The 55,374-nt window shown below is 72.1% G+C and carries 56 protein-coding genes and 1 riboswitch (2 of these 57 only partly in view); of the genes, 24 read left to right on the top strand and 32 right to left on the bottom strand.

What is annotated here, in order from left to right:
* From H295_RS0139040 to H295_RS0139030, 3 genes are all read right to left on the bottom strand, one after another.
* Window positions 1-1,125: the 5' portion of a peptidoglycan D,D-transpeptidase FtsI family protein gene (locus tag H295_RS0139040; RefSeq protein ID WP_020140795.1), read on the bottom strand. 330 nt of this gene lie to the left of the window's left edge; only the first 1,125 of its 1,455 coding nucleotides appear in the window; its start codon is at window positions 1,123-1,125; its stop codon lies off the left edge, out of view.
* A gap of 79 nt (window positions 1,126-1,204) precedes the next feature.
* Window positions 1,205-1,675 (bottom strand): GNAT family N-acetyltransferase, encoded by a 471-nt coding sequence (locus H295_RS0139035; RefSeq protein ID WP_020140794.1) that lies wholly within the window; start codon window positions 1,673-1,675, stop codon window positions 1,205-1,207.
* Between the two features lie 25 nt (window positions 1,676-1,700).
* On the bottom strand, window positions 1,701-2,474 hold the full coding sequence (locus H295_RS0139030) for an IclR family transcriptional regulator (protein WP_020121403.1): 774 nt from the start codon (window positions 2,472-2,474) through the stop codon (window positions 1,701-1,703).
* A 206-nt stretch (window positions 2,475-2,680) separates the two neighbouring features.
* On the opposite strand from H295_RS0139030, the gene H295_RS0139025 reads away from it, so the two are divergent.
* The 5 genes from H295_RS0139025 (at window position 2,681) to H295_RS44305 (ending at window position 7,180) form a co-directional block, all read left to right on the top strand.
* The gene (locus tag H295_RS0139025; RefSeq protein ID WP_020140793.1) at window positions 2,681-4,147 is read left to right on the top strand and encodes an aldehyde dehydrogenase (NADP(+)); all 1,467 of its coding nucleotides are present in this window, start codon (window positions 2,681-2,683) and stop codon (window positions 4,145-4,147) included.
* Window positions 4,148-4,193: 46 nt separating this feature from the next.
* The gene (locus H295_RS0139020) at window positions 4,194-4,802 is read left to right on the top strand and encodes a DUF1349 domain-containing protein (protein ID WP_020140792.1); all 609 of its coding nucleotides are present in this window, start codon (window positions 4,194-4,196) and stop codon (window positions 4,800-4,802) included.
* A 103-nt stretch (window positions 4,803-4,905) separates the two neighbouring features.
* Window positions 4,906-5,631 (top strand): DsbA family oxidoreductase, encoded by a 726-nt coding sequence (locus tag H295_RS0139015; protein ID WP_020140791.1) that lies wholly within the window; start codon window positions 4,906-4,908, stop codon window positions 5,629-5,631.
* 121 nt (window positions 5,632-5,752) lie between these two features.
* A complete protein-coding gene (locus H295_RS0139010) occupies window positions 5,753-6,814 on the top strand; it encodes an aminotransferase class V-fold PLP-dependent enzyme (RefSeq protein WP_020140790.1) in 1,062 nt (353 codons plus the stop codon).
* Between the two features lie 63 nt (window positions 6,815-6,877).
* Window positions 6,878-7,180, top strand: a complete 303-nt coding sequence (locus tag H295_RS44305) for a hypothetical protein (protein WP_020140789.1) — start codon at window positions 6,878-6,880, stop codon at window positions 7,178-7,180.
* Window positions 7,181-7,210: 30 nt separating this feature from the next.
* On the opposite strand, the gene thpD is transcribed toward H295_RS44305, so the two are convergent.
* The 6 genes from thpD to H295_RS0138975 all read right to left on the bottom strand — a co-directional run bounded on the left by thpD (window position 7,211) and on the right by H295_RS0138975 (window position 12,447).
* A complete protein-coding gene (gene thpD, locus H295_RS0139000) occupies window positions 7,211-8,101 on the bottom strand; it encodes an ectoine hydroxylase (protein ID WP_020140788.1) in 891 nt (296 codons plus the stop codon).
* Window positions 8,101-8,505 (bottom strand): ectoine synthase, encoded by a 405-nt coding sequence (locus H295_RS0138995; RefSeq protein WP_020140787.1) that lies wholly within the window; start codon window positions 8,503-8,505, stop codon window positions 8,101-8,103. The genes thpD and H295_RS0138995 overlap by 1 nt, the downstream gene beginning before the upstream one ends.
* 28 nt (window positions 8,506-8,533) lie before the next feature.
* Entirely contained in the window at window positions 8,534-9,805 is a 1,272-nt protein-coding gene (ectB, locus tag H295_RS0138990) for a diaminobutyrate--2-oxoglutarate transaminase (protein ID WP_020140786.1), read from the bottom strand.
* Window positions 9,806-9,885: 80 nt separating this feature from the next.
* Window positions 9,886-10,392: a diaminobutyrate acetyltransferase gene (gene ectA / locus H295_RS0138985; protein ID WP_020140785.1), complete on the bottom strand. Its 507-nt coding sequence runs from the start codon at window positions 10,390-10,392 to the stop codon at window positions 9,886-9,888.
* Window positions 10,393-10,699: 307 nt separating this feature from the next.
* Window positions 10,700-11,218, bottom strand: a complete 519-nt coding sequence (locus H295_RS0138980; RefSeq protein ID WP_020140784.1) for a DinB family protein — start codon at window positions 11,216-11,218, stop codon at window positions 10,700-10,702.
* Between the two features lie 128 nt (window positions 11,219-11,346).
* Entirely contained in the window at window positions 11,347-12,447 is a 1,101-nt protein-coding gene (locus H295_RS0138975) for a pyridoxal-phosphate-dependent aminotransferase family protein (protein ID WP_020140783.1), read from the bottom strand.
* Between the two features lie 94 nt (window positions 12,448-12,541).
* Here H295_RS0138975 and H295_RS0138970 point away from each other — a divergent pair, with 94 nt between their 5' ends.
* The 6 genes from H295_RS0138970 (at window position 12,542) to H295_RS0138945 (ending at window position 18,050) form a co-directional block, all read left to right on the top strand.
* Entirely contained in the window at window positions 12,542-13,405 is an 864-nt protein-coding gene (locus tag H295_RS0138970; protein ID WP_020140782.1) for a transporter substrate-binding domain-containing protein, read from the top strand.
* The gene (locus H295_RS0138965) at window positions 13,402-14,235 is read left to right on the top strand and encodes an amino acid ABC transporter permease (protein WP_020140781.1); all 834 of its coding nucleotides are present in this window, start codon (window positions 13,402-13,404) and stop codon (window positions 14,233-14,235) included. The genes H295_RS0138970 and H295_RS0138965 overlap by 4 nt, the downstream gene beginning before the upstream one ends.
* A complete protein-coding gene (locus tag H295_RS0138960; protein ID WP_020140780.1) occupies window positions 14,232-15,035 on the top strand; it encodes an amino acid ABC transporter ATP-binding protein in 804 nt (267 codons plus the stop codon). The genes H295_RS0138965 and H295_RS0138960 overlap by 4 nt, the downstream gene beginning before the upstream one ends.
* 57 nt (window positions 15,036-15,092) lie before the next feature.
* Window positions 15,093-15,875, top strand: a complete 783-nt coding sequence (locus tag H295_RS44300) for a PIG-L deacetylase family protein (RefSeq protein ID WP_234021776.1) — start codon at window positions 15,093-15,095, stop codon at window positions 15,873-15,875.
* A gap of 25 nt (window positions 15,876-15,900) precedes the next feature.
* Window positions 15,901-16,992 (top strand): amidohydrolase family protein, encoded by a 1,092-nt coding sequence (locus H295_RS0138950; RefSeq protein ID WP_020140778.1) that lies wholly within the window; start codon window positions 15,901-15,903, stop codon window positions 16,990-16,992.
* A 146-nt stretch (window positions 16,993-17,138) separates the two neighbouring features.
* The gene (locus H295_RS0138945) at window positions 17,139-18,050 is read left to right on the top strand and encodes an SCO1860 family LAETG-anchored protein (protein WP_020140777.1); all 912 of its coding nucleotides are present in this window, start codon (window positions 17,139-17,141) and stop codon (window positions 18,048-18,050) included.
* 77 nt (window positions 18,051-18,127) lie between these two features.
* On the opposite strand, the gene cobC is transcribed toward H295_RS0138945, so the two are convergent.
* The 6 genes from cobC to cobM are packed head-to-tail and all read right to left on the bottom strand — an operon-like array spanning window position 18,128 to window position 24,505.
* Window positions 18,128-19,198: an Rv2231c family pyridoxal phosphate-dependent protein CobC gene (cobC, locus tag H295_RS0138940; RefSeq protein ID WP_028810157.1), complete on the bottom strand. Its 1,071-nt coding sequence runs from the start codon at window positions 19,196-19,198 to the stop codon at window positions 18,128-18,130.
* Window positions 19,188-20,114, bottom strand: coding sequence for a sirohydrochlorin chelatase (locus H295_RS0138935; RefSeq protein WP_020140775.1), 927 nt, complete (start codon window positions 20,112-20,114; stop codon window positions 19,188-19,190). Before H295_RS0138935 ends, cobC begins: the two co-directional genes overlap by 11 nt.
* Window positions 20,111-20,701, bottom strand: a complete 591-nt coding sequence (locus tag H295_RS0138930) for a precorrin-8X methylmutase (protein WP_020140774.1) — start codon at window positions 20,699-20,701, stop codon at window positions 20,111-20,113. The genes H295_RS0138935 and H295_RS0138930 overlap by 4 nt, the downstream gene beginning before the upstream one ends.
* Window positions 20,698-22,389 (bottom strand): precorrin-3B C(17)-methyltransferase, encoded by a 1,692-nt coding sequence (gene cobJ, locus H295_RS0138925; RefSeq protein ID WP_020140773.1) that lies wholly within the window; start codon window positions 22,387-22,389, stop codon window positions 20,698-20,700. The genes H295_RS0138930 and cobJ overlap by 4 nt, the downstream gene beginning before the upstream one ends.
* Window positions 22,386-23,687 (bottom strand): bifunctional cobalt-precorrin-7 (C(5))-methyltransferase/cobalt-precorrin-6B (C(15))-methyltransferase, encoded by a 1,302-nt coding sequence (locus tag H295_RS0138920; protein WP_043218697.1) that lies wholly within the window; start codon window positions 23,685-23,687, stop codon window positions 22,386-22,388. The genes cobJ and H295_RS0138920 overlap by 4 nt, the downstream gene beginning before the upstream one ends.
* The gene (cobM, locus tag H295_RS0138915) at window positions 23,684-24,505 is read right to left on the bottom strand and encodes a precorrin-4 C(11)-methyltransferase (RefSeq protein ID WP_020140771.1); all 822 of its coding nucleotides are present in this window, start codon (window positions 24,503-24,505) and stop codon (window positions 23,684-23,686) included. The genes H295_RS0138920 and cobM overlap by 4 nt, the downstream gene beginning before the upstream one ends.
* A gap of 106 nt (window positions 24,506-24,611) precedes the next feature.
* On the opposite strand from cobM, the gene H295_RS0138910 reads away from it, so the two are divergent.
* Window positions 24,612-25,340, top strand: a complete 729-nt coding sequence (locus tag H295_RS0138910; RefSeq protein WP_020140770.1) for a ZIP family metal transporter — start codon at window positions 24,612-24,614, stop codon at window positions 25,338-25,340.
* A 104-nt stretch (window positions 25,341-25,444) separates the two neighbouring features.
* Here H295_RS0138910 and cobI read toward each other — a convergent pair whose 3' ends face one another.
* The 9 genes from cobI to H295_RS0138865 all read right to left on the bottom strand — a co-directional run bounded on the left by cobI (window position 25,445) and on the right by H295_RS0138865 (window position 38,185).
* Window positions 25,445-26,197, bottom strand: a complete 753-nt coding sequence (cobI, locus tag H295_RS0138905) for a precorrin-2 C(20)-methyltransferase (protein ID WP_199788675.1) — start codon at window positions 26,195-26,197, stop codon at window positions 25,445-25,447.
* Window positions 26,194-27,606, bottom strand: a complete 1,413-nt coding sequence (locus H295_RS0138900; protein WP_020140768.1) for a cobyrinate a,c-diamide synthase — start codon at window positions 27,604-27,606, stop codon at window positions 26,194-26,196. Before H295_RS0138900 ends, cobI begins: the two co-directional genes overlap by 4 nt.
* Window positions 27,607-27,613: 7 nt before the next feature.
* Window positions 27,614-28,213: a cob(I)yrinic acid a,c-diamide adenosyltransferase gene (gene cobO / locus H295_RS0138895; RefSeq protein WP_020140767.1), complete on the bottom strand. Its 600-nt coding sequence runs from the start codon at window positions 28,211-28,213 to the stop codon at window positions 27,614-27,616.
* The gene (locus H295_RS0138890; protein WP_020140766.1) at window positions 28,213-30,210 is read right to left on the bottom strand and encodes a putative cobaltochelatase; all 1,998 of its coding nucleotides are present in this window, start codon (window positions 30,208-30,210) and stop codon (window positions 28,213-28,215) included. Before H295_RS0138890 ends, cobO begins: the two co-directional genes overlap by 1 nt.
* A complete protein-coding gene (gene cobN / locus H295_RS0138885) occupies window positions 30,207-33,863 on the bottom strand; it encodes a cobaltochelatase subunit CobN (RefSeq protein ID WP_028810155.1) in 3,657 nt (1,218 codons plus the stop codon). The genes H295_RS0138890 and cobN overlap by 4 nt, the downstream gene beginning before the upstream one ends.
* On the bottom strand, window positions 33,860-35,368 hold the full coding sequence (locus H295_RS0138880; RefSeq protein WP_020140764.1) for a cobyric acid synthase: 1,509 nt from the start codon (window positions 35,366-35,368) through the stop codon (window positions 33,860-33,862). The genes cobN and H295_RS0138880 overlap by 4 nt, the downstream gene beginning before the upstream one ends.
* The gene (locus H295_RS0138875) at window positions 35,365-36,309 is read right to left on the bottom strand and encodes a cobalamin biosynthesis protein (RefSeq protein ID WP_020140763.1); all 945 of its coding nucleotides are present in this window, start codon (window positions 36,307-36,309) and stop codon (window positions 35,365-35,367) included. The genes H295_RS0138880 and H295_RS0138875 overlap by 4 nt, the downstream gene beginning before the upstream one ends.
* Before the next feature lie 97 nt (window positions 36,310-36,406).
* Window positions 36,407-36,550, bottom strand: a riboswitch (cobalamin riboswitch).
* A 130-nt stretch (window positions 36,551-36,680) separates the two neighbouring features.
* Entirely contained in the window at window positions 36,681-36,902 is a 222-nt protein-coding gene (locus H295_RS0138870; protein WP_020140762.1) for a hypothetical protein, read from the bottom strand.
* Window positions 36,903-36,931: 29 nt separating this feature from the next.
* On the bottom strand, window positions 36,932-38,185 hold the full coding sequence (locus tag H295_RS0138865; protein WP_020140761.1) for an inorganic phosphate transporter: 1,254 nt from the start codon (window positions 38,183-38,185) through the stop codon (window positions 36,932-36,934).
* Between the two features lie 176 nt (window positions 38,186-38,361).
* Here H295_RS0138865 and H295_RS0138860 point away from each other — a divergent pair, with 176 nt between their 5' ends.
* The 3 genes from H295_RS0138860 (at window position 38,362) to H295_RS0138850 (ending at window position 41,950) form a co-directional block, all read left to right on the top strand.
* The gene (locus H295_RS0138860; protein ID WP_020140760.1) at window positions 38,362-39,048 is read left to right on the top strand and encodes a class II aldolase/adducin family protein; all 687 of its coding nucleotides are present in this window, start codon (window positions 38,362-38,364) and stop codon (window positions 39,046-39,048) included.
* 118 nt (window positions 39,049-39,166) lie between these two features.
* Entirely contained in the window at window positions 39,167-40,354 is a 1,188-nt protein-coding gene (locus H295_RS0138855) for an alpha/beta hydrolase (RefSeq protein ID WP_020140759.1), read from the top strand.
* 192 nt (window positions 40,355-40,546) lie between these two features.
* On the top strand, window positions 40,547-41,950 hold the full coding sequence (locus tag H295_RS0138850; RefSeq protein WP_199788674.1) for a hypothetical protein: 1,404 nt from the start codon (window positions 40,547-40,549) through the stop codon (window positions 41,948-41,950).
* Between the two features lie 40 nt (window positions 41,951-41,990).
* Here the strand turns inward: H295_RS0138850 and H295_RS0138845 are convergent, their stop codons facing one another.
* Together H295_RS0138845 and H295_RS0138840 are read right to left on the bottom strand one after the other, a co-directional pair.
* Window positions 41,991-42,404: a VOC family protein gene (locus H295_RS0138845; RefSeq protein WP_020140757.1), complete on the bottom strand. Its 414-nt coding sequence runs from the start codon at window positions 42,402-42,404 to the stop codon at window positions 41,991-41,993.
* Window positions 42,405-42,497: 93 nt separating this feature from the next.
* The gene (locus tag H295_RS0138840) at window positions 42,498-43,388 is read right to left on the bottom strand and encodes a neutral zinc metallopeptidase (protein ID WP_020140756.1); all 891 of its coding nucleotides are present in this window, start codon (window positions 43,386-43,388) and stop codon (window positions 42,498-42,500) included.
* 278 nt (window positions 43,389-43,666) lie between these two features.
* On the opposite strand from H295_RS0138840, the gene H295_RS0138835 reads away from it, so the two are divergent.
* The 3 genes from H295_RS0138835 to H295_RS0138825 all read left to right on the top strand — a co-directional run bounded on the left by H295_RS0138835 (window position 43,667) and on the right by H295_RS0138825 (window position 46,752).
* Window positions 43,667-45,265 (top strand): ABC-F family ATP-binding cassette domain-containing protein, encoded by a 1,599-nt coding sequence (locus tag H295_RS0138835; RefSeq protein WP_020140755.1) that lies wholly within the window; start codon window positions 43,667-43,669, stop codon window positions 45,263-45,265.
* A gap of 323 nt (window positions 45,266-45,588) precedes the next feature.
* Window positions 45,589-45,810 carry a helix-turn-helix domain-containing protein gene (locus H295_RS0138830; RefSeq protein ID WP_004002281.1) on the top strand — a complete coding sequence of 74 codons (222 nt, stop codon included), beginning with the start codon at window positions 45,589-45,591 and terminating at the stop codon, window positions 45,808-45,810.
* Between the two features lie 129 nt (window positions 45,811-45,939).
* Window positions 45,940-46,752 (top strand): enoyl-CoA hydratase/isomerase family protein, encoded by an 813-nt coding sequence (locus H295_RS0138825; RefSeq protein ID WP_020140754.1) that lies wholly within the window; start codon window positions 45,940-45,942, stop codon window positions 46,750-46,752.
* Window positions 46,753-46,824: 72 nt separating this feature from the next.
* On the opposite strand, the gene H295_RS0138820 is transcribed toward H295_RS0138825, so the two are convergent.
* The gene (locus H295_RS0138820; RefSeq protein WP_020140753.1) at window positions 46,825-47,592 is read right to left on the bottom strand and encodes a hypothetical protein; all 768 of its coding nucleotides are present in this window, start codon (window positions 47,590-47,592) and stop codon (window positions 46,825-46,827) included.
* Between the two features lie 86 nt (window positions 47,593-47,678).
* Here H295_RS0138820 and H295_RS0138815 point away from each other — a divergent pair, with 86 nt between their 5' ends.
* Genes H295_RS0138815 through amaP form a run of 5 tightly spaced genes read left to right on the top strand, consistent with a single transcriptional unit; the run spans window position 47,679 to window position 50,040 of the window.
* Window positions 47,679-48,137 (top strand): Asp23/Gls24 family envelope stress response protein, encoded by a 459-nt coding sequence (locus H295_RS0138815; RefSeq protein WP_020140752.1) that lies wholly within the window; start codon window positions 47,679-47,681, stop codon window positions 48,135-48,137.
* A gap of 37 nt (window positions 48,138-48,174) precedes the next feature.
* On the top strand, window positions 48,175-48,369 hold the full coding sequence (locus H295_RS0138810) for a hypothetical protein (protein ID WP_020140751.1): 195 nt from the start codon (window positions 48,175-48,177) through the stop codon (window positions 48,367-48,369).
* On the top strand, window positions 48,366-48,773 hold the full coding sequence (locus tag H295_RS0138805; protein ID WP_028810154.1) for an Asp23/Gls24 family envelope stress response protein: 408 nt from the start codon (window positions 48,366-48,368) through the stop codon (window positions 48,771-48,773). Before H295_RS0138810 ends, H295_RS0138805 begins: the two co-directional genes overlap by 4 nt.
* Window positions 48,770-49,456, top strand: a complete 687-nt coding sequence (locus H295_RS0138800; RefSeq protein WP_020140749.1) for a DUF6286 domain-containing protein — start codon at window positions 48,770-48,772, stop codon at window positions 49,454-49,456. The genes H295_RS0138805 and H295_RS0138800 overlap by 4 nt, the downstream gene beginning before the upstream one ends.
* 5 nt (window positions 49,457-49,461) lie before the next feature.
* Window positions 49,462-50,040: an alkaline shock response membrane anchor protein AmaP gene (gene amaP, locus H295_RS0138795; RefSeq protein WP_020140748.1), complete on the top strand. Its 579-nt coding sequence runs from the start codon at window positions 49,462-49,464 to the stop codon at window positions 50,038-50,040.
* Between the two features lie 84 nt (window positions 50,041-50,124).
* Here the strand turns inward: amaP and H295_RS0138790 are convergent, their stop codons facing one another.
* The 5 genes from H295_RS0138790 to H295_RS0138770 are packed head-to-tail and all read right to left on the bottom strand — an operon-like array spanning window position 50,125 to window position 55,098.
* The gene (locus tag H295_RS0138790) at window positions 50,125-50,880 is read right to left on the bottom strand and encodes an SDR family oxidoreductase (RefSeq protein ID WP_020140747.1); all 756 of its coding nucleotides are present in this window, start codon (window positions 50,878-50,880) and stop codon (window positions 50,125-50,127) included.
* A gap of 5 nt (window positions 50,881-50,885) precedes the next feature.
* A complete protein-coding gene (locus H295_RS0138785) occupies window positions 50,886-52,697 on the bottom strand; it encodes a glycoside hydrolase family 15 protein (RefSeq protein WP_020140746.1) in 1,812 nt (603 codons plus the stop codon).
* 33 nt (window positions 52,698-52,730) lie between these two features.
* Window positions 52,731-53,012 carry a hypothetical protein gene (locus tag H295_RS0138780; RefSeq protein WP_020140745.1) on the bottom strand — a complete coding sequence of 94 codons (282 nt, stop codon included), beginning with the start codon at window positions 53,010-53,012 and terminating at the stop codon, window positions 52,731-52,733.
* A complete protein-coding gene (locus H295_RS0138775) occupies window positions 53,009-53,569 on the bottom strand; it encodes a sigma-70 family RNA polymerase sigma factor (RefSeq protein ID WP_020140744.1) in 561 nt (186 codons plus the stop codon). The genes H295_RS0138780 and H295_RS0138775 overlap by 4 nt, the downstream gene beginning before the upstream one ends.
* Window positions 53,566-55,098: a sodium:solute symporter family protein gene (locus H295_RS0138770; RefSeq protein ID WP_020140743.1), complete on the bottom strand. Its 1,533-nt coding sequence runs from the start codon at window positions 55,096-55,098 to the stop codon at window positions 53,566-53,568. The genes H295_RS0138775 and H295_RS0138770 overlap by 4 nt, the downstream gene beginning before the upstream one ends.
* Before the next feature lie 179 nt (window positions 55,099-55,277).
* Between H295_RS0138770 and H295_RS0138765 the strand changes: the two genes are divergently transcribed.
* Window positions 55,278-55,374, top strand: the 5' end (the start) of a protein-coding gene (locus H295_RS0138765) for a DUF3311 domain-containing protein (protein ID WP_020140742.1). 119 nt of this gene lie beyond the right edge of the window; 97 of the gene's 216 nt are visible here — the first part of the coding sequence; it begins with the start codon at window positions 55,278-55,280; its stop codon lies off the right edge, out of view.

Raw genomic sequence — 55,374 nt, 5'->3', positions numbered from 1 at the left:
GTCGTAGTTCTTCAGGACGTCGCCGCCGTTGTCGGTGATCGACGAGACCATGTGAGGCGTCACCAGCTCGCCGCCGTTGGCGATGGCCGCGGAGACCATGGCCATCTGGAGGGGGGTGGCGGTGACGTCGTACTGTCCGATGCCGGTCAGAGCGGTGGAGGACTGGTTCATGTCCGAGGGGTAGACGCTCTCGTACGCCCGCACCGGGACGTCCTGCTCGGCGTTGTTGAAGCCGAACTTCTCGGCCATCGCCCGCACCTTGTCCTGGCCCAGGTTCACGGCCATCTTCGCGAACACGGTGTTGCAGGAGTACTCGAGCGCGACCCGGATCGAGGCGTCCTTGCAGGGCGCCGAGGAGTTCTCGTTCCCCAGCGGGGTCACCGTGCCCGGCAGGGTGTACGGGTCCGGGCTGTCGGTCTTCTCGTCCACCGAGGAGTACAGACCGTCCTCCAGCGCGGCCGCGGCCACCACCAGCTTGAACGTCGAACCGGGCGGCAGCGGCTGGCGCAGCGCGCGGTTGGTCAGTGGCTTGTCGGGGTCGGCGTTGAGCTGCTTCCAGGCGCCGGCCGCGGTGTTGGCGTCCGTCAGCGAGGACGGGTCGTACGACGGCGTCGACACGACCGCGAGGATCTTGCCGGTCGTCGGGTCGATGGCGACGGCCGCGCCCTTCTTGTCGCCGAGCGTGTCGTAGGCCGCCTTCTGCACGGCCGGGTCGATCGTCGTGATCACATCACCGGGCTGGGCCCGCTGGTTGGTGAGGGTGTCCATGACGGTCTTCAGCCGGGTGTCCGTGCCGTTGAGGAGGTCGGCGTAGATGCCCTCCAGCTGGGTGGGGGCGTAGGCCTGCGAGGCGTAACCCGTCACCGCCGCGTACAGCTTGCCGTTCGTGTACGTCCGCTTGTACGCGAGGTCGCTGTCCTCGGTCCGCGCGGAACCGGTGACCGCCTTTCCGGCCACGATGATGTTCCCGAGCGGTGAGGAGTACGTCTCGATGACGTTCCGCCGGTTGTCCTTGTCGTCCGCGAGTGCCTGGCCCTCGTAGAACTGCACCCAGGTCGCCCGCAGCAGCAGAGCGAACACCAGGAGCAGCGAGAAGACCGATGCGCGCCTGATCGTCTTGTTCATCCCACCCAGAGGACGATTCTGCGGCGGCGAGTCGTTCCCGTCCGTCCGCTTTCTCATCGGACGCTCATCTACGACGGTCTCAGGCCTCCAGCGCGAGCACGAGCTCGTCGATCTCCGCCCCGCGCGCGTTGGCGTACCCCGAGGCCTCGGCGGTCACCCGGAACCCGCACTTGTGGAGCACCCGCAGCGAGCCCGCGTTGTCGGCGGCGGCCCGGGCGTACAGGGGCCGCTCGGGCACCTGGACGAGCAGCTCCCGCAGGGCGGCGGTGGCGATGCCCCGCCCCCAGTAGGCGCGGTCGATCCAGTACGTCACCTCGCGCTCGCCCGGTTCGCCGTACACCGCCGCGCTGCCCACCACGTCCCCGTCCGCGAGCACCGTGCGGTGCACGGCGTCCGAGGCCCTGATCCGTTTCCAGTGGGCGTCGAAGGAGTCCCGGTCACCCGGGTCCTTCGGGGTGAACGCGGCCATGTGCAGGGCCTCGGGATCGTTCATCTGCCGGAAGAAGACCGGCAGATCACTGTCGTGAACCTCTCGGAGCGCGATCTGCATGCGCCCAGCCTAGGGGCAGGGTCTGTCAGAGCCTGCGGGTCGCCAGGGTCAGCCGGTCGCGGGCGTCGAACAGGGCGTCCTTCACCAGCTGTTCGTGGGCCGGGGTCAGCCGCGCCACCGGCACCGAGCAGCTGATCGCGTCCCGCGCGGGGGTGCGGTAGGGGATCGCCACGCCGAAGCAGCGCAGGCCCAGGGTGTTCTCCTCGCGGTCGACCGAGAAGCCCTGCTCGCGGATCTGGTGCAGCTCCTCGATGAGCTTCTCGCGGTCGGTGATGGTGTGCTCGGTCAGCGCGGGCAGGGTCTCCGGCAGCATCTTGCGGACCTGCTCGTCGGAGTACGTGCTCAGCAGCGCCTTGCCGAGGGAGGTGGAGTGCGCCGGGAGGCGGCGGCCGACTCTCGTGAAGGGGCGCAGGTAGTGCTGGGACTGCCGGGTCGCCAGGTAGACGACGTTGGTGCCGTCCAGCCGCGCCAGGTGGATGGTCTCCGTGGTGTCGTCGGAGAGCCGGTCCAGGGTCGGCCGGGCCGCCGCGACCACCTCGTCGCCGTCGATGTAGGAGGTGCCGACGAGCAGCGCCCGCACCCCGATGCCGTACCGCGTGCCCGTCGCGTCCGTCTCCACCCAGCCCAGCTCCACCAGCGTGCGCAGCAGCATGTAGAGGCTGGACTTGGGGTAGCCGACGGCCTCCTGGACGGCGGCCAGGGAGTGCATGCCGGGGCGCCCGGCGAAGTATTCGAGCAGTTCGACCGTCCGTACCGCGGACTTGACCTGTGAACCGCCGCCCGTCTCGCCTGCCGACATCGCCCTTGACCCCTTCGTTGGACGAGAACCAGAGATATAGTCTCGGACAGCATATTCACCACCAGAGACAGCGTTCAGCATATCGAACGTTCCTGGTGGATGACCCGGATGTGGATGACCCGGATACACGTGGAGGGACCGCGGTGGCAGCAGCACCAGTCTGGAGTGTCGACCCCCGAACCGGGAAGCAGCGCGAACAGGTTGCGGTGGAGGCCACAGCCCAGGAGGTGGACGCCACGGTCCGCGCCGCGCACGACGCGCGCGCGTCCCTCGCCGACCGCGCCGTCCGCGCGGCCTTCCTGCGCTCCGCCGCCGACCTGCTCCAGGCCTCCGAGGACCACCTCGTCGAGGCCGCCGACGCCGAGACCGCGCTCGGCCCGGTCCGGCTCACCGGCGAACTCGCCCGCACCGCCTACCAGCTGCGGGCCTTCGCCGACATCGTCGACGAGGGCGAGTTCCTCGGCGTGGTGATCAACCACCCCGACGACACCGCCACCCCGCCCATCCCCGACCTGCGCCGCTACAAGGTTCCCCTCGGCGTCGTCGCCGTCTACGCGGCCTCCAACTTCCCCTTCGCCTTCTCCGTCGCCGGCGGCGACACCGCGAGCGCCCTCGCGGCCGGAAACCCGGTCGTCGTCAAGGCCCACCCCGACCACCCGGCCCTGTCCGAGCTGGTCGCCTCCGTGCTGCGCCGGGCCGCGGCCGAGCACGGCATCCCGGCCGGTGTCCTCGGCCTGGTCCACGGCTTCGAGGCAGGCCTCGAACTGATCAGACACCCCCTGGTCGCCGCGGCCGGCTTCACCGGCTCGGTGAAGGGCGGTCGCGCCCTGTTCGACGCGGCGGCCGCGCGTCCGGTGCCGATCCCGTTCCACGGCGAGCTGGGCTCGCTGAACCCCGTCGTGGTCACCGAGGAGGCGGCCGCCGAGCGGGCGGAGGCCATCGGTGCCGGGCTGGCGGGCTCCATGACCCTCGGGGTCGGCCAGTTCTGCGTGAAGCCGGGCCTGGTCCTCGTGCCGTCCGGCGCGGCGGGCGACGGCCTGGTGAAGTCCCTGACCGACGCCGTCAGCGACACCGACGCGGGCGTCCTCCTCGACCACCGCATGCGGGACAACTTCGTCGCCGGGGTCGCCGAGCGCAGGCGGCTCCCCGAGGTCGACTCCCCGGTGACGCCCGGCGCGGGCGGCGAGCACACGGTCAGCGCGGGCTTCCTCACCGTGGCGGCGGAGAAGCTGACCGAGGAGGGGGCGTACGACCTGCTCCTGGAGGAGTGCTTCGGCCCGGTGACCGTGGTGGTCCGCTACGACGACGACGCCCAGGCGCGCGCGGTGCTGTCCCGGCTGCCCGGCAACCTGACGGCCACCGTCCACCTGTCCGCCGAGGAGGCGGCCGGAAAGGGCCGTGGGGCGGAGATCCTCGCGGAACTCACCCCGCTGGCCGGCCGGGTCCTCGTGAACGGCTGGCCGACCGGAGTCGCGGTGGCCCCCGCCCAGCACCACGGCGGCCCGTACCCGGCGACCACGTCCACCTCGACGTCGGTGGGCGGTACCGCGATCGAGCGCTGGCTGCGGCCGGTGGTCTACCAGAACGCCCCCGAGGCGCTGCTCCCGCCGGAGCTGCGGGACGACAACCCGCTGGGTCTGCCCCGCCGTTTCGACAACCGTCTCGAACGTTAGGCCACCCGAGGTCCGCCCGCGCGGAGGCAACTGGAAAACTCTGAGGATGGACGTCGAACTCTCCGAACTCCCCTTCCCGCTCCGCACCTACGGCCCCGACGGACACTGGGCGTACGAGGACGGCATTCTCTCCGGCTGGGCCGGCCCCCGGCAGGACCGGTTCGTGCCGCCCACCGGAGAGTCGCTCGAACCCGCCGCCGACGCGCCGCGGCTGCTCGGCGCCCCCGAGGGCGACTTCCAGCTGATAGCCCGCGTCACCGTGGGCTTCAACGGCTCGTTCGACGCGGGCGTGCTGTACGTCCACGTCGGCGAGCGGGCCTGGGCCAAGCTCTGCCTGGAGAACTCCCCGGACGTGCCCACCGTCTGCACGGTGGTCACCCGCGGCCACTCCGACGACTGCAACTCCTTCACGGTGGACGGCAGTTCGGTCTGGCTCCGGGTCAGCCGCACCGGCCGCGCCTTCGCCTTCCACGCCTCCCGGGACGGCGAGCGCTGGACCTTCGTCCGCCTGTTCACCCTGGGCGACGAGAAGGAGACCGGCGCGGCCCTGGTCGGCTTCATGGCCCAGGCCCCGATGGGGGCGGGCTGCGTGGTGACCTACGACCACATCGAGTTCAGGGACGCCTGGCCGGACGACCTGCGTGACGGAAGCTGAGCGTTCTTCCGCGGTCGGTGGGGAATGGAACCCGCTGCTTGAACGTTCACCCATCGAAGCGGAGGGAGTCTCCGTCACCGTCCGACCTGGAGAGAGCCGAACCATGCGCGTCGAGATCTGGAGCGACATCGCCTGCCCCTGGTGCTACGTGGGCAAGGCCCGCTTCGAGAAGGCGCTGGAGGCCTTCCCGCACCGCGACGGCGTGGAGGTGGTGCACCGGTCGTTCGAGCTGGACCCCGGCCGGGCAAAGGGCGACGTGCAGCCCGTGCTCGCCATGCTCAGCAAGAAGTACGGCATGAGCCAGGCCCAGGCCCAGGCCGGCGAGGAGAACCTCGGTGCCCAGGCCGCGGCCGAGGGGCTCGACTACCGCACCCGTGACCGCGACCACGGCAACACCTTCGACCTGCACCGCCTCCTCCACCTCGCCAAGGAGAAGGGCCGGCAGGACGAGCTGGTCCAGATCTTCTACCGGGCCAACTTCGCGGAGGAGCGCTCCCTGTTCAGCGAGGGCGACGAGCGGCTCGTGGAGCTCGCCGTCGAGGCGGGACTGGACGCCGACGAGGTCCGCACGGTCCTCGCCGACCCCACCGCCTACGCCGACGAGGTCCGCGCCGACGAGCGCGAGGCCGCCGAGCTCGGCGCCAACGGCGTCCCCTTCTTCGTCCTGGACCGCAAGTACGGCGTCTCCGGCGCCCAGCCCGCCGAGGTCTTCACCCAGGCCCTCACCCAGGCCTGGGGCAACCGCTCCCCGCTCCAGCTGATCGACCAGGGCGCCGCGGACGCCGAGGCCTGCGGCCCCGACGGGTGCGCGGTACCGCAGCAGCACTGACAGCCGTACCGCAGCAGCACTGACAAAGGCGCAGGTCGGCGCGGACGTATAAGCGTTCCTTAGCGGAACCACGTAAGAAATCGCAATGGACCGAGAGGTCTCCCGGCCCCACAGTGGACCCATGGAGACCTTCGAGAGCCTCGTCCGCGCCGAGTTCGCCCCGAAGAACACCTTCCTCAACACCGCGAGCAGCGGCCTGCTGCCCGCCCGGACCGTGACCGCCCTCCAGGAGGCGGCGCTGATCCGCGCCGAGGGCCGCCCGCTGGACCCCCTGTTCCAGGACGTGGAACGGTCCCGCGCCGCGTTCGCCCGGCTCGCCGGCGTCCCGGTCGCCCGGGTGGCGGCCGGCGCCTCCGTGTCCACCCACTCCGGCCTGGTCGCCGCCGCACTGCCGCCGGGCGCCGAAGTCCTCACCGCCGAGGACGACTTCACCTCCGTCGTGAACCCCTTCCACACCCGCGGCGACCTCAAGGTCCGGATCGTGCCGCTGGAGCGGCTCGCCGACTCCGTCCGTCCCGGCACCGCGCTCGTCGCGGTCAGCGCCGCCCAGTCCGCCGACGGCCGGATCGCCGACCTGCCCGCCCTGCGGGAGGCCGCGCGCGCCCACGGCGCCCGCACCTACGTCGACTTCTCCCAGGCCGCCGGCTGGCTCCCGGTGGACGCGGAGTCCTACGACTACACCGTCTCCACCACCTTCAAGTGGCTCCTGGGCCCGCACGGTGCCGCCTTCCTCGTCGTGCCGCCGGAGTCCGAGGGCTTCGGCGAGCTCAGGCCGGTGCTGGCCGGCTGGGTCGCGGGGGAGGTCCCCTGGGACAGCTGCTACGGCCCGGTCGCCGAACTGGCCCACTCCGCCCGGCGGTTCGACATCAGCCCGGCCCTGTTCACCTACGCGGGAACCCGCAGCTCCCTCGAACTCATCGAGGAACTCGGCGTGGACGCCGTGCGCGCCCACGACCTCTCCCTCGCCGACCGCTTCCGCACCGGACTCGCCGACCTCGGGTACGCCCCGCTGCCCGCACCCGGCTCACCGATCGTCTCCGTGCCCGGACTCGGCGTGCGCCAGGAGGAGTTGAGCGCGGCGGGCATCGAGGTCTCCAACCGGGCCGGCAACCTGCGTGCCTCCTTCCACCTGTACAACACGCCCGCGGACGTCGACCGGCTCCTGGACGCCCTGTCTCCCTGAGCCGCCGGCGCCGGGCCGGTCGGCGACGTAGGAAGGGCATCACCGGGATGGTGGGCCGTCGCGGTGCGCGTGACCCACAGCGTGGCGGCCGCCGAGGACAGGGGGCGGGAGGTCTGCGCCCAGCTGTGGAGCAGGCCGTACCCCCTCGACGCGCACCGCGGCCGGCACCGCAGGGAGATCTCGCCGACGACCTCGCGCTGTACGCCATCCCGGGACGCCTCGCCCGGCCCCGCCGAAGCCGTCGTCGGCGGGGAGCACTCCCTTTGGCCGCACACCGCCCTCGCTGAACTCCTGCCCCGAGAGCCGACAGGCGACGCGGCCGCCGTACGGAACGTACGGGAGCCGCGTCGCCTGTCGTGGGTGTGAGACCAGCTCACCCGGTCACGTCACCGGTGGTCACTTCACCGGCGTGAAGTCCCTCGCGCCGATGAACTCCGGCCGCCGGATGGGTGCCGCGAACGGCTCCACGGCCTCGTTCTCCACGCTGTTGAACACGATGAACACGTTGCTGCGCGGGAACGGCGTGATGTTGTCGCCGGAGCCGTGCATGCAGTTGCAGTCGAACCAGGTCGCCGAACCGGCCTTGCCCGTGAAGAGCTTGATGCCGTACTCGGAGGCCATCGCGGTCAGCGCCTCGTCCGAGGGCGTACCCGCGTCCTGCATCTGCAGCGACTGCTTGTAGTTGTCCTTCGGGGTGGCCCCCGCGCACCCGAGGAAGGTGCGGTGCGACCCCGGCATGATCATGAGGCCGCCGTTGGTGTCGTAGTTCTCGGTCAGCGCGATCGAGACGGACACCGTGCGCATGTTCGGCAGGCCGTCCTCGGCGTGCCAGGTCTCGAAGTCGGAGTGCCAGTAGAAGCCGCTGGCCCCGAACCCGGGCTTGACGTTGATCCGCGACTGGTGGACGTACACGTCCGAGCCGAGGATCTGCCGGGCCCGGCCGACGACCCGCTCGTCGCGCACCAGATTCGCGAACACCTCGCTGATCTTGTGCACCTCGAAGACCGAGCGGATCTCCTTGGACTTCGGCTCGATGATCGAGCGCTCGTCCGCGCGGATCCCCGGGTCCGTGACGAGCCGCTCCAACTCCCGCTGGTACACGGGAACCTCGTCGGGGCGGATGAGCTGGTCGACGGCGAGGAAGCCGTCGCGCTCGAACGACTCCAGCTCGGCCGTGGCGATCGGTCCCGGCGCGCCGGGCGCCGACCAGACGACCGGGTCCTTGCGCGGGGTCGACACCTCGGTGGTGCCGCGGCTGGGGTACAGGTCGGTGATGGTCACAGTCATCACACCTCCTCGGGTTCGGTGAGCAGCGGGTAGACGCCGTTCTCGTCGTGGTCCTCCCGGCCGGTCACGGGCGGGTTGAACACACAGATGCAGCGGAAGTCCTCCTTGATCCGCATGGTGTGCCGCTCGTGCCCGTCGAGGAGGTACATGGTGCCGGGCGTGATCGTGTACTTCTGCCCGGTCTCGTCGTCGGTGAGCTCGGCCTCGCCCTCGACGCACACGACGGCCTCGATGTGGTTCGCGTACCACATCGACGTCTCCGTACCCGCGTACAGGATCGTCTCGTGCACGGAGAAGCCGACCCTCTCCTTGGCGAGAACGATGCGTTTGCTCTCCCACGTGCCGGACGCCGCCTTCACGTGCCGGTCGGTGCCTTCGATCTCCTTGAACGAACGGACGATCACGGTGTTGCGATGCCTCCTAGGTGGTGTTTCAGACGGTTTCCCGGACGGCACGGGCGAGGATGCTCAGTCCCTCGTCCAGCTCCTCCGGGGTGATCGTGAGTGCCGGAAGCAGCTTCACGACCTCGCTCTCGGGGCCCGAGGTCTCGATGAGCAGCCCGAGTTCGAAGGCCCGGTGCGCCACCTTCCCGGCGCGCGCCTTGTCGTGGAACTCCAGACCCCACACCAGCCCGCGGCCGCGGTACTCCTTGATGTCGGCCAGGTTCTCCTCGGTGATGGAGATGAGCCCCTGCTCGACCTGCTCGCCGCGCTGCCGGGTCTGCTTCTCCATCGCGGAACCGTCCGCCCAGTACTGCTCCAGGGTGGCGGTGGCCGTGACGAAGGCCGGGTTGTTGCCGCGGAAGGTGCCGTTGTGCTCGCCCGGCTCCCAGATGTCCAGCTCGGGCTTGAACAGGCAGAGGGACATGGGCAGTCCGTAGCCGCTGATCGACTTCGAGACGGTGACGATGTCGGGGGTGATGCCCGCCTCCTCGAAGGAGAAGAAGGCACCGGTGCGGCCGCAGCCCATCTGGATGTCGTCGACGATGAGCAGCATGTCCTGCCGCTCGCACAGCGCGGCGAGGGCCTGGAGCCACTCGCGCCGGGCGACGTTGATGCCGCCCTCGCCCTGCACTGTCTCCACGATCACCGCGGCCGGCTTGTTGAGGCCCGAGCCCTGGTCCTCCAGGAGCCGCTCGAACCAGAGGAAGTCCTCGACGGTGCCGTCGAAGTAGTTGTCGAACGGCATCGGCGTGCCGTGCACCAGCGGGATGCCGGCGCCGGCCCGCTTGAAGGCGTTGCCGGTGACGGCCAGCGAACCCAGCGACATCCCGTGGAAGGCGTTGGTGAAGGACACGATCGCCTCGCGGCCCTTGACCTTGCGGGCCAGCTTCAGCGCCGACTCCACGGCGTTGGTGCCCGTCGGACCCGGGAACATGACCTTGTACGGCAGGTCCCGCGGGCGCAGCACCAGGTCCTGGAAGGTCTGGAGGAAGGCGCGCTTGGCGGTGGTCGACATGTCGAGCCCGTGCGTGACGCCGTCCCGCTCCAGGTAGTCGATCAACGCCCGTTTCAGCACCGGGTTGTTGTGGCCGTAGTTCAGTGAACCGGCGCCGGCGAAGAAGTCCAGGTAGGCGTGCCCGTCCTCGTCGTACATACGGCTGCCCTGCGCGCGGTCGAAGACGGTGGGCCAGCCGCGGCAGTAGCTGCGCACCTCGGACTCGACGGTCTCGAAGACGCTGAGGTCGGGCTGGGTGATGGTCACGACGAATTGCTCCTCGGGTGCGTGGGGGTGCGTGGGGGAGGGGAGTTCGGGGTGGTCGGTCCGCGGTGGCCGTCCGGCCGTCAGGGGGAGAGGGGGCCGATGCGGTAGAGGACCTCGGGGTCGTGCGGCCCGTCGGGGAACTGGCTCGTGTCGAACAGCACCTCGCGCTCCAGGGCGGCGCCACGGCGTTCGGCGAACGAGGTGAACAGCCGCTCCGAGGCGGTGTTGCCCGGGGTGATGGTGGTCTCGACGGTGGTCAGCCCGCGCTCGGCGACGAGCCGGGCGGTGAGGCCGTCCAGCAGGGCGGCGGCGAGACCGTGGCCGCGGTAGGCGGAGTCCACCGCCACCTGCCAGACGAGCAGGGTGCCGGGCCGGTCCGGGCGGACGTACCCGGTGACGAAGCCGACCGGCTCCCCACGCTCGTTCCGTGCGACGGCCGAGGTGGCGGCGAAGTCGCGGCACCACAGCAGATAGCTGTACGACGAGTTCAGGTCGAGAACTTCGGAGTCGCGGGCGATGCGCCACAGCGCGGCTCCGTCCGCGACCGTGGGCCGGTCGATTTGCAGGTCTGCTTGTACGGCAGTCATGCGAATTCAATTTACCGACGGAAATAGAAAAATGCATCGCCGGGTGGGGTTACGTGAGGGCGTTCCGTGTGTTATCACGCGTGCGCGCTGTGATGCCGCCAAGAGTGCCCGATTTGAAATGTTTCGCACGGCACATAACAACCAAATCGGGCGGGCTGTGTAACGCGTCACAACCGTGTAACCCCCACGAGATCTCCGCGAATTCTGCCTCGATGCGTTCGCAGAATCTTTGCGTTTAGGGAGAGGGAAAGCGGGCAGAAGAATACGGGAATCTCATCTCCTGTAAACCCGGGAATTACCCCGCCAATTATGCTCCGGTAACCCCGTCGATGCGTTCCCGCAAGATGTCGGCGTGTCCGTTGTGCCGCGCGTATTCCTCCACCATGTGGATGAGCACCCAGCGCAGACTGACCTCGACCCCGGCCATGTCTCCGTCGGCGATCCGCCCCACCGCGTCGAGGGACCGCCCCGCACACACCTCCCGCCCCCGCGCGATCTCCCGGCGCCAGACGTCCAGCGCCTCGTCGAGCCCACGACGCGGATCGAGGACGTACCCGGTGGGCTCGTCGAACACGGGCGGCAGATCGACCCCTCCGACGACCCGCTGAAACCAGTTCCGCTCCACCTCGGCCAGATGCTGCACCAGCCCGAGCAGCGTGAGGGCGGACGGCTCGGCGGCCGCGTCCCGCACCTGCCGGTCGTCCAGCCCCCGGCACTTCAGCTCCAGGGTGGCGCGGTGAAAGTCGAGCCAGCTCTCCAGCATGGGCCGCTCGTCACCGGTGAGCAGGGGGATGGGCCGGCCGTCGGGGAGTGTGTGAGTGGTCATGGACCGAGGGTGCCATCAACGGGCCCGCGGGCGCGGGGCTGTATCGACATGCGGCTCCGCCGCGTGGGCGCGACAAGCCACGACAGCGCCGCGGACGACAACGAACCCCCGGCGCTATCGCGAAGCTCTCAGCTCCAGGCATCCTCCGCCGCGCGCAGCGCACGCTCCACATCCACCGCCGCCCCCGTCTCCGCCAGAGCCGCCCCCAGCCCCGCCAGACACCCCCGCACAACCTCCCGCGTCGCATCCGCCCCGTAGTGGTTGACCCGGATCATCTCCGCGGCCAGCGCACCCCCACCCGCGGCCAGCGGCAACGCGGGGTCGAGGGACAGCGCCCGCGAGACCAGTTCCGAGGCCACAACACCGGTCGGCGTACGCAGCGTCGTGGCGACCGGCGCCGCCGCCCGGTCCTCGTGGACGTACGGCTCAAGGCCCCCGCCCAGAACCCGCACCCCCGCCCGCGTCGCCGCGGCCGCGGACCGGTGCCGGGCCATCACCGCGTCCAGGCCGGCCGCCTCGATCCGCTCGACGCACGCCTCCAGCGCCAGCATCTCCAACTGCGCAGGCGCGTGCAGCAGAGCGCGGCGGCCGCCGTCGATCCAGCGCTCCTTCCAGTCCAGGAGGGAGAGGTACGACCGCCTCGGCGCCCCCGGGTTCGCGGCCATCCGCTCCCACGCCCGCGCGCTCACCGACACCGCCGACACCCCCGCAGGACCGCCCATCGCCTTCTGCGCCCCGATCACGCACAGGTCCACACCCCACGCGTCCGGCAGCACCGGCTCGGCGCCCACGGAAGCCACCGCGTCCAGGTAGAACAGGGCACCCCGCTCCCGTACGACCTCTCCGATCTCCGCGACCAGGTTGGTGTTGCCGGTCGCCGCCTCGGCGTGCACCAGCGACACGAAGTCGATCTCCGGGTGCTCCTCGAAGGCCGCGGAGATCTGCTCAGCCGTCACCGCCGTGTGGAACGGCACCGCCAGGTCGATCACCTTCGCCCCGCAGTCCCGCAGCCAGTTCCCGAAGGTCTGCCCGTACGGACCGGTGATGACGTTCAGCGCGGTCGTCCCCGGACCGGCGGTCCCCCGGATCGCCCCCTCCAGCGGCAGCAGCGCCTCGCCCTGCATGATCACCACGTCCTGCCGGGTGTCCAGCAGACGGGCCACCCGGTCCTCGATCTCGGCGAAGCGGGCGGCGCTCAGCGGGGCCAGGTCCAGGAGCGGGTGTGTCACGGCGGTGCCTTTTTCTCGGATGGGGTAGAGGTGTCGAGAGTAACCGCCGCCCCAACCCGACCGGCGACCACATCGCCCCCCACCGGAGGTCCTCGTGCACACCGTCCCCGGCCGCAGAGCCCACACCCCGGCCCGTCGCCTGGCCGCGACCATTGCCGCGGCCGGACTGCTGCTTCTGACCGCCTGTACCTCCACGGACGACGGAGGCAGCGGCTCGAAGACCGCCGCCGGCGGGGTCGAACTGGTCAAGGCCGGACAGCTCACCACCTGCACCCACCTGCCGTACCCGCCCTTCCAGTCGGAGATCGACGGCAAGGTCCAGGGCTTCGACGTCTCGCTGATCGACCTGGTCGCCAAGGACCTCGGGGTGAAGCAGGAGATCCTCGACACCCCCTTCGAGAACTTCAAGACCGGCGCCTTCCTCAACTCCGGCCAGTGCGACCTGGCCGCGGCCGGCATGACCATCACCGAGGAACGCAAGAAGAACGTCGACTTCTCCGACCCCTACTTCGACGCCACCCAGGCCCTCCTGGTCGCCAAGGGCAGCGGGATCACCTCGCTCGCCGACGCCAAGGCCAAGAAGATCAAGCTCGGCGCCCAGGCGCAGACCACCGGCGAGGACTACGCCAAGAGCCAGGGCTTCGACCCGGTCTCCTTCGAGTCCTCAGACGCCGTCCTCAGCGGGCTGCGCTCCGGCCAGGTCAAGGCCGTCGTCATCGACTACCCGGTCGTCCAGGGCTGGCTGAAGAACAAGGCCAACGCCGACGCCTTCCAGCTCGCAGGGCAGATCAACACGGGTGAGCAGTACGGCTTCACGGTGAAGAAGGGCAACACCAAGCTGCTCGCCGCCGTCAACAAGGCGATCGCGGACGCCAAGGCCGACGGCACGTACAAGAAGCTCTACGAGAAGTGGATCGGTCCCTACGACGAGTCCGCGGCGTCCCCGTCCGCCTCATGACCGCCGCCGACACACCGGTCCAGCCCCGCAGGAAGGGCCTGACCCGGCGTCAGAAGCGCAGCGTCTCGCGGGGTGTCCAGTACGTCGTCTTCGTGGCCGTCGTGATCGCGTTCGCGGTCTCGGCGGACTGGGGTCGGCTGAAGAACCAGTTCGCGCAAGGGGACATCGCCCGGCAGATGTTCCCGGACGTCATCACCCTGGCGCTGAAGAACACCGTGCTCTACACGCTGTCCGGCTTCGTCGTCGGACTCGTGCTGGGCATGGTCATCGCGCTGATGCGGCTGTCCTCGGTCGGTCCCTACCGGTGGTTCGCCGGCGTCTACATCGAGATCTTCCGCGGTCTGCCCGCCCTGCTGATCTTCATCTTCATCGGCGTGGCCGTCCCGCTCGCGTTCCCCGGCACGGAGATCGTCGGCGGCACCTACGGCAAGGTCGCCCTCGCGCTCGGCCTGGTGGCGGCGGCCTACATGGCGGAGACGATCCGCGCGGGCATCCAGGCGGTGCCCAAGGGGCAGATGGAGGCGGCCCGTTCACTCGGCTTCTCGCCCGCCCGGGCCATGGTCTCGATCATCGTCCCGCAGGCCTTCCGGATCATCCTCCCGCCGCTCACCAACGAGTTGGTCCTCCTCTTCAAGGACTCCTCGCTGGTGCTGTTCCTCGGCGTCACCCTGGAGGAACGCGAACTGTCCAAGTACGGCCGCGACCTGGCCAGTACGACCGCCAACTCCACGCCGATCCTCGTCGCCGGCCTGTGCTACCTGCTGGTGACGATCCCGCTCGGGTTCGTGGTCCGCCGTATGGAGGCGAAGGCCCAGGAGGCCGTGAAATGACCGCTGAAGCCAGCCACCCCGAGATCGAGGTGCGGGGCCTGCACAAGTCGTTCGGCGCCCACGAGGTCCTCAAGGGCATCGACCTGGAGATCGGCCGCGGCGAGGTCGTCTGCGTGATCGGACCCTCCGGCTCGGGCAAGTCCACGCTGCTCAGGTGCGTGAACCTCCTGGAGGAGCCGACGAAGGGCCAGGTCTTCGTCGGCGGTGCCGAGTTGACCGACCCGGACGTCGACATCGACGCGGTGCGCCGCCGTATCGGCATGGTCTTCCAACAGTTCAACCTGTTCCCGCACCTCACGGTCACCGAGAACCTCACGCTGCCGCAGCGCAGGGTCCTCAAGCGGGACCGGGCGAAGGCCGCGAAGGTGGCCGCCGAGAACCTCGCGCGGGTGGGGCTCGCCGAGAAGGCGGACGCCTACCCGGCCTCCCTCTCCGGTGGTCAGCAGCAGCGGGTGGCGATCGCCCGCTCGCTGTCCATGGGACCCGAGGTGATGCTCTTCGACGAACCGACCTCGGCCCTGGACCCGGAGCTGGTCGGCGACGTCCTCGCGGTGATGCGGATGCTCGCCCGGGAGGGCATGACGATGATGGTCGTCACCCACGAGATGACCTTCGCCCGTGAGGTGGCCGACCGGGTCGTGTTCATGGACGACGGGGTGATCGTCGAGGACGGCACCCCGGCCAGGGTGATCGGCAGCCCCTCGCACGAGCGCACGCGTCATTTCCTGTCCCGGCTCCTTGACCCGGCCATGGCCGAGGTGGAGGAGGAGACGTCGGACCAGGTGGGCGAAGACGGCTGAAGCGGGGACATACGTTCCTCTGTCGGCAAGAGGTTGTGAACCTGCATGATTCGTGACATGACGACTCTGAATGACATGGGCGGCAGCGCACTGCCCCCGCTGCCGGAGGACTGGGAGCGATGTCTGGCCGTGGCCTCGCATCCCGACGACATCGAGTACGGCGCCGCCTCGGCCGTGGCCCGCTGGACCGCGCAGGGCAAGCAGGTCGGCTACCTGCTGGTCACCCGCGGCGAGGCCGGCATCGACGGACTGCACCCGGACGAGGCCGGCCCGCTGCGGGAGGCCGAGGAGCGGGCGGGGGCCCGTGAAGTGGGCGTCGACACCGTGGAGTTCCTCGACGGTCACCGCGACGGGATGATCGAGGAGGGCCCGGCCCTGCGTCGCGACATCGTGCGGGCGATCCGCAGGCACCGGCCCGAGGTGGTGGTGACCGGGGCGTACACCGTGCGGATGATCGCCGGTGTCGTCAACCAGGCCGACCACCGCGTGGTCGGGCTCGCCACGCTGGACGCGGCCCGCGACGCGGGCAACCGCTGGATCTTCCCCGAACTCGCCGACGAAGGCCTCGAACCCTGGGGAGGCGTCCGCTTCGTGGCCGTCGCCGGCACCGACCGGCCCACCCACGGAGTCGACATCACCGGCGAACCCCTGGAGCGCGGCATCGCCTCCCTGGCCGCGCACGCCGAGTACACCAAGGGCCTCGGCGCCGGAGCCTTCGCGCCCCGCCCCTTCCTGACCTGGGCGGCCCGCCAGGGCGGACCCGCCCTCGGCGTCGAGGCGGCGGTCCTCTTCGACGTCCACCAGCTCGCCTTCGAGGGCCCACCACCCTGGGAGCAGTGACGCTTCGCTGACTAGGGTGCGGTCCATGAACGATCACGCGGTGCTGCACGTGAAGGGCCGGATCCTGACCGGCCCCGAGGAGGTCCGGGACGAACTGTGGGTGGTCGACGGGCGGATCTCCTACGACCGTCCCGTCGCCGCCCGTGACGTCCGCACGGTGTCGGGCTGGGCGCTGCCCGGTCTCGTCGACGCCCACTGCCATGTGGGCCTGGGCCCGCACGGCCCGGTCGACCAGAACGTGGCCGAGCAGCAGGCCCTGACCGACCGGGAGGCCGGCACCCTGCTGATCCGGGACGCCGGTTCCCCCTCCGACACCCGCTGGGTCGACGACCGCGAGGACCTCCCGAAGATCATCAGGGCCGGTCGGCACATCGCCCGCACCCGCCGCTACCTCAGGAACTTCGCCTGGGAGATCGAGCCCGAGGACCTCGTCGCCTACGTCGCCCAGGAGGCCCGGCGCGGCGACGGCTGGGTCAAGCTCGTCGGGGACTGGATCGACCGCGAGGTGGGCGACCTGGCCCCCAGCTGGCCCCGCGAGGCGGTCCAGGCGGCCATCGCGGAGGCCCACCGCCTCGGCGCCCGGGTCACCGCGCACTGCTTCGCCGAGAACTCCCTCCAGGACCTGGTGGAGGCGGGCATCGACTGCATCGAACACGCCACGGGCCTCACCGAGGACCTGATCCCGCTGTTCGCCTCCCGGGGCGTCGCGATCGTCCCCACCCTGGTCAACATCGCGACCTTCCCGAAGCTGGCGGACGGCGGCGAGTCCAGGTTCCCCCGCTGGTCGGCCCATATGCGCCGGCTCCACGAGCGTCGCTACGACACGGTCCGGGGCGCCTTCGACGCCGGCATCCCGGTCTTCGTCGGCACCGACGCCGGCGGCACCCTCCCGCACGGCCTGGTCGCGGCGGAGGTCGCGGAACTGGTCACGGCCGGCATCCCCCCGCTGGACGCCCTGGCCGCGACCACCTGGAGCGCCCGCGCCTGGCTCGGCCGCCCCGGCCTCACCGAGGGCGCCCCCGCCGACCTGGTGGTGTACGGACAGGACCCGCGCGCGGACGTCCGGGTGCTGGCGGACCCGGCGCACATCGTGCTGAACGGCCGGGTGGTGCGGTAGCCCGCGCTCGGACGGGGGCGGCGCGCTCGAAAGCCTGCACGGGTGCGCCACGATCGTGTGAACTCCCGGGGGAACGCTGTCGAACGACGAGGGGTGCGACATCCTTTCGAGGTCCCGAGCCAGTCCTCTCTGGGGGTCCCACCACCTTGAACAGCACCAACTTCCGCATGCCCGCACGCCGACTCGCCACCGTGGCGGCGGCCACGGCCCTCGCCGCAGGTCCCGCGGCACTGGGGGGCGCGAGCGCCGCGCACGCGACCGGCGAGCAGGGCAGGGCGAGCGCCGTCGTCCTGCGCACCGGGCTGGACGTCTCCCTCCTCGGGAAGACCGCGAACGTCCCGCTCGCGGTGACCCTCAACGAGGTCGAGGCACCCCGGAGCGCCCGGAAGACCGCCCTCACCGCCACGCTGGACGGCGTGGACGGCGGCCGTCCGTTCCGTGTGCTCGCCGCCGAGACCGCCGACGCGAAGGCCACGGTCACGGACGGGACGGCGGAGGCCACCACCGAACTCGCGCACGCCAAGGTCCACGTCCCCGGACTCCCGCTGCTCTCCCTCATCGAGATCGAGGGGGTCACCTCGAAGGCGACCTGCGAGGCCGGAAAGACGCCGACGGCCTCCTCGAACCTCCTGGGCGCGGTCACGGTCCTCGGCAGGAAGGTCACGGTGACGGCGGGCGGTCCGACCGACGTCAGGGTCCCGGGTGTCGGGGAGGTCCGCCTCGACCTGTCGACGAACGCCACCACCTCGCGCACGGCCGCCGCCACCGCGCTGCAACTCCGTGTCGCGGTGGACCCGTTGAAGCTGGGGGTCGCCGCGGTCGAGGGCACCCTCACCCTCGCGAAGGCCACCTGCGAGGCCCCGGAGGCGGAGGCCCCCGCGGCACCCCCGGCCGAGGCGAAGCCGCAGGGCGAGGTGAAGCCCCAGGGCGGCCCCGCCAAGGAGGCGGGCCTGGCCGAGACCGGCGGCGGCTCCCTGACGCCGTACCTCGCGGGCGGCGCACTCGCCCTCCTCGTGGCGGGCGGCGCCGCGGCGGCGACGGCCCGACGCCGGGGCTGACCCGAGCTTCCGGCCGGCCGGCGCGGAGGGGGCGCCGGCCGCCCGGGAACGCCCGCGAGATGCCCAACCGGGAGCCGTCACCCCTTGGCCAGGGTCACCGCCTGGTCCAGCGCCTGGAGGAAACGGTTCACCGTCGGCCGGTCCCGCACCGCGAGCCGTAGCCACTCCTCGTCGAGCCCCGGGAAGGTGTCCCCGCGCCGCACCGCCCACCCGAGATCCCGCAGATGCCGTCGTACGGCCGTGGCGCGCGGCAGGCGGACGAGGACGAAGGGACCCTCCGCCGGTTCGACGACCCGGAGCCCGTCCGGGGCGAACTCCCGCAGCCCGGCGACGAGATGGGCCCGGTCGGTGGCGACGCGGTGGGCCGCGTGGGCCGCCTCCGCCAGGGCCCGCGGCTCCATGCAGGCCTGTGCCGCGGCGAGGGCCGGGGTGGAGACCGGCCACAGGGGCTGGGCCCGCTCCAGGGCGGCGATCGTCTCCGGGGCGGCGAGCACGTACCCGATCCGCAGACCCGCGAGACCCCAGGTCTTCGTCAGGCTGCGCAGCACGACCAGACCCGGCACGTCCGTCCGCCCGGCCAGCGCCTCGCGCTCGCCCGGCACCGCGTCCAGGAACGCCTCGTCCACCACCAGCGTCCGGCCCGGACGGGCCAGTTCGGCGAGCGTGGCGGCCGGGTGCAGGACCGACGTGGGGTTGGTCGGGTTGCCGACGACCACCAGATCGGCGTCCTCGGGGACGACCGCAGGGTCCAGCCGGAAGCCGTCCGCCTCCCGCAGCAGCACCCGCTCGACCGGGTGCCCGGCGTCCCGCAGCGCCGCCTCCGGCTCGGTGAACTGCGGGTGCACCACGACCGCATGACGAACCGTCAGGGCGCGCGCCAGCAGCACGAACGCCTCGGCGGCCCCCGCCGTCAGCAGCACCCGCTCCACGGCCACCCCGTGCCGGGCCGCCACCGCCGCCCGCGCCGCGCGTCCGTCCGGGTACGCGGCGAGCCCCGCCAGGGACCCGGCGATGCGCTCCCGCAACCACGCAGGGGGAGTGTCCGCGCGGACGTTCACCGCGAGGTCGGTGAGCTTCGCCCCGTCGTCCCGCACCTCGGCGTCGCCGTGGTGCCGCAGGTCATGGGCCCCGGCGGGTTCAGTGCGCATGGGTGTGCGCGCCATGGTGGTGCCCGTGGTGATGGTGGCCGTCGTCGTCCGGGTGGAAGTGCGGCTGCTGCGGCAGGCCCACCTTGTCCTCGAAGCCGGGCAGCGCGATGCGGTACACGCAGGTGTCGCAGTTCATCCTGAGGTCGCCCTTGACGGCCTCCTCGTACCGCTCCAGGACCAGGTCCAGCAGCTCCGGCTCCGGGCCGATCACCTCCGCCGAGCGCACCTCGACCTCCGGGTGCGCGGCCGCCCAGCCCTCGGTCTGCTGCTTCACCCGGTCCGGCAGGATCCCGGTGAACAGGAAGTAGGGGAGCACGACGATCCGCCGCGCCCCCAGCGCCGCACAGCGGTCGAGCCCGCTGGGCACGTCCGGCGCGGCCAGCGACACGAACGCCGTCTCCACGCCCGCGTAGCCGCGCCCCTCCCACAGCAGCCGGGCCGCCTTGTGGACCTCCGCGTTGGCGTCCGGGTCCGTGGAGCCGCGGCCGACGAGCAGCACCGTCACGTCCGACCGGTCCAGCGGCGTACGGCCCCCGGTGGCGCCCAGCGCCTCGTCGAGACGGCGCTCCAGCACGTTCAGCAGCGCCGGGTGCGGGCCCAGCGGACGGCCGTAGGTGTACGAGATCCCCGGGTGCCGCTCCTTCTCGCGGGCCAGCGCGGCCGGGATGTCCCCCTTGGCGTGTCCGGCGGACACCAGCATCAGCGGTACCGCCGCGAACCGGCGGACCCCGCGCTCCACCAGCTCGCCCACCGCCTCGGTGAGCGGCGGCGGGGACAGCTCGATGAAGCCGCCCGCGACGGGCAGGTCGGGACGGCGGGCCCCCAGCTGCCGGACGAAGTCGCGGAACGCCTCGGCTCCGGCGTCGTCCCGGGTGCCGTGACCGGCGATGAGCAGGGCGGGCGGCGGGGTGGTCACGATGTCTCCTCAGAGGGGTGGATGGGGTGGTACAGCAGGGCGTTGAGCGCGGCCGAGGCGACCGCCGAACCGCCCTTCTCGGACACGTTGCTCACGGCGGGCAGCCCGCTCGCACGCAGCGCGGCCTTGGACTCGACCGCGCCGACGAAGCCGACGGGCAGCCCGATGACGAGCGCCGGGGCCGCGTCCAGGGTCAGCAACTCCTCCAGCGCGGTGGGGGCGTTGCCGATCACCCAGATCGCGCCCGGCCCGACCTGCTCATGGGCCAGCCGGACGGCGTGGGCCGAACGCGTCAGCCCCGGGCCCGACTTGGCGTCCCGCAGCCGGCAGACGGTCTCCCGCCGGGTGATCCCGGCCGCGACCATCTCCACGTCCGTGACGACGGGCGCCCCGGCGTGCAGCGCCCGGTGCGCCTTCTCCAGCTCGCCCTCGTCCATGACGAGATCGCCGGCGTACTCCAGGTCGGCCGCGGAGTGGATGACCCGTTCCACCACGGCCCGGGTCAGCGGCGGGAAGTGCGAGGTGTCCAGGCGGGCGCGCAGCCGCCGGTAGGACTCCACCTCGATCGGGTGGACGACACGGTTCACCGGGTGCCCTCCTGCCAGCGGTAGCCGCGCGGGGTCACCATGCGCCCCGCGATGTCACGGGTGGCCGTGTTGCCCACGGTCACGACCGTCATCATGTCCACCGTCGCCGGATCGAGCGCGGCCAGGGTGGTCAGCCGGGCGGACTCGTCCGGCCTCGACGCGTTCCGTACGACACCGACCGGCGTGGCAGGCTCCCGGTGCCCGGCGAGGATCGCCAGCGCCTTGGGCAGCTGCCAGTCCCGGCCCCGGGAGCGCGGGTTGTAGAAGGTGACCACGATGTCCGCCTCGGCCGCCGCCCGCACCCGCCGCTCGATGACCTCCCACGGGGTGTGCAGGTCGGACAGGCTGATGGACACGTGGTCGTGGCCCAGCGGGGCCCCCAGGATCGCGGCCGCCGCGAGCGCCGCGGTGACCCCCGGGACGCCGATCACGTCGATGTCGTCGGAGGCCTCGGCGAGCGCGGGGGAGGCCATCGCGTACACCCCGGCGTCCCCGCTGCCGATCAGCGCGACGGCCTGACCCTTGCGGGCCTCCTCGACGGCCGTGCGGGCCCGCTCCTCCTCGGCCCCGAGGCCCGACTCCAGGACCCGGGTGCCGGGCCGCAGCAGATCGCGGATCTGGTCGACGTACTGGTCCAGCCCCACCAGCACGGAAGCACGCCGCAACTCCTCCTTGGCGCGCGGTGTGAGCAGGTCCCGGGCGCCGGGACCGAGCCCGACGACCGCGAGCCGGCCGCGCGCGGGACGCCGTACGACCGCACAGGTCGCCATGGCGGGGGCTCCGTCCTCACGGGCGGACTTCCGCTTGGGGACGAGGAGTTCACCGCCGCCGATCAACGCGGCGGCCTCCGCGACCGAGGGCGTGCCCACGGCGGCCAGGGGAGCGTCCGACGGGTTGGGTACCTCGACGGCCGCCAACTCCTCGGCGGACCAGGTGATCAGGGGGACGCCGAGCCGCTCGGCCGCCGCCACGATCCCCGGCTCCCCGGCCTTGGCGTCCACGGTGGCGAGTCCTGCGACGCTACGAGGGGACAGCCCGGCCTCGCGCAACGCGCCCTCGACCAGCGCCAGCACCTCCCCGGCGGGCGCCCCCTTGGAGGCGCCGACCCCGACGACGAGGGTGGGCGGACGCAGCACGACCTCCCGCTCGGAGGGCTCGACGAGCCGGTCCGTGACACGGATGCCGTACGCACCCTCCCCGGCGACCGGCAGCGGAGGCAGCGGCCAGCCCGACTCGTTGTGCAGGGCGACGGGTTCACCGTCCAGGAGCGCCCGCGACACGGCCGCCACGGCGCCCTCCACGGGCAGCCCGAGGGTGTCGAGCCCCGGCACCCCCACCGCGTCGGTCGCTGTCGTCACCACGGGCTCCGCACCGAGCAACTCCCCGACCTCCCGGGCGAGTTCATTGGCACCGCCGCCATGTCCGCCGACCAGGGACACGGCGAACCGCCCACCCTCGTCGACGCACACCACACCCGGGTCGGACGCCTTGTCGCCGAGCAGCGGGGCGATCAGCCGTACGACCGCTCCCGTCGCCAGGAAGCACACCAGCTGCTCGCACTCCGCGAACGCCCGGCGCACGGCGTCCGCCACGGGCCCTTCGTACACCCGCGTGCGGTCCGGCCAGGCCGCGGCCAGCCGGTCGCGCGCCGCCGCCCCCGCCGCGGTGGCGGAAATAAGGCCGATCACTGAGCAACTCCCTCTCGATACGCGGGGTCTCTGACGCCCCACAGCAGAAAAACCGGATTGGTCGCCGCGAGCCGGGTCACCTCACCCGGCAGCGGTGCGAGCCGGGACGACTGGAGCAGGACGCCCTCGCAGCCGAACCCGGCATCGGTGAGGGCCGCACGCACGGCCGGCACCCGGTCCAGGGCGGCCATCGCCACCACGACACTCCGCCGGGCCCGGCGCGCACAGGCGGCCACGATCCCGGGCAGCTCACGGCCGCCGCCACCGACGAAGACGGCGTCGGGATCGTCCAGCGCGGCGAGCGCGTCCGGCGCCGACCCGTGCACGACCTGTACGTCGACCCCGTGCGCGTCGGCGTTGGCACGGATGCGCTCGACTCCGTCGGCGGCCTTCTCGACGGCCACGACAGCGGCACCGAGCCGCGCACACTCCACGGCCACGGAGCCGGACCCCGAACCGACGTCCCAGACGAGATCACCGAGCCGGGGCCCCAGCCTGGCCAGCGCCAGCGCCCGCACCTCGAACTTGGTGATCATGGAGTCACGGTGAGCGAACTCGCCTTCTTCCAGGGCCCATTGAGAGGGGGCTGGGGGAGGCCCGGCGACTGTCCGGGGGGTACCGACGACCCGCGCCTCATCGAGACACAGCACGACGCTCACGGCCGTCCCCCAGTCCCGAGCGGCAGCCTCAGCAGGGGTGACCCGCTCGACCCGTTCGTCGCGGGTACCGAGCGCAGAGGCAACGAGGAGTACGCGTTGCAGGGGCGCGGGGCTGTTTCGATTAGCGGCTCCGCCGCGGGGCGCGACCAGCCCAGACGGCGCCCCACCCGCCCCACTACCCAAAGCGGCACCAAGCTCAGCTGGCCCCGCCCCCGGCCCGGTGAGCACCGCAACCTTCGGACGAGCCCGGCACACATTCACCGCCGTCCGCAGATCCCGCCCATGCGCACTCACCACCACCGCGTCGTCCCACGGCACCCCCACCCGAGCGAACGCCGCGGCCACGGAGGACACCCCCGGCCGCACATCCAACGCACCGGAACCGAACCGCTCCGCCAGCACCCGCACGATCCCGAAGAACCCGGGATCACCGGAGGCCAGCACAACGACCCGGGACCCCTTGTCGAGATGCCGCCCGACGACATCCAGCGCAGGAGCAAGCGGCCCCAGAACGACCTGCTCCACCCCCGGAGGGACCCCCACCGCGTCCAGGTGCCGCCGTCCGCCCACGACCAGCCCGGCCCCGGCGAGAACGTCCGCGGGCGCCGCCGACACCCCCGTACCCACGACCGTGATCACGTGCCGGCACCCTTCGCCGCCCGCAGCGCCCGCCGGGCCTCCGGGTCGGCCTTGCGGTACCCGTGGAAGTGCCCGGGGTGGTAGAGGTGCGACCGCGTGCCCTCGGCGTCCAGCGCCGGTCCGACCAGGAACAGCGTGTGCTTCCAGAGCTTGTGCTCCTTGACGGTCTCCTCCAGCGTCTCGATCGTGCACCGCACCATCAGCTCCTCCGGCCAGGTCGCCTGGTAGGCCACGACGACCGGGGTGGAGGTCGGGTAGCCGCCCTCCAGCAGCTCCCGCACCAGCTGTCCGCTGCGCGCCGCGGACAGGAAGATCGCCATGGTGGTGCCGTGCTTGGCGAACTCCCGCACCTCCTCACCGGGCGGCATCGGCGTCTTGCCACCGCCGAGCCGGGTCAGCACCACGGACTGCGCGACCTCCGGGATGGTCAACTCCCGCTGGGCGAGCGCGGCCACGGCCGAGAAGGCGGAGACCCCGGGCACGACCTCGGTCGCCACGCCGATCACCGCGCACCGGTCGAGCTGCTCCTGCGTGCCGCCCCACAGCGCGGGGTCGCCGGAGTGGATACGGGCCACCTTGAGCCCCGACGCGTGGGCCCGCTCGTACACCGCGACGACGTCCTCCAGCGACATGGTCGCCGAGTCCAGGATCTCCGCGTCCGCACGGGCGTGTTCGAGGACCTCCGCCTGCACCAGGCTCGCGGCCCAGATCACGACGTCGGCCTCGGCGATGGCGCGCGCGGCACGGAACGTCAGCAGGTCGGCGGCGCCGGGGCCGGCACCGACGAAGGTCACCTTGCCGGTGGTGGCATCGGCCATGGGAATCGGTCCTCTCATCACAAAGGGTCTTGAAAAGGTCTCAGGACTGCGGTCGGCCGGGTGGCCGGATGTGCGCGAACGCGGGTCGATCGGATACCAAGTCCCTATGGCGGTCTTCGTAGCGCTCGGCGCGTTCCTGATGACGCTGGCCGGCGGCTGGACGGCACAGCGCGTGACCGACCGCCGTCACCTGGTCCTGGGCCTGGCCGGCGGACTGATGCTCGGTGTGGTCGGCCTGGACCTGCTGCCGGAGGCCCTGCACGCGGCCGACGACGAGGTCTTCGGCGTCCCCGCGGCCCTGCTCCTGTTCGTGGCCGGCTTCCTGCTGGCCCATCTGGTGGAACGCCTGCTGGCCGCCCGCCAGGCCGCGCACGGCGGCGGGGAGCACTCCGACCGGGTCCCCGAGGTGGGCCTGACGGCCGCGGCCGCGATGGTCGGCCACAGCGCGATGGACGGCGTGGCGATCGGCGCGGCCTTCCAGGTGGGCGGCGGCATGGGCACGGCGGTCGCGCTGGCCGTGGTCGCCCACGACTTCGCGGACGGCTTCAACACGTACACGATCACGAGCCTGTACGGGAACGCCCGCCGCCGGGCGCTGGTCATGCTCTGGGCGGACGCGGCGGCCCCGGTGCTGGGCGCCGCCTCGACGGCCTTCGTGACCATCCCGGAGGGCCTGCTCGGCGGCTATCTCGGCCTCTTCGGCGGCGCGCTCCTCTACCTCGCGGCCGCCGAGATCCTCCCCGAGGCCCACCACGAACACCCCGCCCGCTCCACCCTGCTGTGCACGGTCGCGGGGGTGGGCTTCATCTGGCTGGTGGTGGGCCTGGCGAGCTGACCCGGGGGCATCTGGCCGGTCGTGGGCCTTGCGGGCCGACCCGGAGGCATCTTGCCGGTCGTGGGGCCGGTGGGCTGATCCGGCGGCTCTGTCCGCGGCGGGGTTCACAACTTGCCACCCCGTGAGCCGTCCCGGCGCGCGGGCGCGATGAGGGTGGAGAGATACGGCAGGGCGGACCCGTCGAGTTCGGCGGCCGACCGGATGGACTCACCGTCGAGGCCCAGCGCCGATCCCCATACGGCGTCCTCGATCCGCCCGGTCTCCCGGAGCGCCTCGGCCACCTCGGCGGCCTGCCGCCCGAACTTGTAGGCGACGACGGTCCCGGGACCGGCCAGGGCGTCCTTCAGCACGGCGGCCCCCGCGGTCACCGGCACCAGCGTGAGCGGCTCGGTGCCCTCGGTGAGCACGGCACCCGACCGTGCCGCGAGATCCTGCATGGCGGTGATGCCGGGCACGGTCTCGACGACCACGTCGGGCACGAGCTCGCCGATGGTGTGCGCGAGATAGGTGAAGGTGGAGTACACGTTCGGGTCGCCGATGGTGGCGAAGGCGACCGAGCCGTGGGTCCGCAGCAGCTCGGCGACTCGTTCGCCGGCGGCGTCCCAGGCGGCCTCGCGCCGGCTGTGGTCACTGCGCTCGTTGAGGGCGAAGACGACCCGCAGGACCTTCTCCTGCGGCACGTAGTGCAGCACGGTGGCCTCGGCCCGACCCCGTTCCCCGCCGTCTTTTCCATCAGATGCAGCCATGACCGGTACCACGACCACGTCGGCGGCGCGCAGGGCGTTGACACCCTTGACGGTCACCAGCTCCGGATCCCCCGGCCCGACCCCGACCCCGACCAACCTGCTGCTGCTCATGACGTCCGGCACCTCTCCACGAACCGACGGGCGACACCGGGCTCCGAGGCCCAGTGCGTGTGCAGATAACTCGCGTGCACACCACGCTGTACGAAACCTTCGAGCCGTCGCCGCGGGGTACGCACACCCCAGGCCGCGATGTCCCCGGCGCCGGGCTCCACCACGGTCCGGTGGAACTCGTGCCCCCGCATCCGGGTCCCGGCGACCGCCAGCGCGCTGTCGCTCACGGCGACGGCGTCCCGGTACCCGAGCGTGAGCGCCTCCGTCATCCGCGCCTCGGCGTCGAGCACCCCGCACATCGGCTGCCCGTCCAGCTCACGGCACAGGTACAGCAGCCCGGCACACTCGGCGGCGACGGGAGCGCCGGTCTCTGCGAGGGCGGAGACGGCTTTGCGGAGCGGTTCGTTGGCGGACAGCTCGGCGGCGAACACCTCGGGGAACCCGCCCCCTATGACCAACCCGGCCGTACCGTTCGGAAGTTGCTCATCGTGCAAGGGGTCAAAGACGACTACCTCGGCCCCCGCGGCGGCGAGCAGCTCGCTGTGCTCGGCATAGGAAAAGGTGAAGGCGGGACCGCCGGCGACAGCGATGACTGGCGGGTGCGGCGGCGTGGGGGCTGGTCGCGCAGTTCCCCGCGCCCCTGGGTGGGTGACCTGAGCCGAAGAGAGCACCTCAGCCGCATCCCAGGCCGCACACGGCAACGCGCCCGCACCCCGCGCCAGCCCGGCCAACGCCTCCAGATCGCACCCTTGAGAAACCTGCTCCGCCATCGCCGCGACGGAGTCCACCGCCTCCGCCCGCCGCTCGGCGACCGGCACCAGCCCCAGATGCCGCGACGGCGTATCGACCTGCGCCGCCCGCCGCAACACCCCGAACACCGGCACCCCGGCAGACTCCAACGCCTCCCGCAACAACGCCTCGTGCCGGTCGGACGCGACCTTGTTGAGGATCACGCCCCCGACCCGCACCTCCGGATCCCACGAGGCGAACCCGTGCACCAGAGCCGCCACGGACCGGGACTGCGACGACGCGTCCACGACCAGCACCACCGGCGCCCGCAGCAGCTTGGCGACCTGCGCGGTGGACGCCAGTTCACCCTCCCCGGCGGCCCCGTCGAACATCCCCATCACGCCCTCGACGACGGCGATGTCGGCCCCGCGCGCCCCGTGCAGGAACAGCGGAGCCACCAACTCCGGCCCGCACAGGTACGCGTCGAGATTCCGCCCCACCCGTCCGCTCGCGAGCGCGTGGTACCCGGGATCGATGTAGTCCGGCCCCACCTTGTGCGGGGACACGGTGAGCCCCCGCGCGGCGAACGCGGCCATCAGACCCGTGGCGACGGTGGTCTTGCCGCTGCCCGAGGAGGGCGCGGCGATGACCAGCCGGGGGACGGAGGACGAGGAACTCACGACGACATCACCACTCGATGCCCCTCTGGCCCTTCTGCCCCGCGTCCATCGGATGCTTGACCTTGGACATGTCGGTGACGAGATCGGCGAACCCGACGAGCTTCTCGGGTGCGTTCCGTCCGGTGATCACGACATGCTGCGTCCCCGGCCGGTTCCGCAGCACCTCGACGACCTCATCGGTGTCCACCCACCCCCAGTGCATCGGGTAGGCGAACTCGTCGAGCACGTACAGCCGGTACGTCTCGGCGGCGAGGTCCCGCTTGACCTGCTCCCAGCCCTCCCGGGCCTTCTCCTCGTTGTCCATCTGGGCATCTCGCTGGACCCAGGACCAGCCCTCACCCATCTTGTGCCAGTCGACGGACCCGCCCTCGCCGCTCGCGCCGAGCACCCGCAGCGCGTTCTCCTCGCCGACCTTCCACTTCGCCGACTTGACGAACTGGAACACCCCGATGGGCCACCCCTGGTTCCAGGCCCGCAGCGCGAGCCCGAACGCGGCGGTCGACTTGCCCTTCCCGATCCCGGTGTGCACGACCACCAGCGGCCGGTTCCGGCGCTGACGGGTCGTCAGTCCGTCGTCCGGCACGACACTCGGCTGCCCCTGCGGCATTACGCGGCCCTCCTCTGTACGTCCTTCACCAGTCCGGCGATCGAGTCGGCCCGCAACTCGTCCAACGTCACCGCCGTACCGCCCAGTTCACCGGCGAGCTGTCCGGCGAGCCCCAGCCGTACGGGCCCCGACTCGCAGTCGACCACGACCGAGGCGACCCCTCCCGCCGCGAACAGCCGGGCCGCCCGCCCCGCGAGAGCGACCGGCTCGGGACCGCCGGTGGCCCGGCCGTCCGTCACCACGACGACCAGCGCCCGCCGCGCGGGATCCCGCAGTCGCTCCACCCGCAGCACCTCGTGCGCCCGCAGCAGCCCTGCCGCGAGCGGGGTGCGCCCACCGGTCGGCAGGGTCTCCAGCCGGGCCGCCGCCGCGTCCACCGACGAGGTCGGCGGCAGCGCCACCTCCCCGGTCGTGCCCCGGAAGGTCACCAGACCCACCTTGTCGCGCCGCTGGTACGCGTCGAGGAGCAGTGACAGCACGGCACCCTTCACCGCGCTCATCCGCTGCCGTGCCGCCATCGACCCCGAGGCGTCGACGACGAACAGCACGAGATTGCCCTCGCGCCCCTCACGCGTCGCCTGCCGCAGATCGTCCCGCCGCACGACGAGACCGCGACCCGAACGCCCACGGGCCCGCTGATGCGGCGCCGCCGCCTGCACGGTGGCCGCCAGGTGCAGCTTGGTGAGCGCCCCCTGAGGCCGCCGCGCCCCGGTCGTCCGCCCGTGCTCGGTCCGCGCTCGCGACCGCCGCCCGGCGACCCCGTCGCCGAGCCCGGGCACGCTGAGCACCTTCGTCCGGAAGGGCTCGGAAGCCCGTACGGCCGACTGCTCCCCGGCGCCGGCCCCGGAAGGCTGCGGCTCGCCGCCCTCACCGGCCTCCGGCTGGGCCCCGGACCCGCCCCCGTCGGTCTGCGGACCGTCCGGCGACGGCGGCTGCCCGCCGCCCCCACCGGGGCCGTCCGGATCCGGCTGGTCATCGTCGTCGGAGCCGCCGAACTCCTCCAGCGTCTCGTCGAGCTTGTCCTCGTCGAGTCCCGGCGCGTCGAAGGGGTTGCGGCGCCTGCGGTGCGGCAGCGCGAGCAGGGCGGCCTGCCGTACGTCCTCCGCCAGCACGTCGGTCCGCCCGGCCCACGCGGCCAGCGCGGTCGCCGTGCGCGCCATCACGATGTCGGCCCGCATGCCGTCCACCTCGAAGGCGGCACAGGTCGCCGCGATCTGCCGCAGCGCCCCGTCCCCGAGCCGCACCGACGGCAGCAACTCCCGTGCCGCGACGACCCGTTGCCGTACGGCGGCCTCCTCGGCCGCCCAACGGGCCGTGAACCCCGCCGGATCGTCGTCGTAGGCGAGCCTGCGCCGGACCACCTCCACCCGCTGGTCCGGCTCCCGCGAGGCCGCGACCTCCACGGTCAGCCCGAACCGGTCGAGCAACTGCGGCCGCAGCTCGCCCTCTTCGGGGTTCATCGTGCCGACCAGCAGGAACTTCGAGGCGTGCCGCACGGAGACGCCCTCACGCTCGACGTACGACGCCCCCATCGCTGCGGCGTCGAGGAGCAGGTCCACCAGGTGGTCGTGGAGGAGGTTGACCTCGTCGACGTAGAGGATCCCGCGGTGCGCGTCGGCCAGGAGGCCCGGCTCGAAGGCCTTCACGCCCTCCGCGAGCGCCCGCTCGATGTCGAGGGCGCCGACGAGCCGGTCCTCGGAGGCGCCGACGGGCAGTTCGACCATGCGGGAGGGGCGCGTGGAGCCGTTGCCGGGCTCGTGCGGTCCGTCCGGGCACGACGGGTCGGGCGCGGCCGGGTCGCAGGAGAAGCGGCACCCGGCGACGACCGCCACCTCCGGCAGCAGCGCCGAGAGGGCGCGGACCGCCGTGGACTTGGCGGTGCCCTTCTCGCCGCGCACCAGCACCCCGCCGACCGCCGGCGAGACGGCGTTGAGCAGCAGCGCGAGCCGCAGGTCGTCCTGGCCTACCACGGCCGTGAAAGGGAAGGGGGTGGTCACTGGTCGTCGCCCTCCAGGTCGCCTTCGAGCTCCAGATAGGTGGCCCGCAGCCGCTCCAGCGTCTCCGCGTCCGGCTCGGCCCACAGTCCGCGGTCGGCGGCCTCCAGGAGCCGTTCCGTGATGCCCCGCAGCGCCCAGGGGTTGGACTTCTTCATGAAGTCCCGGTTCTCCGCGTCGAACACGTACTCAGCGCTGAGCTTCTCGTACATCCAGTCGTCCACGACCCCGGCGGTGGCGTCGTACCCGAAGAGGTAGTCCACGGTCGCCGCCATCTCGAAGGCGCCCTTGTAGCCGTGCCGGCGCATGGCCGCCATCCAGCGCGGGTTGACCACCCGGGCCCGGAACACCCGGTGCGTCTCCTCGCCCAGCGTGCGCGTCTTCACCTGGTCCGGAGTCGCCGAATCGCCCACGTAGGCCTCGGGGTTGGCGCCCGTCAGGTGCCGCACCATGGCGACCATGCCGCCGTGGTACTGGAAGTAGTCGTCGGCGTCGACCAGGTCGTGCTCCCGGGTGTCGACGTTCTTCGCGGCCACGTTGATCCGCCGGAACGCGGTCTCCATGTCCCCGCGCGCCGCCCGCCCGTCGAGCCCGCGCCCGTAGGCGTAGCCGCCCCACACCGCGTACACCTCGGCGAGGTCGGCGTCCGAACGCCAGTTGCGGGCGTCGATCAGCGGCAGCAGACCGGCCCCGTAGGCGCCCGGCTTGGACCCGAAGACCCGGGCCGTGGCCCGCCGCCGGTCGCCGTGCTCGGCGGTGTCCTCGTCGGCGTGCGCCTTCACGAAGTTGCGGTCGGCGGGCTCGTCCAGATCGGCGACCCTGCGCACCGCGTCGTCGATCAGCCCGACCACGTGCGGGAACGCGTCCCGGAAGAACCCGGAGATCCGCACGGTGACGTCGATGCGGGGCCGCCCGAGCTCCTCCAGGCCGATCACCTCGAACCCGGTCACCCGCCGCGAGGCCTCGTCCCACACCGGACGGCAGCCCAGCAGCGCCAGGATCTCGGCGATGTCGTCGCCCTGCGTACGCATCGCGGAGGTGCCCCAGACCGTCAGGCCGACGGACTTCGGGTACTCCCCGTTGTCGGCCAGGTACCGCTGCACCAGCGAGTCCGCGAGGGACTGCCCGACCTCCCAACTCAGCCTGGACGGGATGGCCTTGGGGTCCACGGAGTAGAAGTTCCGCCCGGTCGGCAGGACGTTGACGAGCCCGCGGGTCGGCGAGCCGGAGGGCCCGGCCGGGACGTAACCGCCGTCCAGGGCCCGGAGGATGTGGTCGATCTCGTCGGTGGTACGGGCGAGCCGTGGCACGACCTCGTTGCAGGCGAACTCCAACACGGCGATCCCGTCGGGGAGTTCGACACCGAGAACGCCCCGCAGGACGGCCGGGACGACCGAGACGTCCCAGTCCCGTGCCTCCATCCCCTCCGCGACCCGACGGCACAGCTGCTCCAGCAGGTCGATCGCGTCGGCGGCGGTACGGGACGGGCCCTCGACGAGGTCGGACAGCTCGACCGGGACCTTCACCGGCGCCCCCGGCTCGGCGAGCAACTCCTTCTCGTCGAGGCCGAAGTGAGCGGCGAACGAGGCCCGCAGCCCCGGCAGGGCGTTCGCCTGCCCGCCCCACACCTGCGAGGCCCGCAGCACCGCGAGCACCAGGTTCACCCGGGCCTCGTCGACCGGCCCGCCACCGAGGATGTGCAGCCCGTCGCGGATCTGCACGTCCTTGATCTCGCACAGATAGCCGTCGATGTGCATGACGAACTCGTCGAAGTCGTCGTCGTCCGGCTGGTCCTCGACATGCAGGTCGTGGTGGAGCTCGGCCGCCTTGACCAGCGTCCAGATCTGCGCCCGCACGGCAGGCGCCTTCGTCGGGTCCAGGTCGGAGACGAGCGCGTACTCGTCGAGCAGCTGCTCCAGCTTGGCGAGGTCGCCGTAGGTGTCGGCCCGTGCCATCGGCGGCACCAGGTGGTCGACGACGGTGGCGTGCCCGCGCCGCTTGGCCTGGGTGCCCTCGCCGGGGTCGTTGACGATGAAGGGGTAGACCAGCGGCAGCTCACCGAGCACCGCGTCCGGGGCACACCCCCCGCTCAGGCCGAGCCCCTTGCCCGGCAGCCACTCCATCGTGCCGTGCTTGCCCATGTGGACGACCGCGTCGGCACCGAACGAGTTTTCAAGCCACCGGTAGGCGGCCATGTAGTGGTGGGACGGCGGCATGTCCGGGTCGTGGTAGATCGCGATCGGGTTCTCCCCGAAGCCGCGCGGCGGCTGGATCATCACGACGACGTTCCCGAACTGGAGGGACGCCAGCACGATGTCGTCCCCGTCGACGTACAGCGAGCCCGGCGGCTCCCCCCACGCCTCAAGCATCGCGTCCCGCAACGACGGGTCCAGTTTGTCGAACCACGCCCGGTAGTCGGCGAGCGGCACCCGCGCGGGCGCCGCGGCCAGCTGCTCCTCGGTGAGCCACTCGACGTCGTGGCCACCGGCGTTGATGAGCCGGTGGATCAGTTCGTCACCGTTGTCCGGATGCCCCTCGACCACGTACCCGGCGTCCCGCAGCGCGTCCAGCACCCGCACCGCCGAAGCGGGTGTGTCCAGTCCTACCGCGTTGCCGACCCGCGAGTGCTTGGTCGGGTACGCGGTGAAGACCAGCGCCAGCCGCTTCTCGGCGTTCGGCTTGTGCCGCAGCTTCGCGTGCCGTACGGCGATCCCGGCGACCCGTGCGGCCCGCTCCGGGTCGGCCACGTACACCGGGACGTCGTCGGGCCCCTGCTCCTTGAAGGAGAACGGCACGGTGATCAGCCGCCCGTCGAACTCCGGGATCGCGACCTGCATGGCCGCGTCCATGGGGGAGAGGGCGGCGTCGGACTCGTCCCAGACCGCGCGGGACGACGTGAGGCAAAGCCCTTGCAGGACGGGCACATTGAGGTCTGCGAGCGCCCCGATGTCCCATGCCTCCTCGTCACCGCCGGCCGAGGCCTGCGAGGCGTGGGTGCCGCCGGCGGCGAGGACGGTGGTTACCAGGGCGTCGGCCGAGTCGAGGACCATGTAGAGATCGAGGTCCGCCCCCCGCAGCGAGCTGCAGAACACGGGAAGGGCGTTGGCGCCCCCCGCCTCGATCGCATCGCACAAGGTGTCCACGAAGGCGGTGTTGCCGCTGAGTTCATGAGCCCGGTAGAAGAGCACGCCGACGGTCGGACGGTCCGCGTCGATCGGACGGTCGCCGTGGATGCCCCACTCCGGCATCTTCTGCGGCTCGACGAACCCCTCACCCGTCAGCAGCACGGTGTCGGAGAGGAACCGCGCGAGTTCGGTGAGGTTCCCGGGCCCGCCCTCCACGAGGTACTTGAGCGCCTCGGCCACCACACCAGCCGGCACCGACGACTCCGCCATCAGCTCGGCGTCCGGCACGGACTCCCCGCCCAGCAGCACGGTCGGGACGCCGGACGCCTTCAGCGCGGCCAGCCCGTCCTCCCAGGCCCGCTTGCCGCCGAGCAGCCGTACGACGGCGATGTCCGCGCCCTCGATCAGCGCCGGCAGCTCCTCCGCGACATCCACCCGGGTCGGATTGCCGATCCGGTAGTCGGCACCCCCGGCGGCCCGGGCCGCCAGCAGGTCCGTGTCGGCGGTCGACAACAACAACACTGTGCTCATGCGGGCGCTCCCGGTGGAATGAAAGGCAGTCCTTGCGGCGCGCCGGACTCGATGAGCCGCCACAGCGCGTCCGTGTCCGCGTGCTGTTCGATCAGGTCGCCGAGCCGGTCGAGCTGCTCCTCGCGCAGCGCGGCGAACGAGGTGTCGGGGGCGGGCACGAACCGGCGGCCCGCGGCGGCCGCCACCTCCCGCAGGAAGGCCCGTCGGAACCCGTCCGACTCCAGGGAGCCGTGCCAGTGCGTCCCCCAGGTCTGGCCGACCCGGCAGCCGTCCAGGAAGGCTTCCCCGCCGCCTACTTGGGCCACCCCGTGATGGATCTCGTACCCCTCGACCGGCTCCCCGAGGGCCTCGCCGACCGGCCGGGTGAGGGTCTTCTCCCGCGCGAACCGCACGCGGACGGGCAGCAGTCCGAGGCCGTCGACCGAGCCGGCGCGCGATTCGACCTCGTCCTCGATGTGCTCGCCGAGGATCTGGAACCCGCCGCAGATGCCGAGCACGGGCCGCCCCTCGGCGACCCTGCGCGAGATGGCCTCCGCGAGCCCCCGCTGCCGCAGCCACTCCAGCGCGCGGACGGTTCCCCGGGTGCCGGGGACGACGACGAGGTCGGCGTCGGCCAGCTCCTCCGCCCGGTCCACGAACCGCACCACGACACCCGGTTCGGCGGCCAGGGCGTCCACGTCGGTGAAGTTGGACATCAGCGGGATCGCGCAGACGGCGACCCGCAGCACGTCCTCACCCACCGGAGGGCTCACCGAGGACTCCCGGACGGTGCCCCGCAGGGACACCCGCAGCCCGTCCTCCTCGTCGATGCCGAGCCCGTGCCGGAAGGGCAGCACGCCGTACGTGTGCCGCCCGGTGAGCCCGTGAAGCATCTCCAGTCCCGGCTCCAGCAGCGAGACATCCCCCCGGAACTTGTTGACGAGGAACCCGGCGACCAGCGCCTGGTCCTCGGGGGAGAGCAGCGCGACGGTCCCGAAGAAGGAGGCGAAGACCCCGCCGCGGTCGATGTCACCGACGACGAGAACCGGAATGCGGGCATTACGGGCGATGCCCATGTTCACGATGTCGGTCCGCCGCAGATTGATCTCGGCGGGACTGCCGGCTCCCTCACAGATCACCGCGTCATACGTGCCCCGCAACTCGGCGAGGCAGTCGAGCACGGTCCCGAGCAGCTTCTGCTGCCGCCCGCCGTGATAGCCACGCGCGCTCAGCTCGCCCACGGGCTTGCCGAGCAGCACGACCTGACTGCTCTGCTCCCCACCGGGCTTGAGCAGCACGGGATTCATCAGCGCGGTCGGCTCGACCCGGCAGGCCTGCGCCTGCATGGCCTGCGCCCGCCCGATCTCGGCACCCTCCCTCGTCACGAACGAGTTGAGGGACATGTTCTGCGCCTTGAACGGCGCGACCTTCACCCCCTGCCGCACCAGCCACCGGCAGATCCCGGCGGTCACGACGCTCTTTCCCGCGTCGGAGGTGGTGCCGGCGACAAGAAGCCCCCCGCTCATGCCGTACGTCCCTTCCGGATCAGCCGTGCGGCGACCGCACCGGCGCCGAGCGCGAGCAGCCCGACCCGCCGCGACAGCCGCACGGCACGCTCGATGTCGTACGAGGCCACAGCGCGCCCGTCCCCGTTGAGCACGGGCCGGTGCTCGATGCGCCCCCCGTAGGAGAGCGTCCCGCCGAGCCGCACCCCGAGCGCCCCCGCGAAAGAGGCCTCCACGGGCCCGGCGTTGGGGCTCGGATGCTTTCCGGCGTCCTGACGCCACGCCCGCCGGGCACCCCGCGGATCCGCCCCGGCGACCGTCGCCAGTACGGCGGTCAGCCGTGCCCCCGGCCACCCGGCGAGGTCGTCGAGCCGCGCGGAACCCCACCCGAAGCGCCGGTAGCGGACCGACTTGTGACCCACCATGGCGTCCAGCGTGTTGACGGCCCGGAACCCGAGCAGCCCCGGCACCCCACCCACGGCACCCCACACGAGCGCGCCCACGACGGCGTCGGAGGTGTTCTCGGCGACGGACTCCACGACGGCCCGGGCGATCCCGTCGGCGTCGAGGGCCTGCGGGTCCCGCCCGCACAGATGCGGCAGCCGCTCCCGGGCCGCCTCGACGTCCCCGGCCTCCAGAGCCCGGCCGATGAGCCGCGCCTCGCGGGCCAGTGAAGTCCCGCCCACCACGGCCCAGGTGGCAGCGCCGGTGAGCAGGACGGAGGCGGTTCGGGAGGAACGTACGGCATGCTGCGCCACGGCCCCGAGCCCCACCGCGCCGCCCACGCACACGGCGGTGTGCAGCGCGCCCCAGCCCCGGTGGTCCCGCCACAGCACCCGCTCCACAGCACCCGCGGCCCGCCCGAACACGGCGACCGGGTGCCCGCGACGCGGGTCACCGAGCAGGAGGTCACCGATCAGACCGGCGGCGGCGCCGTACGCGAAAACGCGATCGGCACGCACCGGGTCAGCCGATCGCAGGGTCGTTCAGGTGCCTGGTACCGCTGGTGGATCGGCAGGCGAGCATCGCGTCATGTCCTCACTCAGGGTGTCCACGCCCTGGTTCGACGAGTCCGGCGGCGAGAGTTCCTGGCTCCCGGGGGTGTCTACCCCGGTGACAGTGGCGGGACCGCGCCGGATTCGCACCGGCTTCCTCTCCTGCTGCCGTAAATGGCTCCGGCAGTCCACCACGGGCCTTCGAGACCCGTCAACTTGCTGTTGACCTGCGACGGGGGAGTGTGCAGAACCCCACACCACGGGTCACACGGGGACGGCCGGGCGGGCGCAGAACTCGGGGTTCCGTGCCCACCCGGCCGTCGGGTGACGAGGTGTCGTCAGGCCACGATCAGATAGATCCCGTACGCCACCGCCGCCGCGCAGGCCGCGAAGCAGGCGTAGGCGCCGGTGACCGCGAGAGCGGCCGAGCCGCCCTGGGCGGTGGCCCGCTCCTGGCGGGAGAGGCCCATGATGCCGAGGGTGAACAGGGCCACGAGGCCCACGGTGACGACGAGGCTGACGCCGAAGACGGAGCCGAGGGCTTCCCAGTCGATCTTCATGGTGAGGCTTCCTTAGGACTGGTGCGGGCTCAGACGGCGGCCGGCGGGGCGGCCGTTTCCGTGGCGGTGGCTTCCGCGGCGGTGGGCGGGGCCGGGATCGTGGCGGTGAGGCCCTCGGTCACGGTGCCCGCGGGCGGCGGGGTCACGGCGGCGATCGCCTGCGTCACCACACCGGCCGGCTCGTCGGTCGCGTTGACGTTGGACGCGTCCACCACCTCGCGGCGCGAGATCTTCCAGATCGCCGCGCTGGAGGCGACGAGGAAGAGCGCCACGACCGCGGTGCCCCAGTCACCGAGACCGGTGACGGACTCGGCGAGCGCGCCGACCAGGGCCGCCGCCGGGAGGGTGAGCCCCCAGGCCACGAACATCCGGGTGGCCGTGGACCACCGCACGACCCCGCCCTTGCGGCCGAGGCCCGCGCCCATCACCGAACCGGAGACGACGTGCGTGGTGGACAGGGAGAAGCCGAGGTGGGAGGAGGCCAGGATGGCGGTGGCCGCGCTGGTCTGGGCGGCGAAGCCCTGCTGCGGCTCGAGCTCGGTCAGGCCCTTGCCCATGGTGCGGATGATCCGCCAGCCGCCGATGTACGTGCCGAGCGCGATGGCCAGGCCCGCGGAGAGGATGACCCAGGTGGGCGGGTCCGAGTCGGGGGCGACGGCGCCGCCGGCGACCAGGGCGAGGGTGATGATGCCCATCGTCTTCTGCGCGTCGTTGGTGCCGTGGGCCAGCGAGACCAGGCCGGCCGAGGCGATCTGACCGCCGCGGTAGCCCTTCGCGGCGGCCTTGCCGTCGGCCTTCTTGCCCAGCGAGTAGGAGAACCGCGTGGCCAGCATGGCGGCGACGCCCGCGACGATCGGGGCGGCGACCGCGGGGATCAGAACCTTGGTGACGAGCGCGTCACCGTGCACCGCGCCGAAGCCCGCCGAGGCGATGGTGGCGCCGATCAGGCCGCCCATGAGGGCGTGCGAGGAACTGGAGGGCAGGCCCACCAGCCAGGTCAGCAGGTTCCAGAGGATCGCGCCGACCAGGGCGGCGAAGATGACCTCGGGACGGATGCCGGTCTCGTCGACGAGACCCTTGGAGATCGTGTTCGCGACCTCCACGGAGAGGAAGGCGCCCACAAGGTTCAGCACGGCGGACATGGCCACCGCGACCTTGGGCTTGAGCGCACCGGTCGAGATGGTGGTGGCCATCGCGTTGGCGGTGTCGTGAAAACCGTTCGTGAAATCGAACGCGAGTGCGGTCACAACCACAATCGCGAGGATCAGCGAGAAGTTTTCCATTTACCCAGGCAATCGTTCGAGGTCATTGGCATGTTGAAGGTAAGTAACCTGAGTGAACGGAAGATGAACTGAGGCAGGCCGCACGGTGACCGTAATCTCAGGCGATTGCCGGGCCCGGCCCCGCGGCCCCCGCGCGACCCATCCGTCCCGGAGCCAGGGGCTGGCAGGATCACGGCATGGCTGAGGAACAGCACGAACCGCGCAACGTACAGGGCAGCGGACAGCAGGAGGCGGAGGCCTGGGCCGAGCTGGTCGACACGGCCCGCCGGACGGTCTCCGACGGACTGGTCGTCGGCACCTCCGGCAACGTCTCGGTCCGGGTCGGGAACACGGTTCTCGTCACCCCGTCCGGCGTCCCCTACGACCGCCTCACACCGGCCGACCTGACGGGCGTCGACCTCCAGGGCCACCAGGTCCTCGGCACCCTGGTCCCCACCAGCGAACTCCCCATGCACCTCGCGGTCTACCGCAGCACCGACGCCCGCGCGATCGTCCACACCCACGCCGTGCACGCCACGGCCGTCTCCACCCTCGTCCCCGAGCTCCCGGCGATCCACTACATGACCGGCGCGCTCGGCGGCCCCGTCCGGGTCGCCCCCTACGCCACCTACGGCACCGACGAGCTGGCCGAGAACATGCTCCGAGCCCTCAGCGGCCGCACCGCCTGCCTCCTCCAGAACCACGGCACGATTGCATACGGCGCGAGCCTGTCCCAGGCGTACGACCGCACGGCCCAACTGGAATGGATGTCCCACCTCTGGCTCACGGCCCGCTCGGTACCGGACCTGAGCCCCCACCTGCTGACGGAGGAACAGGTGAGGGAGGCGGGGGAGCGCTTGCGGGGGTACGGGCAGCGGGGCTGACGATCGCCTACGGGGGCGCGGGGAACTGCGCAGAACGCCCGCCCCCACCGAACCCGCAGACAACCGGACGACCCCCGCCCACTGGCCCAACCCATCCAACCCCGCGAAACTGGGACACGTGCGCACTATCAAGACGAAGGCCGCCGCCGTCACCGCAACCCTCGCCGCCGCGGCCGCCGCCGGCGCGGCGGGCATCGTCGCCGGCCGCCTCGCCAGCGACGCCGGTCTGAAGGCGCCGCCCGGCCGCCCCCTGCCCGGTGAACCCCGTCTCACCGTGCACTCCACCGCGGCCGGCCGCATCGCCCTCACCCGCGACCTCGCCGCCCTCCGCCCCGGCACCTACGGCCTGGCGGGCGACGCCGCACACGCCGTCGTCGGCCCCGTCCTCACCGCGGAACCCCACTCCGCCGACACCGTCGTGCGCCGCCTGGAACGCGTCACCCACGGCACCCTCGAACCCGGCGACAAGGTCTGGCTCACCCCGAACGTCCACATCGGCGACCCCAGGTCCGCCCTCGGCCTCGACCACACGGACGTCGAGATCCCCGGCGAACTCGGCCCCCTGCCCGCCTGGTTCGTGCCCAGCACCAGGAACACCTGGGTCATCGCGGTCCACGGCCTCGGCCCGACCCGCGAACACGCCCTGAACGTGATGGAGTTCCTGCACCACCACCGCTTCCCGGTCCTCGCCCCCGCCTACCGCGGCGACGCCGACGCCCCCCGCCCGCCCGACGGCCTCCACCACTTCGGCGAGACCGAGTGGCGCGACCTGGACGCGGCGATGCGCTGGGCCGTCGACCACGGCGCCCGCCAACTCGTCCTGCACGGCTGGTCCACCGGCGCCACCATGGCCCTGCGCGCCGCCGCCCGCTCCGGACTGCGCGGCCGCGTCAAGGGACTCGTCCTGGACTCCCCGGTGCTCAGCTGGGAACGCACCCTGCGCGCCCTCGCCGCCGCCCGCCACACCCCCGGCATCCTCCTCCCGCTCGCCGTGCGCGCGGCCCAGGGCCGCACCGGACTGCCCAGCGACCACTCCGGCCTGTACGCCGACCGGACCGTCCCCTACACCGACCACGCGGACCGGACCGACGACACGGGCCCCGACCGGCCCCCGCCCCCCACCCTGATCTTCCACGGCCCGGACGACACGATCGCCCCCTGGGACCTCTCCCGCCGTCTCGCCGCCACCCACCCGGACCGGATCACCCTCCACACGGTCGGCCAGGCCCCCCACGCGGCCATGTGGAACGCCGACCCGAGCGCCTACGAGGAAGCACTGCGCCGCTTCCTCACGCCGCTGATGTGAGCCCCCGGCACCCTCGTCGGATCGCGCCGCCACCCCGTTTCCGCGCCCCGGTCCCACACCTTCCGTTTAAGTCCGTACCACTGGCCTGATCTCGGCGTATACCCCTCGGCGCGGCCCCGGCGTCGGCCCTGCCCGTCGCCCGCGGTGACATTCCGTTTGGGTTTTCGGACCGTCAACCGGAAGACTGCACCCGTGACGTCCCGTATCCCGCGCGACTCCAGGCTTCGACTCGTCCGCCCGCGACCCCTGGCCGCCGCCCCCACAGCTGTGAACCAGCGACGCCCTCGCCGCCCCGCGCCCCGCCCCCCGGAGGGCACACCGGCCCCCGCGGAACTGGCCAGAATGGCGCGCTCCGGCCTGGCCGACGCGGCCCGCCTCGCCCACTGGGCCGACGACGCGCTGCGGCCCGGCGGCGACGGCGCGAGCGACGGCAAGGGCACGCTCTCCGACGAGACAGCCGAACGCGCGGCCGCGGACCTCGGCCTGACTGCGGCTCAGATCCGCGCCGACTGGGACACCGCCCGCCTCGCCGGCCTGATCGAGGTGCACGGGAACAGCGCCCGCCCGGGCTGGCGGCTGCGCGCCTGGGACCGCGACGACAGTGCCGTGCTGCGTGGCTGGGTCGCCCTCTTCGACGCCTGGTCGCTCGCCCACCCGGAGCCCGGCGACCGCGAGCCCGCCGCCGTCGCCGAGGTCGTCTCGGCCATGCCCCAGGTTCTCTCCTTCCTCCAGCTCTCCGCCGGACCGGTCCCGGTCGAGCAGCTCCTGGACCTCCTGGAGCAGCGCGTCATCGAACTGCGCACCGAACGCTGCGAGATCCCCTACGGCCCCCAGCCGGAGCCCGTGGCGGAGCCCGTGGCGACGGAGCCTCAGGACGCCCCCCTCGCCCCTCTCCTCGAATGGGCCCTGCGCGCCCTCGCCTCCGTCGGCGCCCTGACCTACGGCGACGGCCAGGCCACCCTCACCCCGCTCGGCAGCTGGGCGGTGTGGGTCAAGCTGGAGCAGATCTGCGTGGCCGCGCAGAGCCCCGCCGGGAACATCGAGGTCGCCGCCGAGGAGATGCTCCGCGGCTGCGCCCAGCTGCGCCCCAACGCGGCCCGCGCCGAGTACCGCGCCTGGCTCGCCGCCCGCCCGGTCGGCAGCGCCGTCACCGAGCTGCTCGGCGCCGCCCGCGGCGACGACGCCCTTTTGCGCGGCCTCGCCTTCGAGGCCCTGCGGGTCGTGGGCGCCCCCGCCGAGCCCGACGTCCGCTCGGTGGCCGAGGAGCCCACCCTGCGGCCGTACGCCCTGCTGTGGCTGGCCGAGCACGACGGCATCGACCCGGAGGACGCCCACGAGGTCCTCACCCGGGAGGAGGCCACCTGGCTGTGGATCGACACGGCTGCCGCCGTCGCGGACCATGGTGAGGCCCCGATGCTGGTGCGGCACCTGGAGTCGGCCCTCCAGCCGACCGTCCCCCAACTGCTCGACGAGGTCAGGGCCGTGGGCCATCCGCGCACCGTGCAGGTCCTGGTCGCCCTCGCCGCCGCCCACCCCGACCCGGCCCTCGCCAAGGCCGTCCGCCGCGCCGCCTTCCAGGTGCACACCGGAGGGTGAGCGCGGGAGGGTCGCCGGATGGTGAGCGCCGGAGGGTGAGTCAGACGCGTATCTCCGGCGCGTAGGTGCCGAAGCTCCAGAGGTTGCCCTCGAGGTCCCGGGCCATGTAGTCACGGGAGCCGTAGTCCTGGTCCGTCGGGGGCATCAGGATCTCCGCGCCGTGCTCCACGGCCCGGCGGTGGTGTGCGTCGACGTCGTCCACGACGACGTACACCCCGGTCGTGCCCGCCTCTTTCATCGCCGCGTCGAAGAGGCCGCCGCGGCCCTTCGAGCCGAGCATCACCGCGCCGTTGCCCTGCACCAGTTCGGCGTGCATCACCAGGCCGTCCTCGCCCTCGTACACCGAGGACTCGGTGAAGCCGAACACCTCCGTCAGCTGCCTGATCGCCGCCTTCGCGTCGGCGTACAGCAGCGTCGGGAAGATGCTCGGACGCGTGCCGTTCGTCCCCGTCATGCCGATCACTCCCTTGTGACCAAAAGCTGGAAATCGATCCGGCATCCAGTCTGGCAGCGACCACTGACAATGGCCTCCGAGCAGGGCGAACGCTCAGCCGAAGGTGTCGCAGCGGGCCATGTCGCCCGACTCGTACCCCTGCCGGAACCACTGCTGCCGCTGCTGCGCCGACCCGTGTGTCCACGACTCCGGGGTCACCCGCCCCTGGAAGCGTTCCTGGATCCGGTCGTCGCCCACGGCCGCCGCCGCGTCCAGGCCGTCGGTGATGTCCGCGTCCGTGAGGCTCGTGATGAGCGGCCGCCCCGTGGACTCGTCCTTCGTGGTGGTCGCGTGCCGCGCCCACACGCCGGCGTAGCAGTCCGCCTGGAGCTCCACCCGCACCGCGTTGCTGCCGGCCCCGGTGCGCCCGTCCTGCGACCGGCTCAGCGTGCCGGTCAGGTCCTGCACGTGGTGCCCGTACTCGTGGGCCACCACGTACGCCTGCGCGAACGGCCCGCCGGTGGCCCCGAACTTCGACCGCAGCTCGTCGAAGAAACCGAGGTCCAGATAGACCTTGCGGTCGCCCGGGCAGTAGAACGGCCCGACCGCCGAGGTGGCCGACCCGCACGCCGTGCCGACCCGCTCGCTGAAGAAGACCGTGGGGGAGCGGTCGTAGGAGGCGCCGCGCCGCGTGAACTCCTGGTCCCAGTAGTCCTGGACGCTGTTGACCACGGCCACCATGCGGCAGTCGTCGCGGGTGTTCGCGTCCTGCCCGGTCCTGCAGTCCTGTTCGACCTGCGCGAGCCCGGAGGCCGTGGCGGCCGGCGGGCCGCCGCCGTCGGTGAGGCCGAGCTGGTCGGGGCCGACGCCGAGGAAGAGACCGAGGAGCAGGACGATCAGTCCGCCGATGCCACCCCCGATGGTCGCCTTCCCGCCCGGGACGCGGCTGCCGCGCACGTCCTGCACCTCGGAGGTGTCCAACCTGGCGTCGTCGTCGAACTGCATGCGGACACCGCCCTCTGCGCGTACCGGCCCCCCGCAGGGCATCCTCGCCCGGCGGTCCCCGCCCGGCCCGGGTCACACACCCGAACGGGGGACGCCGACGGGACCGGGCGACGGAACCGACCGGATACCCGGAGCGAGACCGATCGAACACCCGAACGCAGAAAAAGTGCTTGCACGGCCCCGTTAGACTTGGCCCATGGCCATTCTCCTCGCGCATTAGACGGCGGGAACGTCCTCAGCCGCCCACAACCGTCATACACACGCCCTGGAGTCTGTCCGTGATCTCCGCCACCGGTATCGAGCTGCGCGCCGGCGCCCGAGTCCTCATCGAGTCCGCCACCTTCCGTGTCGCCAAGGGCGACCGCATCGGCCTGGTCGGCCGCAACGGCGCCGGGAAGACCACGCTCACCAAGTGCCTCGCCGGCGAGGGCATCCCCGCCGCGGGCCAGATCACGCGCTCCGGCGAGGTCGGCTACCTCCCCCAGGACCCCCGCACCGGCGACCTCGACGTGCTCGCCCGCGACCGCATCCTCTCCGCGCGCGGCCTGGACGTCCTGCTGAAGAAGATGCGCGACAACGAACAGCGCATCGCGAACGGCCAGGGAGCCACCCGCGAGAAGGCCCTGCGGCAGTACGAGCGCCAGGAGACGGAGTTCCTCACCAAGGGCGGGTACGCCGCCGAGGCCGAGGCCGCCACCATCGCCGCCGCGCTGAACCTCCCCGACCGGGTGCTGGGCCAGCCCCTGCACACCCTCTCCGGTGGTCAGCGCCGCCGTATCGAACTGGCCCGGATCCTGTTCTCGGACGCCGACACCCTGCTCCTCGACGAGCCGACCAACCACCTCGACGCCGACTCGATCGTCTGGCTGCGGGACTACCTGAAGACCTACCGCGGCGGCTTCATCGTGATCTCCCACGACGTCGACCTGGTCGAGACGGTCGTGAACAAGGTGTTCTACCTGGACGCCAACCGCGCCCAGATCGACGTCTACAACATGGGCTGGAAGCTCTACCAGCAGCAGCGCGAGGCCGACGAGAAGCGCAGGAAGCGCGAGCGGCAGAACGCCGAGAAGAAGGCCGCGGCCCTGCACTCGCAGGCCGACAAGATGCGCGCCAAGGCCACCAAGACGGTCGCCGCGCAGAACATGGCCAAGCGCGCCGACAAGCTCCTGTCCGGCCTGGAGGCGGTCCGCCAGCAGGACAAGGTCGCCAAGCTGCGCTTCCCCGAACCCGCGCCCTGCGGCAAGACCCCGCTGATGGCGGAGGGCCTGTCGAAGTCGTACGGCTCGCTGGAGATCTTCACCGACGTCGACCTGGCCATCGACAAGGGCTCCCGCGTGGTCATCCTGGGCCTCAACGGCGCGGGCAAGACGACCCTGCTGCGCCTGCTCGCCGGCACCGAGCAGCCGGACACCGGCGCGGTCGTGCCCGGTCACGGTCTCAAGCTCGGCTACTACGCCCAGGAGCACGAGACCCTCGACCCGGAGCGCACGGTCCTGGAGAACATGCGCTCGGCGGCCCCCGACCTCGACCTCGTCGAGGTGCGCAAGACGCTGGGTTCCTTCCTGTTCTCCGGCGACGACGTCGACAAGCCGGCCGGGGTCCTCTCCGGCGGCGAGAAGACCCGCCTCGCGCTCGCCACCCTGGTGGTCTCCTCGGCCAACGTGCTGCTCCTGGACGAGCCCACCAACAACCTCGACCCGGCCAGCCGCGAGGAGATCCTCGGCGCGCTGCGCACCTACAAGGGCGCCGTCGTCCTGGTCACCCACGACGAGGGCGCCGTCGAGGCGCTCCAGCCGGAGCGGATCATCCTGCTCCCGGACGGCGTCGAGGACCTGTGGGGCGCGGACTACGCGGATCTCGTCGCCCTGGCGTGATCCACAGCGGATGGATCATTCGGCCTATCGGTGATCCACCATCTGTGTGAGATCTCCTCGTACCGAGGTGTGTCCTACATCGATTTCACGGCCGAGTCCTCTATCGCGGAGGGCTCGGCCGTCGTACGTCGCTGACCTGGTATTTCACAAAGGAACCTGTTCGGTGGTACGAACGCCCCTCTCCGGAATTTCACATTCCGATTGTGGGGGCCCGCTCCTGTCGTCAAAACCATGTCTCACGGACCTTGCCGAATGGGTGGCCATGAACGCCCGGAGGGGTGATCATGAGGAGACCAGAGCGCACTTCCCATGAGGAGGCACGGGTGGCCGAGACTCTGAAGAAGGGCAGCCGGGTAACCGGCGCCGCGCGCGACAAGCTCGCGGCAGACCTGAAGAAGAAGTACGACTCCGGTGCGAGCATTCGGGCACTGGCCGAGGAAACCGGCCGCTCGTATGGCTTCGTCCACCGGATGCTCAGCGAATCGGGCGTCACGCTTCGAGGGCGTGGCGGAGCGACGCGGGGCAAGAAGGCCGCATCGTCCTGAACCGGGCGGCCCATCGGCTTCGATGGTGGCCACCCGGTCGATCGACCGGTCGACCGGGTGGTTACTGTGCAGTCACTTAGCTGTGCCGAGCCACGGCACTGAGATGACCGCACGCATCGGAGGCGCCTCATGGCCACGTCCAGCCAGGACGGCCAGGAACTCGTTCCCCTGCTCGACAAGGACGGCGTACGGCTCACCGTCGAGGACACCCTCGCCACGGTGACGCTGACCAATCCCGCCAAGCGCAACGCCCAGAGTCCCGCTCTGTGGCGTGCCCTCGGCGAGGCGGGTCGGCTGCTGCCGGGCTCCGTCCGGGTCGTCGTCCTGCGCGGGGAGGGCAAGTCCTTCTCCGCCGGTCTCGACCGGCAGATGTTCACGCCGGAGGGGATCGAGGGCGAGCCGTCGTTCATCGACCTCGCCCGCAGCGGTGACTCCGAACTCGACGCCGCCATCGCCGGGTTCCAGGAGGGATTCACCTGGTGGCGGCGCAGTGACGTCGTGTCCATCGCCGCCGTACAGGGGCACGCCATCGGGGCCGGTTTCCAGCTGGCCCTCGCCTGTGACCTGCGCGTCGTCGCCGACGACGTGCAGTTCGCCATGCGTGAGACAAGCCTCGGCCTGGTCCCCGACCTCACCGGCACCCACCCCCTGGTGGGCCTCGTCGGCTACGCCCGGGCGCTGGAGATCTGCGCCACCGGGCGTTTCGTCACGGCCGAGGAAGCGGTGAACACCGGCCTCGCCAACATCGCCGTACCCCTGGACCAGCTCGACGGCGCGGTCAAGGACCTGGCGGCGGCGCTTCTGTCCGCCCCCCGCGACGCGGTCATCGAGACCAAGGCGCTGCTGCGTGGCGCCCAGGACCGCACCTACGACGAGCAGCGCGGCGCCGAGCGGGCCGCCCAGACCCGACGTCTGCGGGACCTGGCCGGCATCGGGGACTGATCCCGTCACGGCCGTCACCGGCACGGCATCGGGGACTACCCGTCATGGCCGTCACCAGCACGGCATCGGGGACTAATCCGTCACCGCCGTCACCAGCACGGCCACCGTCGGATGATCCGGCAGCGCGGCGCCCACGGCGGCGCGGACCTCGCGGGCCACGTCCACGGCCCGGCGGCCCGCGCCGACCGCCAGTTCGACGCGGGCATGGCGGCGTGGCAGCGCGCCCTCCCCGGTCTCACCGTCCCCGAGGTGCACGGGGCGCCCCAGGAGGCCGGTCAGCATGCTCACACCGGGCACCGCCAGCGCGGCGACGGCCGCCAGGGTCTCGTCGCCGGGCGCCGCTTCCGCGGGACGCGGCGCCGTGGGCTGCCCTGCGGGTGAGGGCCCCGGTCGCGCTTCCGGTCGTACGGAGGAGGGTCCCGGGGCCTCGCCCGGCAGGGCCGTCTCGTCCAGCAGGGCCGTCACCTGCAGGTCGACCTCGCCGAGATCGAGGCCCAGCGACTCGGCGGCCGCCCCGGCGAAGGCCGAGCGCAGCAGTTCCGCCGTCACCGGCAAGGGCTCGGCCGGTGTGGCCCCGAACTCCGCGGTGAGCCGCAGCGGGCCGGGCCGCAGCGCGGACGGCGGCGCCGGTACGACGGACTCGGGTGCGTCCCCCGGATGGGCGAGTCCGATCCGCATGGTGCCCAGCCGAACGCCCACAAGGCCGCGAGCGGCGGTCCGCAGCACCGCAGTGGCCGCCTCCTCGGAGATCCACGCCCCGTCGCCCGGCCCGCCCAGGGGCAGCAGCCTGCCCAGTCCCAGCTGGTGCCGCACCGTCCGTGCCCACTGCTCCGCCGTCATTCCTCCAGCCTGCCGCATCTCCGGCGCGAGATCGCGCCAGCGCACTTACGGTGGTCGAAGGAGGACCACCGAAAGGGGTGACGGCGATGACCGACATGACGCAGAGCACCGAGGCGGAGCCGCAGCTGCGCAAGACCACCAGGCGCGGTGGCGGCGACCCGGCGACCCGGGGCCGTACCACCATCGCCGACGGGGTCGTGGAGAAGATCGCCGGGCTCGCGGCCCGGGACGTCCTCGGCGTGCACGCCATGGGCAGCGGCCTGAGCCGCACCTTCGGCGCCGTCCGCGACCGGGTCCCCGGCGGCTCCAAGTCCGTGACCCGCGGGGTCAAGGCCGAGGTCGGCGAGGTGCAGACCGCGCTCGACCTGGAGATCGTCGTCGACTACGGCGTCTCGATCGCCGACGTGGCGAAGGCCGTACGGGAGAACGTCGTGGCCGCCGTGGAGCGCATGACCGGGCTGGAGGTCGTCGAGGTCAACATCGCGGTGAGCGATGTGAAGCTGCCCGACGAGGAGGACGAGGAACCCGAACCCCGGATCCAGTGACCGCACCCACCCTTGAGGACCTTCAGAGGAGCGCACGATGAACATGGCCGTGGTCGGCATGATTGCCGGCATGGCGCTGGGCTTCGCGGGGTATTTCGGCGGGTTCGGTGCCTTCCTGCTGGTGGCGGCGCTGGGCGCCATCGGCTTCGTCGTCGGCCGGTTCCTGGAAGGGGACCTTGAGGTCGGCGACTTCTTCCGCAGCCGTGACGACCGGCGCGACCGGCGGCCATGACGCCCGTGAGCAGCGAGACCGGTGAGGCGGGCGAGACGGACGAGTTCCGCAGACCCCGAAGCGCCGACGTCGTGGCACCGGGTGAGCGGGGCGCGACCCGCATCGCCGACCGGGTGGTGGCGAAGGTCGCCGGACAGGCCGCCCGCGAGGCGCTCGGAGCACTCCCCGCCGAGGCCGAACCCCCGTACGCCACCGTCGTCGTCCACCACGGCCTGGCCCGCGTCCGCATGCACCTGGAACTCGACTACCCCTGCGACATCGGGGCGCGTTGCAGAGCGGTGCGTCAGCAAGTGGTCGAGCGGGTAGTCGCGTTGGTGGGCATGCAGGTGTCGGAGGTCGCCGTCCAGGTGGAGCGGCTGCATCCGGCACAGGGACACGGCGCGGCACAGGGGAGGACGCGATGAGCGAGCCCCAGGGCTCCGAGGGCACCACACAGCGACTGCCGGTCATCGAACGGGCGGCCGAAGCGGACCAGCGCGGCCAGTCCGCGTCGGCGGCCGCGTACGGACCACCACCGGTCCCGGAGAGCGGGACGGGCGGCGCCCAGCGCCGGTTCTGGTCGGCGCGCAGGATCCCGGCGGCCGTCGTCGCGCTGCTGCTCCTGCTGACCGCGGGCATCTTCCTCTACGACATCGCAGCCGTCCGGGCCCACCGGCCGCCCATGCACTGGCGCCGCGAACTCGCCCGGCAGCTCGCCGCCCGCCCCCTGGACGACACCTGGGTCCTGGTCGGCGCGGGCGTGGCCGCGGTCCTCGGCCTGTGGCTGATCGTGCTGGCCGTGACTCCGGGCCTGCGCGCGGTCCTCCCGATGCACCGCGCCCACCCCGACGTCCGTGCCGGCCTCCACCGGGACGCCGCCGCCATGGTCCTGCGCGACCGGGCCATGGAAGTGGCCGGCGTCCAGTCCGCGCGGGTCCGGATGAGGCGGCGGAAGGCCGACGTCCGCGCCGTCTCCCACTTCCGCGAACTGGACGACGTGCGCGCCGACCTGGACCTGGCCCTCGCGGAGGCGATCAGGGGACTGGGTCTGTCCCGGCCCCCCGCCCTCGCGGTGCACGTGGCGCGCGCCGCCCGGAAGAAGGGCTGAGACCGATGCTGAGGACCGTCAACCGCGTACTGATCGGCCTGGTGGGTCTGTTGCTGCTGGTGCTCGGCGGCTCGGTGCTCGCCGTGGGCCTCGGTGTGAAACCGCCGTCCTGGTGGATCCACGACGGCCGGCACGACGTCCTGCTGAGCGATGCCGAGCGCACCCGCTGGAACGGCGAGAGCTGGTGGTGGCCGACGGTCATCGCCGCGCTGGCCCTCGTGGTGCTCCTGACCCTGTGGTGGCTGACCGCGGTCCTGCGCAGGCGCCGCCTCACGGAGGTACGCGTCAACACGGGCGACGGCGAGGGCGCGCTGCTGAGGGGCCGGGCCCTGGAGGGCGTACTGGCGAGCGACGCGGGCCAGTTGGACGGCGTACACCGAGCGCAGGCCCGCCTGAAGGGCCGCCCGGACGCCCCGGAGACCCACGTACGCCTCCACCTGGAACCGCACGTGGACCCGGGGACAACCCTGAACTACCTGACGGAAGAGGCCCTGGCACACGCCCGCAATTCAGCGGGCCTCGACTCACTACCGGCCGAGGTCCGCATGACAGCGGTCAAGCACAAGGCAGAAAGGGTCAGTTGAGGAGCTTTTGGCTTCCAGGGGCGCGGGGCTGTATCAATTTGCGGCTCCGCCGCGTGGGCGCGATCAGCCCCCACCGGCCCGCAGCTAAAAGCCGTGCCGCATGCCCCCGTCAACGGGCAGCATGACCCCGGTCAAATAGGAAGCAGCCGGCGACAAGAAAAATGCAGCAGCCCGCCCGAACTCCTCCGGCGTCCCATACCGCCGCAACGGAATACGAGACTCGTTCGCGGCCCGAGTAGCCTCCGGATCCGCCGACATCGCGTCCAGCTCGCGCACGCGATCCGTATCGATACGGGACGGCAGAAGCCCCACCACCCGAATTCCGCGCGGCCCCAATTCATCGGAAAGCGACTTCGCGAACCCGGCGAGCCCCGGCCGTAGTCCGTTCGAAATGGTCAGCCCGGGAAGCGGCTCGTGCACGGACGCCGACAGCACGAACCCGATGACGCCCCCGGCCTCCAGCTCCGCCGCGGCGGCCCGGGCCAGCCGAACCGCCCCGAGGAACACCGACTCGAACGCGGCCTGCCACTGCTCGTCCGTGTTGTCGGCGACAAACCCGGGCGGGGGTCCGCCGACACTGATGAGCACCCCGTCGAACCCGCCGAAATGCTCCCGCGCGGCGGTGATCAGAGCCTCCGCCGCAGCCGGGTCGGCGTTGTCGACGCCCACGCCCAGCGCGTTCGGCCCCAGCTCCGCCGCCGCGGCGAGCGCACGCGACTCGTCCCGCCCGGTCACCACGACCTTCGCCCCGTCCGCGACCAGCTCACGCGCGGCCGCGTTGCCCAGCCCACGGGTCGCTCCGGTGACGACGTACACACGGTCCTTCAGCCCAAGATCCATGGCCCCTATCCTGCCTGCTCGGCACCGAAGAGCGTGAGGGCGGTCGTCACCAGCCCGATGTGACTGAACGCCTGGGGGAAGTTCCCGAGCTGCGCGCCGGCCACCGGGTCGTACTCCTCGGACAGCAGTCCCACGTCGTTGGCCAGGCCCAGCAGCCGTTCGAAGAGGGCCCGCGCCTCCTTCCTGCGGCCCGTCATGTGCAGCGCGTCGGCGAGCCAGAACGAGCACACCAGGAAGCTGCCCTCGCCGCCGGGCAATCCGTCCACCGGCGTCTCCTCGGCGCTGTACCGCCGTACGAACCCGTTGTGCTCCAGCTCGGCGCGGACCGCGTCGATGGTGCCGACCACCCGCGGGTCGTCGGCGGGCAGGAAACCGACGCGGGGGATCAGCAGCAGGGACGCGTCGAGTTCACGGGAGCCGTAGTACTGGGTGAAGGTGTTGCGTTCGGCGTCGTAGCCCCTCTCGCAGACCTCGCGGTGGACCTCCTCGCGCAGCGCGCGCCAGCCCGCCAGGTCGCCGCCCAGCTCGGGGAAGGCCTCCAGGGCGCGCACGGCACGGTCGGCGGCGACCCACACCATGACCTTCGAGTGGACGAAGTCGCGGCGCCCGCCCCGCACTTCCCAGATCCCCTCGTCCGGCTGCCGCCAGGAGGCCCGGAGGAAGTCCAGCAGGACGCTCTGGAGGGACCACATGTGCGGTTGGGCCGGCAGTCCGGCCCGCCGGGCCAGCGACAGCGAGTCCATGACCTCGCCGTAGACGTCCAGCTGGAGCTGTTTCACGGCCTCGTTGCCGATCCGGACCGGCCGGGAGCCGCCGAAGCCGGACAGCCAGGGCAGTTCGAACTCGGGCAGCCGCCGCTCGCCCGCGACGCCGTACATGATCTGGAGGTCCGCCGGGTCGCCGGCGACCGCGCGCAGCAGCCAGTTCCGCCAGGCCTCGGCCTCTTCCAGATAGCCGCACTGCACGAGGGCGCCCAGGGTGAGGGTGGAGTCGCGCAGCCAGCAGTAGCGGTAGTCCCAGTTGCGCACGCCGCCCATCTCCTCGGGCAGCGAGGTGGTGGCCGCGGCCACGATGCCGCCGGTGGGCCGGTAGGTGAGCGCCTTGAGGGTGATCAGGGAGCGGACCACGGCGTCCCGGTGCGGGCCGTCGTAGCGGCAGCGCGCCGACCACTCCTGCCAGTCGGCCACACTGCTCTCCAGCGTCTCGAACGGGTCGGTCAGCGGAGGACGCGGCTCGTGCGAGGGGTGCCAGGTGAGGACGAACGCGACCTTCTCGCCCTCCTCGACGGTGAACTCCGAGTGCGTGCCGAAGTGCTCGCCCCAGGTGTGCACCGGGGGCACGCTGCGTAGCCACGTCGAGTCGGGTCCCGCGACGGCCACCCGCTGTCCGTGGGACCTGCGCACCCACGGCACGATCGAGCCGTACTCGAAGCGCAGCCGCAGCGTGCTGCGCACGGTGACCCGGCCGCGCAGCCCTTCCACGACCCGTACGAGGTCGGGGGCGACATCGCGCTGCGGCATGAGGTCGGTGATCCGCACCGCGCCCTCGTCGGTCTCCCACTCGGTGTCCAGGACGAGGGTGCCGGGGCGGTAGCCGCGCCTGGTGCACCGGTCCGCGCCCTGCGGGGCGAGCCGCCAGTGGCCGTTCTCCTCGTCGCCGAGCAGCCGCGCGAAGCAGGCCGCCGAGTCGAAGCGGGGCAGGCACAGCCAGTCCACGGAGCCGTCCGTGCCGACCAGGGCGGCGGTCTGTTCGTCGCCGATGAGGGCGTAGTCCTCGATACGGGGGATCCGGTGAGCCGGCGGGGTTCGGGGGTGCACGCAGTGCGGATTCCCGGCTGGTCGCGGGGGCAATCAGAGGTGCGGCCGGGGGAGTGATGCGGCCGCGCCGGTTCCGGTGTTCGAGAAGATCACCCCCGAATGGGCCGGCGTCTGGTTCAGCACCCACAGTCCGATCAGTGTCGCCAGCGCGAACACGACCGCGATGAGGACGGCGAGCACGAGCCGGCGGCGACGCTCACGGCGCAGCCAGTCGCCGCGCGCGCTGCGATAGGCGTCGGGGGCCGCGTGCACCCCGCCCGCCAGCGCGGCGAGGGCCTCCTGGAGTTCCCGCTCGGTACGGTCCGTGTCGGTCATCGCCGGGCCTCCATCGCCTGGGTCAGGGCGGCCAGGCCGCGTGCCGTGTGGGTCTTGACGGAACCGCAGGAGATTCCCATCGCCGAGGCGATCTCGCCCTCCTTCAGCCCGAGCCAGTGCCGCAGGACCAGGGCCTCACGCTGCCGGGCGGGCAGGTGCTGGAGCGCGTCGACGAGGACGCGCTGGTCGTCGTGGAGCAGCGCGGTGCTCTCCGCGGAGGCCACCGGTTCGGTCGCCGGGGCCTCCACGTGCTTGCGGGCGACCTGGAGGTGCCGTATCCGCATCCGGGTCAGGTTGCAGACCGTGGAGCGCAGATAGGCCTCCGCCGCCTCGATGTCCCTCAGGCGCCGCCACCTCCGGTAGATCTGGTAGTAGGCCTCGGCGACCACGTTCTCCGCGTCGTCGGCGCCGAGCAGCACGGCGAGCCGGAGCATCGACGCGTAGTGCAGCTCGAACAGCCGGGCCACCCCGGCCTCGCGCTCCAGTTCGGCCGGGTCGGCCGCCGCGGGCGCGAGCGGGACGGGCACCGGGGTGCCGTGTCTCAGGTGCTGTCTCACGGGTTGTTCGCTCCCGTCTCGGGGCGCCGCCTGACGGTCAGGCGCGACGGTAGGTCGGTGAGGTCGGCGCCGCGCGGGACACCGAGCCGTTCGAGGACCGCGGTCCCGGCCAGGGCGACGGTCAGGTTCAGCAGGAGGGCGGCGAGACCGGCGTAGATCTGGAAAGGACCGGCGCCGATCGTGGAGAACCCCTCGCGGACGACGAGGAAGGTGCCGGCCAGCATGCCCGCCGCCCATCCGGCGAGCAGCGCCCGCGGGTGCAGCCGTCCGGTGAACAGGCCCACCGCGACGGCCGGGAAGATCTGGAGGATCCAGACCCCGCCGAGGAGCTGGAGGTTGATCGCGTCCTGGTCGCGCAGCCCGAACACGAAAGCGACCGCGCCCACCTTCGCCGTCAGTGACACCGCCTTGGCGATCCGCACCTGCCGCTTGGGGGTGGCGGTGGGGTGCACGTACTCGACGTACACGTTGCGGACGAAGCTGGTGGCCGCCGCGATCGACATCACCGCCGCCGGGACCAGCGCCCCCACGGTGATCGCGCCGAACACCAGCCCGGCCAGCGGCCCCGGCATCAACCGGTCCACCAGCATCGGTACGGCTGTCTCGGCACCGCCCGCCGGTGCCCGCACCCCGGCCGCGAGCGCCGCGACGCCGAGGAACCCGAAGAGCGCGAGCAGCCCCGTCCAGGCGGGCAGGGCGACCGCCACCTTGCGCAGGGTGCGCGGGCCGTCGGCGGCGAGCCCGGCGGTCAGGACGTGCGGGTACATCAGCAGGGCGAGGGCGGAGCCGAGGGCGAGGGTGGCGTAGGCGGGTTGCTGGTCGGGGGAGAGGAGGAGGGCCGGGCCGCCGAGGCGTTCGGCGGCTCCGTCGAAGACCGCGCCCGGCCCGCCGAGCCGTTCGAGCACCAGCCAGGTCACCGCCGTGAGCGAGACGAAGACCGCGACCGCCTTGAGCGCGGAGATCACGGTCGGCGCCCGCAGCCCGTGCCGGTAGGTGGCCACCGCGAGCCCCGCGAACAGCGCCACCATCACCAGGTCTCCGGTCGCACCCCGTGGATACACGCCCCCGGCGGTCAGCACGGCCCGTATCCCGAGCAGCTGGAGCGCCAGGTAGGGCATGGTCGCCAGGATCCCGGTGAGCGCGACCACCAGAGCCAGCGGCGCCGAACCGTAGCGGCCGCGCACGAAGTCGGCGGCGGTGATGTAGCCGTGCCGGCGGGCCACCTCGCCCAGCCGGCCGAGCAGCACGAAGGCGATCGGGCAGACGATCACCGTGTACGGCACCGCGAAGAAGGCGGCCGCGCCGTTGCCGTACGCGAGTCCCGGCACGGCGGTGAAGGTGTACGCGGTGAAGATCGTGCCGCCGAGCAGCAGCCAGGTCCACACCGGGCCGAGGCTGCGGTCGGCCAGCGCCCAGCCCTCCAGGGACGGCAACCGGTCGCTGCGGCGCAGCCGGCGCGCGGTCACGGCGAGCAGCGACGCCCCGCCGATCACGGCGAGGAACGTCGCGGTCATGGCGCCGTCGGCCATGGTCACCGTCCTTGGTGTCCCTGAAGGTGAGTCCTGTGCCCTCGCGCATTAGTTGCGCGAGCCGCCGGTTCGGATGACGGACATCGGCGGGAAATCTCCCCGGAATTCGCTGTCAACCGTCCGCGGGAGGTGGGCAACTCTTGCACAGACCCACAGCGACGGGGAGAGGAGCGCAGGTCATGGCACGGACCGGTCATCACCGGCTACGGCGCGTCGCGATCGCCGTACTGCTGCTCGCCCCCGCCGTGGGACTGCTGTGGGTCCCGATGTACGCCG

The sequence above is a fragment of the Streptomyces sp. 351MFTsu5.1 genome (assembly GCF_000383655.1).
Lineage (GTDB): Bacteria > Actinomycetota > Actinomycetes > Streptomycetales > Streptomycetaceae > Streptomyces > Streptomyces griseorubiginosus.
Note: the sequence above shows the minus strand (reverse complement) of the source record. Positions and strands in the feature narration are given on the sequence as shown.

What these genes read in the sequence shown, in the direction of transcription:
- H295_RS0139035 (WP_020140794.1), bottom strand. Translation starts at nt 1,675, where the DNA reads ATGCAGATCGCGCTCCGAGAGGTTCACGACAGTGATCTGCCGGTCTTC.
- H295_RS0139030 (WP_020121403.1), bottom strand. Translation starts at nt 2,474, where the DNA reads ATGTCGGCAGGCGAGACGGGCGGCGGTTCACAGGTCAAGTCCGCGGTA.
- H295_RS0139020 (WP_020140792.1), top strand. Translation starts at nt 4,194, where the DNA reads ATGGACGTCGAACTCTCCGAACTCCCCTTCCCGCTCCGCACCTACGGC.
- H295_RS0139015 (WP_020140791.1), top strand. Translation starts at nt 4,906, where the DNA reads ATGCGCGTCGAGATCTGGAGCGACATCGCCTGCCCCTGGTGCTACGTG.
- H295_RS0139010 (WP_020140790.1), top strand. Translation starts at nt 5,753, where the DNA reads ATGGAGACCTTCGAGAGCCTCGTCCGCGCCGAGTTCGCCCCGAAGAAC.
- thpD (WP_020140788.1), bottom strand. Translation starts at nt 8,101, where the DNA reads ATGACTGTGACCATCACCGACCTGTACCCCAGCCGCGGCACCACCGAG.
- ectA (WP_020140785.1), bottom strand. Translation starts at nt 10,392, where the DNA reads ATGACTGCCGTACAAGCAGACCTGCAAATCGACCGGCCCACGGTCGCG.
- H295_RS0138980 (WP_020140784.1), bottom strand. Translation starts at nt 11,218, where the DNA reads ATGACCACTCACACACTCCCCGACGGCCGGCCCATCCCCCTGCTCACC.
- H295_RS0138965 (WP_020140781.1), top strand. Translation starts at nt 13,402, where the DNA reads ATGACCGCCGCCGACACACCGGTCCAGCCCCGCAGGAAGGGCCTGACC.
- H295_RS0138960 (WP_020140780.1), top strand. Translation starts at nt 14,232, where the DNA reads ATGACCGCTGAAGCCAGCCACCCCGAGATCGAGGTGCGGGGCCTGCAC.
- H295_RS44300 (WP_234021776.1), top strand. Translation starts at nt 15,093, where the DNA reads ATGACGACTCTGAATGACATGGGCGGCAGCGCACTGCCCCCGCTGCCG.
- H295_RS0138950 (WP_020140778.1), top strand. Translation starts at nt 15,901, where the DNA reads ATGAACGATCACGCGGTGCTGCACGTGAAGGGCCGGATCCTGACCGGC.
- cobC (WP_028810157.1), bottom strand. Translation starts at nt 19,198, where the DNA reads ATGCGCACTGAACCCGCCGGGGCCCATGACCTGCGGCACCACGGCGAC.
- cobM (WP_020140771.1), bottom strand. Translation starts at nt 24,505, where the DNA reads ATGGCCGATGCCACCACCGGCAAGGTGACCTTCGTCGGTGCCGGCCCC.
- H295_RS0138910 (WP_020140770.1), top strand. Translation starts at nt 24,612, where the DNA reads ATGGCGGTCTTCGTAGCGCTCGGCGCGTTCCTGATGACGCTGGCCGGC.
- cobI (WP_199788675.1), bottom strand. Translation starts at nt 26,197, where the DNA reads ATGAGCAGCAGCAGGTTGGTCGGGGTCGGGGTCGGGCCGGGGGATCCG.
- cobO (WP_020140767.1), bottom strand. Translation starts at nt 28,213, where the DNA reads ATGCCGCAGGGGCAGCCGAGTGTCGTGCCGGACGACGGACTGACGACC.
- cobN (WP_028810155.1), bottom strand. Translation starts at nt 33,863, where the DNA reads ATGAGCACAGTGTTGTTGTTGTCGACCGCCGACACGGACCTGCTGGCG.
- H295_RS0138880 (WP_020140764.1), bottom strand. Translation starts at nt 35,368, where the DNA reads ATGAGCGGGGGGCTTCTTGTCGCCGGCACCACCTCCGACGCGGGAAAG.
- H295_RS0138870 (WP_020140762.1), bottom strand. Translation starts at nt 36,902, where the DNA reads ATGAAGATCGACTGGGAAGCCCTCGGCTCCGTCTTCGGCGTCAGCCTC.
- H295_RS0138865 (WP_020140761.1), bottom strand. Translation starts at nt 38,185, where the DNA reads ATGGAAAACTTCTCGCTGATCCTCGCGATTGTGGTTGTGACCGCACTC.
- H295_RS0138860 (WP_020140760.1), top strand. Translation starts at nt 38,362, where the DNA reads ATGGCTGAGGAACAGCACGAACCGCGCAACGTACAGGGCAGCGGACAG.
- H295_RS0138845 (WP_020140757.1), bottom strand. Translation starts at nt 42,404, where the DNA reads ATGACGGGGACGAACGGCACGCGTCCGAGCATCTTCCCGACGCTGCTG.
- H295_RS0138840 (WP_020140756.1), bottom strand. Translation starts at nt 43,388, where the DNA reads ATGCAGTTCGACGACGACGCCAGGTTGGACACCTCCGAGGTGCAGGAC.
- H295_RS0138825 (WP_020140754.1), top strand. Translation starts at nt 45,940, where the DNA reads ATGGCCACGTCCAGCCAGGACGGCCAGGAACTCGTTCCCCTGCTCGAC.
- H295_RS0138820 (WP_020140753.1), bottom strand. Translation starts at nt 47,592, where the DNA reads ATGACGGCGGAGCAGTGGGCACGGACGGTGCGGCACCAGCTGGGACTG.
- H295_RS0138815 (WP_020140752.1), top strand. Translation starts at nt 47,679, where the DNA reads ATGACCGACATGACGCAGAGCACCGAGGCGGAGCCGCAGCTGCGCAAG.
- H295_RS0138810 (WP_020140751.1), top strand. Translation starts at nt 48,175, where the DNA reads ATGAACATGGCCGTGGTCGGCATGATTGCCGGCATGGCGCTGGGCTTC.
- H295_RS0138805 (WP_028810154.1), top strand. Translation starts at nt 48,366, where the DNA reads ATGACGCCCGTGAGCAGCGAGACCGGTGAGGCGGGCGAGACGGACGAG.
- H295_RS0138800 (WP_020140749.1), top strand. Translation starts at nt 48,770, where the DNA reads ATGAGCGAGCCCCAGGGCTCCGAGGGCACCACACAGCGACTGCCGGTC.
- amaP (WP_020140748.1), top strand. Translation starts at nt 49,462, where the DNA reads ATGCTGAGGACCGTCAACCGCGTACTGATCGGCCTGGTGGGTCTGTTG.
- H295_RS0138790 (WP_020140747.1), bottom strand. Translation starts at nt 50,880, where the DNA reads ATGGATCTTGGGCTGAAGGACCGTGTGTACGTCGTCACCGGAGCGACC.
- H295_RS0138780 (WP_020140745.1), bottom strand. Translation starts at nt 53,012, where the DNA reads ATGACCGACACGGACCGTACCGAGCGGGAACTCCAGGAGGCCCTCGCC.
- H295_RS0138770 (WP_020140743.1), bottom strand. Translation starts at nt 55,098, where the DNA reads ATGGCCGACGGCGCCATGACCGCGACGTTCCTCGCCGTGATCGGCGGG.